44 protein-coding genes and 1 pseudogene are annotated in these 55,376 nt (G+C 71.1%); 21 read left to right on the forward strand and 24 right to left on the reverse strand.

Going from position 1 to position 55,376, the window contains the following annotated elements; all coding sequences use genetic code 11:
* Positions 1-82 precede the first annotated feature (82 nt).
* On the reverse strand, positions 83-742 hold the full coding sequence (locus tag ACWGN5_RS14530; protein WP_453514749.1) for a class F sortase: 660 nt from the start codon (positions 740-742) through the stop codon (positions 83-85).
* Between the two features lie 393 nt (positions 743-1,135).
* On the opposite strand from ACWGN5_RS14530, the gene ACWGN5_RS14535 reads away from it, so the two are divergent.
* Positions 1,136-1,663, forward strand: coding sequence for a hypothetical protein (locus ACWGN5_RS14535; RefSeq protein ID WP_453514751.1), 528 nt, complete (start codon positions 1,136-1,138; stop codon positions 1,661-1,663).
* 114 nt (positions 1,664-1,777) lie between these two features.
* Here ACWGN5_RS14535 and ACWGN5_RS14540 read toward each other — a convergent pair whose 3' ends face one another.
* From ACWGN5_RS14540 to ACWGN5_RS14550, 3 genes are all read right to left on the reverse strand, one after another.
* The gene (locus tag ACWGN5_RS14540) at positions 1,778-2,335 is read right to left on the reverse strand and encodes a hypothetical protein (protein WP_453514753.1); all 558 of its coding nucleotides are present in this window, start codon (positions 2,333-2,335) and stop codon (positions 1,778-1,780) included.
* Between the two features lie 161 nt (positions 2,336-2,496).
* The gene (locus tag ACWGN5_RS14545; RefSeq protein WP_453514755.1) at positions 2,497-3,261 is read right to left on the reverse strand and encodes a bestrophin-like domain; all 765 of its coding nucleotides are present in this window, start codon (positions 3,259-3,261) and stop codon (positions 2,497-2,499) included.
* A gap of 50 nt (positions 3,262-3,311) precedes the next feature.
* Positions 3,312-4,058: a hypothetical protein gene (locus tag ACWGN5_RS14550; protein WP_453514758.1), complete on the reverse strand. Its 747-nt coding sequence runs from the start codon at positions 4,056-4,058 to the stop codon at positions 3,312-3,314.
* Between the two features lie 542 nt (positions 4,059-4,600).
* Here ACWGN5_RS14550 and ACWGN5_RS14555 point away from each other — a divergent pair.
* On the forward strand, positions 4,601-5,413 hold the full coding sequence (locus ACWGN5_RS14555) for an SAM-dependent methyltransferase (RefSeq protein ID WP_453514760.1): 813 nt from the start codon (positions 4,601-4,603) through the stop codon (positions 5,411-5,413).
* Positions 5,410-7,575, forward strand: a complete 2,166-nt coding sequence (locus ACWGN5_RS14560; RefSeq protein WP_453514762.1) for a putative bifunctional diguanylate cyclase/phosphodiesterase — start codon at positions 5,410-5,412, stop codon at positions 7,573-7,575. The genes ACWGN5_RS14555 and ACWGN5_RS14560 overlap by 4 nt, the downstream gene beginning before the upstream one ends.
* A 918-nt stretch (positions 7,576-8,493) precedes the next feature.
* On the opposite strand, the gene ACWGN5_RS14565 is transcribed toward ACWGN5_RS14560, so the two are convergent.
* A complete protein-coding gene (locus ACWGN5_RS14565) occupies positions 8,494-8,940 on the reverse strand; it encodes a hypothetical protein (protein ID WP_453514764.1) in 447 nt (148 codons plus the stop codon).
* A 108-nt stretch (positions 8,941-9,048) separates the two neighbouring features.
* Here ACWGN5_RS14565 and ACWGN5_RS14570 point away from each other — a divergent pair, with 108 nt between their 5' ends.
* Complete coding sequence (locus tag ACWGN5_RS14570) at positions 9,049-9,603, forward strand: DNA-binding protein (RefSeq protein ID WP_453514767.1); 555 nt, start codon at positions 9,049-9,051, stop codon at positions 9,601-9,603.
* 165 nt (positions 9,604-9,768) lie between these two features.
* Here the strand turns inward: ACWGN5_RS14570 and ACWGN5_RS14575 are convergent, their stop codons facing one another.
* A complete protein-coding gene (locus tag ACWGN5_RS14575; RefSeq protein ID WP_453514769.1) occupies positions 9,769-10,656 on the reverse strand; it encodes a LysR family transcriptional regulator in 888 nt (295 codons plus the stop codon).
* A gap of 96 nt (positions 10,657-10,752) precedes the next feature.
* Between ACWGN5_RS14575 and ACWGN5_RS14580 the strand changes: the two genes are divergently transcribed.
* From ACWGN5_RS14580 to melC2, 5 genes are all read left to right on the forward strand, one after another.
* On the forward strand, positions 10,753-11,478 hold the full coding sequence (locus tag ACWGN5_RS14580; RefSeq protein ID WP_453514770.1) for a succinate dehydrogenase: 726 nt from the start codon (positions 10,753-10,755) through the stop codon (positions 11,476-11,478).
* Position 11,479: 1 nt separating this feature from the next.
* A complete protein-coding gene (locus ACWGN5_RS14585) occupies positions 11,480-13,462 on the forward strand; it encodes a fumarate reductase/succinate dehydrogenase flavoprotein subunit (protein WP_453514772.1) in 1,983 nt (660 codons plus the stop codon).
* Positions 13,459-14,208 (forward strand): succinate dehydrogenase/fumarate reductase iron-sulfur subunit, encoded by a 750-nt coding sequence (locus tag ACWGN5_RS14590; protein ID WP_369147943.1) that lies wholly within the window; start codon positions 13,459-13,461, stop codon positions 14,206-14,208. The genes ACWGN5_RS14585 and ACWGN5_RS14590 overlap by 4 nt, the downstream gene beginning before the upstream one ends.
* 292 nt (positions 14,209-14,500) lie before the next feature.
* Complete coding sequence (gene melC1, locus ACWGN5_RS14595; RefSeq protein WP_453514775.1) at positions 14,501-14,884, forward strand: apotyrosinase chaperone MelC1; 384 nt, start codon at positions 14,501-14,503, stop codon at positions 14,882-14,884.
* A 23-nt stretch (positions 14,885-14,907) separates the two neighbouring features.
* Positions 14,908-15,735 carry a tyrosinase MelC2 gene (gene melC2, locus ACWGN5_RS14600; RefSeq protein ID WP_453514777.1) on the forward strand — a complete coding sequence of 276 codons (828 nt, stop codon included), beginning with the start codon at positions 14,908-14,910 and terminating at the stop codon, positions 15,733-15,735.
* A gap of 86 nt (positions 15,736-15,821) precedes the next feature.
* Here the strand turns inward: melC2 and ACWGN5_RS14605 are convergent, their stop codons facing one another.
* The 5 genes from ACWGN5_RS14605 to ACWGN5_RS14625 all read right to left on the reverse strand — a co-directional run bounded on the left by ACWGN5_RS14605 (position 15,822) and on the right by ACWGN5_RS14625 (position 21,939).
* A complete protein-coding gene (locus ACWGN5_RS14605; RefSeq protein ID WP_453514779.1) occupies positions 15,822-18,191 on the reverse strand; it encodes an ATP-binding cassette domain-containing protein in 2,370 nt (789 codons plus the stop codon).
* 48 nt (positions 18,192-18,239) lie between these two features.
* The gene (locus tag ACWGN5_RS14610; protein ID WP_453514782.1) at positions 18,240-19,259 is read right to left on the reverse strand and encodes an MsnO8 family LLM class oxidoreductase; all 1,020 of its coding nucleotides are present in this window, start codon (positions 19,257-19,259) and stop codon (positions 18,240-18,242) included.
* A 76-nt stretch (positions 19,260-19,335) separates the two neighbouring features.
* Positions 19,336-20,310 carry a sigma-70 family RNA polymerase sigma factor gene (locus ACWGN5_RS14615; RefSeq protein ID WP_453514784.1) on the reverse strand — a complete coding sequence of 325 codons (975 nt, stop codon included), beginning with the start codon at positions 20,308-20,310 and terminating at the stop codon, positions 19,336-19,338.
* Positions 20,311-20,403: 93 nt separating this feature from the next.
* Positions 20,404-21,300: an AraC family transcriptional regulator gene (locus ACWGN5_RS14620; RefSeq protein WP_453514786.1), complete on the reverse strand. Its 897-nt coding sequence runs from the start codon at positions 21,298-21,300 to the stop codon at positions 20,404-20,406.
* A 99-nt stretch (positions 21,301-21,399) separates the two neighbouring features.
* Positions 21,400-21,939, reverse strand: a complete 540-nt coding sequence (locus ACWGN5_RS14625; protein WP_453514789.1) for a YbhB/YbcL family Raf kinase inhibitor-like protein — start codon at positions 21,937-21,939, stop codon at positions 21,400-21,402.
* Positions 21,940-22,153: 214 nt separating this feature from the next.
* Between ACWGN5_RS14625 and ACWGN5_RS14630 the strand changes: the two genes are divergently transcribed.
* The 6 genes from ACWGN5_RS14630 (at position 22,154) to ACWGN5_RS14655 (ending at position 28,603) form a co-directional block, all read left to right on the forward strand.
* Entirely contained in the window at positions 22,154-22,813 is a 660-nt protein-coding gene (locus ACWGN5_RS14630; protein ID WP_453514790.1) for a class I SAM-dependent methyltransferase, read from the forward strand.
* 84 nt (positions 22,814-22,897) lie between these two features.
* On the forward strand, positions 22,898-24,145 hold the full coding sequence (locus tag ACWGN5_RS14635) for an ABC transporter substrate-binding protein (RefSeq protein ID WP_453514791.1): 1,248 nt from the start codon (positions 22,898-22,900) through the stop codon (positions 24,143-24,145).
* Positions 24,146-24,157: 12 nt separating this feature from the next.
* Complete coding sequence (locus ACWGN5_RS14640) at positions 24,158-26,869, forward strand: ABC transporter permease subunit (RefSeq protein ID WP_453514793.1); 2,712 nt, start codon at positions 24,158-24,160, stop codon at positions 26,867-26,869.
* Positions 26,866-27,600 (forward strand): ABC transporter ATP-binding protein, encoded by a 735-nt coding sequence (locus ACWGN5_RS14645; RefSeq protein ID WP_453514795.1) that lies wholly within the window; start codon positions 26,866-26,868, stop codon positions 27,598-27,600. Before ACWGN5_RS14640 ends, ACWGN5_RS14645 begins: the two co-directional genes overlap by 4 nt.
* Before the next feature lie 118 nt (positions 27,601-27,718).
* Positions 27,719-28,141 (forward strand): secondary thiamine-phosphate synthase enzyme YjbQ, encoded by a 423-nt coding sequence (locus ACWGN5_RS14650; RefSeq protein WP_453514798.1) that lies wholly within the window; start codon positions 27,719-27,721, stop codon positions 28,139-28,141.
* Between the two features lie 69 nt (positions 28,142-28,210).
* Positions 28,211-28,603: a hypothetical protein gene (locus tag ACWGN5_RS14655; RefSeq protein WP_453514799.1), complete on the forward strand. Its 393-nt coding sequence runs from the start codon at positions 28,211-28,213 to the stop codon at positions 28,601-28,603.
* A gap of 92 nt (positions 28,604-28,695) precedes the next feature.
* Here the strand turns inward: ACWGN5_RS14655 and ACWGN5_RS14660 are convergent, their stop codons facing one another.
* The 8 genes from ACWGN5_RS14660 to ACWGN5_RS14695 form a co-directional block, all read right to left on the reverse strand.
* Positions 28,696-29,967 (reverse strand): TIGR02679 family protein, encoded by a 1,272-nt coding sequence (locus ACWGN5_RS14660; RefSeq protein ID WP_453514801.1) that lies wholly within the window; start codon positions 29,965-29,967, stop codon positions 28,696-28,698.
* The gene (locus tag ACWGN5_RS14665; RefSeq protein ID WP_453514804.1) at positions 29,964-34,202 is read right to left on the reverse strand and encodes a TIGR02680 family protein; all 4,239 of its coding nucleotides are present in this window, start codon (positions 34,200-34,202) and stop codon (positions 29,964-29,966) included. The genes ACWGN5_RS14660 and ACWGN5_RS14665 overlap by 4 nt, the downstream gene beginning before the upstream one ends.
* The gene (locus tag ACWGN5_RS14670; protein WP_453514806.1) at positions 34,199-35,524 is read right to left on the reverse strand and encodes a TIGR02678 family protein; all 1,326 of its coding nucleotides are present in this window, start codon (positions 35,522-35,524) and stop codon (positions 34,199-34,201) included. The genes ACWGN5_RS14665 and ACWGN5_RS14670 overlap by 4 nt, the downstream gene beginning before the upstream one ends.
* The gene (locus ACWGN5_RS14675) at positions 35,521-37,149 is read right to left on the reverse strand and encodes a TIGR02677 family protein (RefSeq protein ID WP_453514808.1); all 1,629 of its coding nucleotides are present in this window, start codon (positions 37,147-37,149) and stop codon (positions 35,521-35,523) included. The genes ACWGN5_RS14670 and ACWGN5_RS14675 overlap by 4 nt, the downstream gene beginning before the upstream one ends.
* A gap of 187 nt (positions 37,150-37,336) precedes the next feature.
* Complete coding sequence (locus ACWGN5_RS14680; protein ID WP_453514810.1) at positions 37,337-39,283, reverse strand: hypothetical protein; 1,947 nt, start codon at positions 39,281-39,283, stop codon at positions 37,337-37,339.
* Positions 39,284-39,533: 250 nt separating this feature from the next.
* The gene (locus ACWGN5_RS14685) at positions 39,534-42,164 is read right to left on the reverse strand and encodes a hypothetical protein (RefSeq protein WP_453514812.1); all 2,631 of its coding nucleotides are present in this window, start codon (positions 42,162-42,164) and stop codon (positions 39,534-39,536) included.
* A 19-nt stretch (positions 42,165-42,183) separates the two neighbouring features.
* A complete protein-coding gene (locus ACWGN5_RS14690) occupies positions 42,184-43,578 on the reverse strand; it encodes a hypothetical protein (protein ID WP_453514814.1) in 1,395 nt (464 codons plus the stop codon).
* 198 nt (positions 43,579-43,776) lie between these two features.
* A complete protein-coding gene (locus ACWGN5_RS14695; RefSeq protein ID WP_453514815.1) occupies positions 43,777-45,531 on the reverse strand; it encodes an AIPR family protein in 1,755 nt (584 codons plus the stop codon).
* A 282-nt stretch (positions 45,532-45,813) separates the two neighbouring features.
* Between ACWGN5_RS14695 and ACWGN5_RS14700 the strand changes: the two genes are divergently transcribed.
* From ACWGN5_RS14700 to ACWGN5_RS14710, 3 genes are all read left to right on the forward strand, one after another.
* On the forward strand, positions 45,814-47,124 hold the full coding sequence (locus ACWGN5_RS14700) for a hypothetical protein (protein ID WP_453514817.1): 1,311 nt from the start codon (positions 45,814-45,816) through the stop codon (positions 47,122-47,124).
* 106 nt (positions 47,125-47,230) lie between these two features.
* On the forward strand, positions 47,231-47,788 hold the full coding sequence (locus tag ACWGN5_RS14705; RefSeq protein ID WP_453514820.1) for a hypothetical protein: 558 nt from the start codon (positions 47,231-47,233) through the stop codon (positions 47,786-47,788).
* Complete coding sequence (locus ACWGN5_RS14710; RefSeq protein WP_453514822.1) at positions 47,785-49,929, forward strand: M48 family metallopeptidase; 2,145 nt, start codon at positions 47,785-47,787, stop codon at positions 49,927-49,929. Before ACWGN5_RS14705 ends, ACWGN5_RS14710 begins: the two co-directional genes overlap by 4 nt.
* Before the next feature lie 132 nt (positions 49,930-50,061).
* Here ACWGN5_RS14710 and ACWGN5_RS14715 read toward each other — a convergent pair whose 3' ends face one another.
* Complete coding sequence (locus tag ACWGN5_RS14715) at positions 50,062-50,724, reverse strand: deoxynucleoside kinase (protein ID WP_369147978.1); 663 nt, start codon at positions 50,722-50,724, stop codon at positions 50,062-50,064.
* A 268-nt stretch (positions 50,725-50,992) separates the two neighbouring features.
* Between ACWGN5_RS14715 and ACWGN5_RS14720 the strand changes: the two genes are divergently transcribed.
* The 3 genes and pseudogenes from ACWGN5_RS14720 to ACWGN5_RS14730 all read left to right on the forward strand — a co-directional run.
* Positions 50,993-51,580: a hypothetical protein gene (locus ACWGN5_RS14720; RefSeq protein WP_453514824.1), complete on the forward strand. Its 588-nt coding sequence runs from the start codon at positions 50,993-50,995 to the stop codon at positions 51,578-51,580.
* 164 nt (positions 51,581-51,744) lie between these two features.
* Entirely contained in the window at positions 51,745-51,915 is a 171-nt protein-coding gene (locus ACWGN5_RS14725) for a transposase (RefSeq protein WP_453514826.1), read from the forward strand.
* A 60-nt stretch (positions 51,916-51,975) separates the two neighbouring features.
* A pseudogene (locus ACWGN5_RS14730) lies at positions 51,976-52,497 on the forward strand (ATP-binding protein); the annotation flags it as partial.
* On the opposite strand, the gene ACWGN5_RS14735 reads toward ACWGN5_RS14730, so the two are convergent.
* The 4 genes from ACWGN5_RS14735 to ACWGN5_RS14750 all read right to left on the reverse strand — a co-directional run bounded on the left by ACWGN5_RS14735 (position 52,476) and on the right by ACWGN5_RS14750 (position 55,121).
* Positions 52,476-53,264, reverse strand: coding sequence for an ISL3 family transposase (locus tag ACWGN5_RS14735; protein WP_453514827.1), 789 nt, complete (start codon positions 53,262-53,264; stop codon positions 52,476-52,478). The pseudogene ACWGN5_RS14730 and the gene ACWGN5_RS14735 overlap by 22 nt on opposite strands.
* A 209-nt stretch (positions 53,265-53,473) precedes the next feature.
* Positions 53,474-53,953 carry a transposase family protein gene (locus ACWGN5_RS14740; RefSeq protein ID WP_453514829.1) on the reverse strand — a complete coding sequence of 160 codons (480 nt, stop codon included), beginning with the start codon at positions 53,951-53,953 and terminating at the stop codon, positions 53,474-53,476.
* A 63-nt stretch (positions 53,954-54,016) separates the two neighbouring features.
* Positions 54,017-54,514: a hypothetical protein gene (locus ACWGN5_RS14745; RefSeq protein ID WP_453514832.1), complete on the reverse strand. Its 498-nt coding sequence runs from the start codon at positions 54,512-54,514 to the stop codon at positions 54,017-54,019.
* Between the two features lie 79 nt (positions 54,515-54,593).
* Positions 54,594-55,121: a transposase family protein gene (locus ACWGN5_RS14750; protein WP_453514834.1), complete on the reverse strand. Its 528-nt coding sequence runs from the start codon at positions 55,119-55,121 to the stop codon at positions 54,594-54,596.
* Between the last annotated feature and the right edge of the window lie 255 nt (positions 55,122-55,376).

Genomic DNA, 55,376 nt, shown 5'->3' on the forward strand with positions numbered 1-55,376 from the left:
CTGGTACCGACCACCCCAGTACGGCGGAAGGGCCCCGGCACCACACCAGGTGCCGGGGCCCTTCCGCGGGGCGCGCGGCCGGCTAGCGCGAGGCGACCATGCGCGCGTAGACGACGACGTTCCCGTCGTACCCCCGCGCGCGCGTGTACCCGCCGCCGCAGGTGATCACCCGCAGCTCCGGCTCCCCGTTGTCGGCGTACACCTGCACGCCGGGGAAGTTGTCCTTGGCGTACACCTCGACCCCGTAGATCTCGAAGATCGCGACACGGCCGTCGTACCGCTCGACCTCGACGTGCTGGCCCTTCTGGAGGGAGCCGAGCCCGTAGAAGACCGCGGGGCCCTTCGTGTTGTCGACATGGCCGACGATGACGGACGTGCCGCGCTGGCCGGGCGCGATGCCGTTCTGGTACCAGCCGGCGATGTTGGGGTCCTCCGGGGGCGGGGCCGCGACCCAGCCGCTCTCGTCCAGGCCGACGTCCATGAGGGGGGCCGCCACCTGGATCGCCGGGATCTTCACCCGGGAGGCCGGGGCGAAGGGCAGCGGTTCGAGCCCGTTGTTCGCGGCGGGCGGCGGGGCGACCGGGCGCGCCACCGGCCGGGCCGCCGCGGCGGGCTGCGGCGGCCCGTGGGCGATGTCCACGCCGTTGCGCATCATCGCGAGCCCGGACAGCATGGCGAGGGCCAGGACGCCCCAGGGTTGGCGTCTCCTGCGCTCGAAGACGCGGAAGTCCTTCGGGGGCATGGTTCTCCCTTCTCGGCGTCGTCAGAACGGTAAGGGCGGTCGCGCGGGCCGTCGCGCCGGACGGCGCGAACGGGTGGGGGCCGCCGCCGGACGGGTGTCCGGGCCCCGGGAACGGAGGTGTGCGGCGGCGCGCCTCGGCGACGGGGTGGCGTGGGGCAGCCGGGTGACGGCCCGGCTGACCCATCCGAGTAATCGTCAGATAAGCACCCCGGACGGCTGTGACCTGCGATTCCTTGTCCTCAGGGGGACTTCACCCCGGCGTGTCGCCTCACCGGGGTGGCCCAGTGCCGACGTGCACGGCTCGCACCGGCTTGTGATGGTTCGTCATGGAAGGCGCACTCGTCGAAACTTCCGGAGCACCGCTTCGGGGCGTCTTCCACTGGAGGTTCAACCATGCGTGCTGCACGCACTCTGGCGGTGACGGCGACCGCGCTCGCGGCGCTCGGACTCGGGGCCCCCCTCGCCACCGCCACCAACGGGCCCAGCAGCGTGACCGTCAGCGCTTTCCAGGCCGAGCGGGGCGGAGACAACTCCAACGGCGTCACGGTGTCCCCCTTCGCGGTCCACCAGGGCGCGCTCCTCACGATCACCGTCCGGGGCTGCGCGGGCGGCACGGTCACGTCCAACGCCTTCGCGACGGCCACGCTCCCCGCCGCCGTGAACGGGGTCTCCACCGTCACCGTCCGCATCTTCAACAACGCGACGCCCGGCCAGTACAACCTGGCCGTCCAGTGCAACGGCCGTACACTCACCCAGTCGTTCCGGGTCCTGGCCGGCCAGGGCGCGCAGGGTGGCCTCGGCGGCTCGATGGCCCCCAGCTCCACCGAGATGGCGGTCGGCGGTTCGCTCGTCGCCGCGGCCGCGCTCGGCGGTGGCCTCTTCATCGCCCGCCGTCGGCGTGTGACCGGCGCAGGAGTCTGACCGGCCGAACCTCCCGGTCGGCCCGCTGTGCCCGTCGCCCCCGAGTCCCTGCCGGGACCCGGGGGCGACGGGCGTCCGGGGACGCCGGGCACCGCTCCGGGCCATGACGTCCGCTCAGTGACGCCGGCCGGAGCCGGAGCGGCGACGGACCGCGTAGACCCCGGCTCCGGCGGCCGCGAGCACCACCAGGGCGCCGCCGACGGCGATCTCGGTGCCGGTGGGGGCCATCGAGCCGCCGAGACCGCCCCGCACCCCGCGCGGGGGAGTGAGGATCGTGGCGCTGATGGTGGGGGTGGCGGTGGGGGAACCGCTGATCGTGAGGGCGACGGTGTCCTGCACGCCGCCCGTGCAGTTGAAGAGCACCGTGTACACGGCGCCGCGCTTGGCGTCCGCGTCCACGGTGGCGGACGCCGTCGCACCGGGCGGGATGGTGACGGTGTCGAAGATGCCGGCCGAGGCCGTCGCCGTACTGGCGCAGCCGGGGGCGCTCAGCGTCAGCCGGCCGCCCGGTGCGACGACCGCGGGCGACACGACGAAATCGCCCGGTGCCTTGGCCCTGGGTGCCCGCGGGGGGTTCGCGGGAGCACCGTCCGCAGCGAGGGCGGCGGGGGCGGCCAGGGCGATGGCGGCCGCCCCCAACAGGGCAGTGGATGCGGCACGTATCGCGCGCATGGTGAATCCTCCGGGTCCCGAGGGGCAGCCGCGGGAGGGGGTTCCCGCGAAGCCGCGCACCTCGATGCCCGCAACGCTAGGAGCGCACTACCACAGCCGCGATCCCAGACGTGCGAATGGGGCACCGAAGTCCCCCGAGTGGCCCACTCGCACGGGCCGGCTCACGGTGTGAGCTGCGGGAACAGATCGGTGAACGGCGCGGCGGTCGCCGAGATGCCCCGGCCGAACGGCGCGTCGAAGTCCCAGATGAGGAACAGCAGGAAGGCGATGAGGACGCTGAACAGCCCCGCGAGCAGCAGTTCCCGGCCGGTCCTGCGGATCTGCAGCGTGAAGATCAGGCCGACCGTCACCAGGGCCCCGATGATCAGACCGAACCAGACCACGCCCGGCATCGTCTCCCCGGCGCTCTGCCCGCGTGCGCCGCGGGCGTCGTCGGCCAGGGCCACCTGGTCCACCAGGGGCTGGTACGCCTGCCCCTCGAAGTCGTTGGCCGGCTGGTAGTCGGTGACGCTGCGCCGCACCTTCTCCAGGAGCGCGGTGCCCTCGTCGCTGAGCTCGCCCTTCTCGGCCATGTACGTCCACTCGTCGTGCACCACGTACGCGACGTACGCGTCGACGTCGGCGCGGATCCTGGCGCGGACGTCCTGCGGGTACACCTCGGCGCGCGCCGAGATCTCGTGCATCGCCTGGGCCTCCTGCCGCACGGTCTCCTGGGCGGCACCCCGGGCCTCCCAGACGCCGGCGATGGCCAGACCGAGGACGATCGCGTAGATCACGCCGATCATCATCGTCATGTACTCGATGACGTCCGGGGTCTCGCTGGGGTCGTCGTCCTCGGGGATCCGGCGGTTGTTGATGACGACGATCGTGAGCACGACGGCGCAGGCGGCGGCCATCGCGAGGGAGAGAACAAGCCATTCGGACATGGATTCCTCCGGCGGGATTCAGAGGGTCGGTGGATGAGGGGGACGACGCGTCACTTGGAGCGCGGGCGCAGGATCGCCGTCGCGAGCACGGCGGGGGCGGTGATCATCAGCGTCGCGGTGACGACGGAGGTGCCCCCCTGCTTCTTGGTGTGCGTCGCCGGGCGGTAGCTGGGCAGCGCCACCGGGGTCGACGGTCGCGGCCGCACGGTGGGAGGCGGGGACGGCGGTGCCGCGGCGGGCTTCGGAGGCGTGGTGGTCGGAGGCGCGGGGGACGGCGGCTCCGGGCGGGGTGCGGGCCGGGTGGCCGGTGGCTTCGGCGCGGGCCGGGGCGGAACCGGCTCGGGCTTCGGCGGCGGGGGCGGCTCCGGCTTCGGGGTCGGCTCGGGGGACGGGGAGGGCTTGGGGGGCTCGGGCGTCGGCGTGGGGGAGGGCGTGGGCGTCGGTGTGGGCGACGGGCACGGCGGGGGCGGCTCGGGGTCGCAGGGGTTCGGGTGGTGGTGATGCCCGTGCCCCTTCCCCTTGCCGTTGCCGTGGTGCTCGTGGCCCTTGCCCTTGCCGTGGCCCTTCCCGCCGCCCCGGCCGTTCCCGTGGTCGTCGCCGTTCCCGTCGCCGCCGTTGTCGTGGCCGTCGTCGTGGTGGCCGCCGTCGCCGGCGATCGCGACCGCGATCTGTGAACCGCCCGAGTCGGTCGAGGCGTAGGCGCAGGCGTCGGCGGCGGCCGGCGCCGGTGCGGCGAGCAGCCACACGAGCCCGAGGGCCGCCAGCGGCCGCGCGAGGAGTGATCCGTACAGAGACACGCCGTCGAGCTTGATCACAACGGCGGCGCGCCGGGGCGGAATCGGGCGGGATTCGCCAGATGGAGGGGATCTCCGGATGTCTGGGCTTGACGTTTCGCCAGGAGCCGGTGACGGATTCGGCGCAATGCCCGTTATTGCCGGGAGCGATGATTCCGGACGGGTGGCCGACACGGTCCGTTCAGGCCTCCCGGGCAAGAAGTGTCCGGTTGTCGCCCTGTCGGACGGGACGGCCAACAGGGCATCCTGCACCGGCGACCGGCCCCGAGGGCGGCAACAGCCGAGCTACGGACGGGGTCTGGCGGTCCACCGGGCGCGACCGGCACCGTCCCGGGAACCGACGCACGATCATATGCACGTGAATTTGCACAGCCTGAAGGCGTGAACTCTGCGTTCCAAGAGCACGTGCCAATGGCGTGTGACCAAGAACGGACCGCGAATTTCCGTTTCTACTCGCTCTCCCGGCGGGCGATCAGTAGCCTCACCTCGAACACCGGCCGCGAACACCTGGCCGCATCCCCCATGGCGACTTGTTGGAGACATTGATGGAGCGTCCCGCCTGGGCCCCGCCCGGTATCGACATTTCGGTACCGAGCGTGTCCCGTATGTACGACTTCTATCTGGGCGGCTCGCACAATTTCGAAGTGGACCGGGAAGCGGCGCGCAAGGCCATGGAGTTCATGCCTGGCCTGCCCAAGATCATGCAGGCGAACCGTGCCTTCATGCGGCGCGCCGTCCGCCACGCCGTCGACAACGACGTCACCCAGTTCCTCGACATCGGCTCCGGCATACCCACCTTCGGCAACGTGCACGAGGTCGCCCGGGCCGCCGACCCCGCCGCCCGGGTCGTCTACGTCGACCACGACCCCGTCGCCGTGGCCCACAGCCGCGCCGTCCTGGCGGGCGACGACAGCGCGGCCGTCGTCTCCGCCGACCTGCGCAAGCCGGCCGACATCCTGCACAGCCCCGAGGTGACCCGACTCCTCGACCTGGAGCGGCCGGTGGCCCTGCTGCTCGTCGCCGTCCTCCACTTCCTTGAGGACGAGGACCGCCCGTACGAGGCCGTCGCCGAGCTGATCGACGCCCTCGCCCCCGGCAGCCTGGTCATCCTCACCCACGCCTCGTACGAGGGCATCCCGCTCCCCGAGGAACAGGCCGGCGGCACCGTCGGGGTCTACCGCAACATCCGCAACCCCCTGGTGATGCGGACGAGCGACGAGATCACCCGCTTCTTCGAGGGCACCGAACTGATCGAGCCCGGAGTCGTCCCGATGCCGCTGTGGCGGCCGGACAGCCCGGCCGAGGAGGAGGATCCGTACGCCTTCTCCGGGTTCGCAGGGGTGGGGCGCAAGGCGTGAAGGTCCCGACGCAGCCGTCCGGCGCCGTCGCCGAAGCCGACGGTCCGGAGGACAGACTCAGGCGGTTCGTCACCATCTGGAGCCGCGCGATCTTCCCGGTGACCGCCACGTCGCTGACCCGCGCCGAGTTCGAGGGGCATCTGCTGCCGCTGGCCCGCACCCTGTGCGACGCCCTGCACGCCCGCCCCTTCGACACGGCCCCGGCCCAGCGCACCGGCGCGGCCCTCGTCGCCGCCCACTGCACCGACCCCGACGCGCTCGGCCGCAGCCTCGGCGTCGTCGACTCGTACCTGGTGCTCTACTGCGGTACGGAGTCGGACCTCCCCGCCGAGGAACTGCGGGCCCGCTGCGCCCGGCTCCAGCACGCCATGGCCACCGGCTACGCGGGGGCCCTGCGCGAGCGGACCCTCGTCGAGCAGGAGGCCATCGCCCGCTCCGCGCTCACCGCCCGCAGCGCCGCCGAGATCGCCCTGCACGCCACCGAGAGCCGCTTCCGCGCCGTCTTCGACGGGGCGGCGATCGGCATCGGCATCGCCGACCTCGACGGCAACGTCCTGGAGGTCAACGAGACCCTCACCCGCATGTTCGGCGGGATGGAGGGCCAGGTGCGCAGCCGGAACGTCTCCGAGTGGGTCCACCCGGAGGACGGGCCGCACGTCTGGAAGCTGTACGAGGAGCTGGTCCGCGGCGAGCGCGAGCACTACCGCGTCGAGAAGCCGTACTACCGCGGTGACGGAACGGTTCTGTGGACCAACCTCACCGTCTCGCTCCTCCGGGACGCCGAAGGCCGCCCCCAGTACCAGCTGGCCCTCATGGAGGACACCACCGAACGGCGCCTGCTCCATCTGCGCCTGCGGTACGAGGCCACCCACGACGCGCTCACCGGACTGCCCAACCGGACCCTCTTCTTCGAACGCCTGGAGAAGGCCCTCGCCCCCGGCGACAACGCCCGCTTCGGCCTCTGCTACCTCGACCTCGACGGCTTCAAGGTCATCAACGACAGCCTCGGCCACTCCACCGGCGACCGGCTGCTCGTCGAGGTCGCCGACCGGCTGCAGAGCTGCGTCACCGGGGCCGGCGAGATGGTGGCCCGGCTCGGCGGCGACGAGTTCGTCGCGCTCACCACCGCCCCCGGCGGCGAACGCGACGTCACGGAGATGGCCGACCGCATCCTCGCCGCCCTCGCCACACCCCTGCGCATCGACGGCCGCGAACTCACCGTGCGCGGCAGCCTCGGCGTCGTCGAGGGACCGGCAGGGGAGCGGACCCCGGCCGAGGTGCTCCGCAGCGCCGACATCACCATGTACCGGGCCAAGTCTGCGGGCGGGAACCGCTTCGAGCTCGCCGACCCCGAGGCGGACGCCCGCGCCATCACCCGGCACGGGCTCACCACGGCCCTGCCGACGGCCCTGGAGCGCGGCGAGTTCTTCATCGAGTACCAGCCGCTCGTCCACCTCGACGACGGCAGCGTGCACGGCGCGGAGGCCCTCGTCCGGTGGTGCCACCCGCAGCACGGGGTGCTCGGCCCGGACCGCTTCATCCCGCTCGCCGAGGACACCGGGCTCATCGTGCCGCTCGGCCGCTGGGTGCTCCAGGAGGCCGTGCGCCAGGCCCGCTTCTGGCAGACCCGGCACTCCGACGGCGGCCCGCTCCGCATCAACGTCAACCTGTCGCCGACGCAGCTCCACCACCCGCGCCTGGTCGCCGACACGGTCGACGTCCTGGAGCGCTCCGGCCTCGAACCGGGCGCGCTCTGCCTGGAGGTCACCGAGTCGGCGCTGATCGGCGCCGACGAGGACCTCCTGAAGCCGCTGCGGCAACTCGCCGAGATGGGCGTGGACATCGCGCTCGACGACTTCGGCACGGGCTACTCGAACCTGGCCAATCTCCGGCGGCTGCCGGTGAGCGTCCTCAAGCTCGACCGGTCCTTCACCCGGGGCATGCAGCAGCATCCGGTGGACCCGGTCGACCTCAAGATCGTCGAGGGGATCGTCTCGCTGGCACACAGCCTGGAACTGGCGGTCACGGTCGAGGGCGTGGAGACCGGCGCCCAGGCGCGCCAGCTCCGCGACCTGGGCTGCGACACGGCCCAGGGCTGGTACTACGCCCGCCCGGGCGCCCCGGACCGCATCCACTCCCTGCTCCTCGCGGACGCGGTCTGAGCTTCGCGCGGTGGGCCCTCAGTCCTCCTCGGAGAGCTGAGGGGCCCACTCGTACCGGGCGGTGCCGGGCCGGAAGGGTCCGGCGGCCCCTCCTCGACCACGGCCGGAAGGGTGCGGACCGGGGTCGGGGTGGAGAAGGCCGGAGTGTCCGCGGACCCGGGGCCCGCGGTGAGTGTGGAGAGCGCGGTCATCACGGCGGCGGTGCATACGACGGCGCCGAGGACGGCAGCCCCGAGGGCTCTGCGGCCCCGGCGGCGGGGAGCCGACGGGGGAGCGGTCGTCGTCGGGGGGCGCTCCGGAGCCGTGTCCATCGGACCGTCTGCGAACTGGTCCGGTACGAGGAAGGGTTCGCCCTCCCACAGGACCGGCCATTGCTCGGGCCCCAGGGCGGCCCGGCGGCGGGCCGGTCCCCGGGTGCCTCGGCAGTCATGGCGGCCACGAGGTCGGCGGGCGCGCCGAGTTCCCGCAGGACGAGCCCCGCCGCGTAGGCGTCCTGTGCGGGGCCGCCCCCGGCCCCGGCCCGGACCTCCGGGGCCGCTCGCCGCGAGGAGCAGGTTGGACGGCTTCACGTCGCCATGTACGAGCCCGGCCGCGTGGACGGCGGTCAAGGCGTCCATGAGCTGATGGGCGATCAGCAGGCCCACCGGTGGGGGAAGTTCCCCGTACGTGACGAGGGTCCCCCCCCGTGTGGGCAATCGTCCCGCTGGGGCGGGACGGGTGGGCACACGGGACGGCGCGCTCAGCGGCGCCTCCGCGTTCCGCGCCGTGACCCGCACCACCAGCTCGGTGCACCGGGTGCGGGTCCAGGCTCAGTAGCCTCTGGCGCCGGCAAGAGCGCCGTTCCGTTGTGCCCACCAGTTCCGCCCCTTGCGGAACGCCTGCCCACAACGGGCGGAAGCGCGCCCACAACGGGGTGGGTCAGAGCGTTGCCAGCGTGAGCACCACGGTGTCGGCGCTCGTCGCGACCGAGACGGACGTCTTGTCCGAGGTGGCGGTGAAGACGCCGGCGATGTCCACCACCGTGTACTGCGCGCCCTCCAGGGCCTTGCGGTACTCGGCGACGACGGCCTTCGGGTCCTGGGTGGTGAAGGTCAGGACGTAGGCGCCCTGGCTGCCGGTGACCGAGGTCAGTTCTCCGGTCGGCAGCGGCAGGCCCGCGGGCAGGTCGTCCGGCTTCTTCACGCCGCCGGTCGTGGGCGCGTCGGTGGTCGGGGAGGCGCCGCTGTCGGCCGGAGGCTGAGTGGTGGGGGTGGCGGTGGCCGTCGCGCCGCCCTTGGCGTCGGTGCCGTCGGCCCCGCACGCGGTCAGCCCGAGGACGGCGAGGGCGGCGACGGCGGCGAGCGAAGTGGTGCGCTTCCAGGGCATGGTGACGTCCCATCAGTGAGGGTGGGTGAGGTCGTGCCTTCCGACGGGGAGATTGACATATGAAAACTCCCTTTGACAAGTGTCAATTCGGAGGCCTAGCTTCCTTCCATGGACGCGACCGCCATCGCCCGCAACCAGGAACTCCAGCGACAGTGGTACGGGGCTCCGCTCGGCGAGCTGTGCCGGGACCTGTGCGAGCGCTTCGGAACGACCCAGTCCGGGCTCGCCGAGATCCTGGGGATCTCGCCCGCCATGCTCAGCCTCGTCATGCGGGGCCAGCGCGCCCGGATCGCCAACCCCGACGCGGCGGCCCGCCTGTCCGCCGTCCTCCACCTCGCCCAGGAGGTCCGCGCCGGCTCCGTACCGGACGGGAGGGTGCCGGAGGTCCTCGCGGAGATCCGTGCCTGCCGGACACCGGGCCAGGACTCGATGGGCGCCGCGGTGCTCCCGCAGCACGAGGCGGAGGACACCTCGGCCGACCCCGACCTGCGGTTCGCCCTCCGCCTGCGCGACCTGCTCACCAGCCGCGCGGGCGCCGTCGACATCCTCGCCGCGGCGGCGCTCCTCGACGGGGACCACCCCGGCCTCGCCGAGATCCTCCGCGTCTGCGGCGCCGGACGCACGGACGAGGCCGTAGCCCTGGTCCGCACGACCGGCCGCTGACCAACGGGCAGTGCGCCGCAGCCCCGCGCCGCCCGGCCGCCGACCGTCGGCCGCGCCGCAGCCCCGCGCGCCAGGCCGCCGACCGTCGGCCGCGCCGCAGCCCCGCGCCGCCCGGCCGTTGACCTCCGGGAGCGCCCCGGCCCCCGCCCTTGAAGCCGTGGCGCCTCACACACCCCTGCGGGACGCCATGAGCAGCCTCTGGAGCTCCCGGGCCGCCCTCGGCGGGGCCACATCGCTGCGGTGCGCGAGCGCAATCGTGCGCCGCAGTCCCGGCCGGGCCAGGGCCGTCACCCGCAGGTCCCGGCCCGCGCGGGCCGCGACCATCGCCGGGACGACCGCGAGCCCGAGCCCCGCCCGTACAAAACCGAGCACCGCGTCCAGCTCCCCGCCCTCCACGGTGAACGCCGGTTCGAAGCCCTCCGCCCGGCAGGCCGCCACGGTCAGTTCCCGCAGGTCGTAGCCGTGCCGGAACATGACCAGGGGCTGGTCCTTCAGGTCTTTGATCCGCACCGGTCGGCGCGGGGCCGGTTCCGAGGCCGCGGAGACCACCACCAGGTCCTCCCGGAGCAGCTCGACCGTGGTCAGGGCGGGGGAGGGGGAGGGGAGCGGGAGGACGACCAGGGCCAGGTCGAGCGCCCCGCGCGCCAGCTCCCGTACGAGATCGTGCGAGCCGCCCTCCTCGATCAGGAGCTCGATCCCCGGGTGCAGGTCGTGGAAGGCCCGCAGCACGTCCGGCAGGAGCCCGGTGCACAGGCTCGGCGTCGCGCCGAGCCGCACCCGGCCCCGCTTGAGCTGCGCCAGCTCCTGCACCTCCAGGCGGGCCGTCTCCGTGTCGGCGAGGATCCGCCGCGCGAGCGGCAGCAGGGCCTCGCCGGCGTCGGTGAGGGCGATGTTCCCCCGGGCGCGGCTGAACAGCTCCGCGCCCAACTCCTGCTCCAGGGCCTTGATCTGCTGCGAGAGCGAGGGCTGCGAGACGTGCACGCGCTCGGCGGCCCGGGTGAAGTGCCGGGTCTCGGCCACCGCGACGAAGTAGAGGAGCTGCTGGAACTGCATGCTCCCAGCGTAGGCGATAAGGATAGGTAGAGCCTATGGAGATCAGCCGGAGCATGTCTTGGACCTCTCGGGCCCTTCGGCCCTAGCGTCGAGCACATGGCTCTGGCACCCACGAGGGAGCGGACGGCCGCCCGCCCGCCGTCCCCCACACCCTCCCGCGGATTCTGGTCGTCGACCCTCGGCAAGAAGACGGTCATGGCCGTCAGCGGGCTCGTCATGCTCGGCTATCTCGTCGCCCACGTCGCCGGCAACCTCAAGGTCTTCTTCGGCCCGGAGGAGTTCAACGCCTACGGCCACTGGCTGCGCGTCATGGGCGCCCCCGTCCTGCACCACCACTGGGCCCTCTGGCTGGTCAGGATCGTGCTCCTCGCCGCCGTCTTCGCCCACGCCGTCTCCGCGTACCAGCTCAGCCGGCGCGATCTGAGGGCGCGCCCCACCGCGTACGTCCACCGCCGCAAGCGCTCCTCGTACGCCACCCGCACCATGCGCTGGGGCGGGATCATCCTCGCCCTGTTCATCGTCTGGCACGTCCTCGACCTGACCACCGGCACCGTCCACCCCGGCGGTTTCGAGGAGGGCAAGCCCTACCAGAACGTCGTCGACACCTTCTCCACCTGGTACGGCAACGTCGTCTACATCACCGCGATGCTCGCCCTCGGCCTGCACGTCCGGCACGGCTTCTGGAGCGCCGCCCAGACCCTGGGCGTCGGCAACGCCCGCCGCGAGCGGCTCCTCAAGGCCCTCGCCAACACCCTCGCGCTCGTCCTGACCGCGGGCTTCGTCTCCGTCCCCGTCGCCGTCATGACCGGAGTGGTGAGCTGACATGAGCTATCTCGACTACGTCACCGGTGAGCCCATCGCCGACACCAAGGCGCCCGAGGGGCCCATCGCCGAACGCTGGGACACCCGCCGCTTCCAGGCCAAGCTGGTCAACCCAGCCAACCGCCGCAAGCACCGGATCATCGTCGTCGGCACCGGCCTCGCCGGCGGCTCCGCCGGCGCGACCCTCGCCGAACAGGGCTACCACGTCGTCCAGTTCTGCTTCCAGGACTCCCCGCGCCGCGCCCACTCGATCGCCGCCCAGGGCGGCATCAACGCCGCGAAGAACTACCGCAACGACGGCGACTCGATCCACCGCCTCTTCTACGACACGGTCAAGGGCGGCGACTTCCGGGCCCGCGAGTCCAACGTCCACCGCCTCGCCCAGATCTCCGTCGAGATCATCGACCAGTGCGTCGCCCAGGGCGTCCCCTTCGCCCGCGAGTACGGCGGCCTCCTCGACACCCGCTCCTTCGGCGGCGTCCAGGTCTCCCGCACCTTCTACGCCCGCGGCCAGACCGGCCAGCAGCTCCTCCTCGGCGCCTACCAGGCGCTGTCCCGGCAGATCGCCGCCGGAAACGTCGAGATGCACGCCCGTACGGAGATGCTCGACCTGATCGTCGTCGACGGGCGGGCCCGCGGCATCGTCGCCCGCGACCTGATCACGGGCGAGATCTCCACGCACTACGCGGACGCCGTCGTCCTCGCCAGCGGCGGCTACGGCAACGTCTTCTACCTGTCGACGAACGCCATGAACTCCAACGCCACCGCCGTCTGGCGGGCCCACCGGCGCGGCGCGTACTTCGCCAACCCCTGCTTCACCCAGATCCACCCCACCTGCATCCCGCGCACCGGCGACCACCAGTCGAAGCTGACCCTGATGAGCGAGTCGCTGCGCAACGACGGCCGCATCTGGGTCCCGAAGGCGAAGGGCGACACCCGGCCCGCCGCCGAGATCCCCGAGGACGAGCGCGACTACTACCTGGAGCGGATCTACCCCTCCTTCGGCAACCTCGTCCCCCGCGACATCGCCTCCCGCGCCGCGAAGAACGTCTGCGACGAGGGCAGGGGAGTGGGCCCCGGCGGACAGGGCGTCTACCTGGACTTCGCCGACGCCATCCGCCGCATGGGCCGCAAGGCCGTCGAGGCGAAGTACGGCAACCTCTTCGACATGTACGCGCGGATCACCGCGGAGGACCCGTACGAGGTCCCCATGCGGATCTACCCCGCCGTGCACTACACGATGGGCGGACTCTGGGTCGACTACGACCTCCAGACCACCGTCCCGGGCCTCTTCGCCATCGGCGAGGCCAACTTCTCCGACCACGGGGCCAACCGGCTCGGCGCCTCCGCCCTCATGCAGGGCCTCGCCGACGGCTACTTCGTCCTGCCCGCCACCATCAACGACTACCTGGCCCGCCATCCGCACGGCGAACCCGTCACCGACGACCATCCGGTGGTCCGCGAGGTCCTCGCCGAGACCGAGGACCGCCTGAACCTCCTCCTCTCCGTCGACGGCGACCGCACCCCCGACTCCTTCCACCGCGAACTCGGCGAACTCATGTGGGAGTACTGCGGGATGGCCCGCACCGAGGAGGGTCTGACCAAGGCCCTGCGCCGCATCCCGGAGATCCGCGAGGAGTTCTGGAGCCGCATCAAGGTCCCCGGCACCGGCGAGGAGTTCAACCAGTCGCTGGAGAAGGCCAACCGGATCGTCGACTACCTGGAGCTCGCCGAGCTCATGTGCCTCGACGCGCTGCACCGCGCCGAGTCCTGCGGCGGCCACTTCCGTGAGGAGTCCCAGACCCCGGACGGCGAGGCCGCGCGCCGCGACGAGGAGTTCTCGTACGCGGCGGCCTGGGAATTCCGGGGGTCCGGGGGTCGTCCCCCGGGAGGGCGCAGCACCCCCGACGGAGCCGCCCCCGTCCTCCACAAGGAGGACCTCGCCTTCGAGTACGTCCACCCCACCCAGCGGAGCTACGCATGAGGCTCAACCTGCGCGTCTGGCGCCAGAAGAACGCCGGCACCGAGGGTGCCATGGCCACCTACGAGGTGGACGGGGTCTCTCCCGACATGTCCTTCCTGGAGATGCTCGACACCCTCAACGAGGACCTCATCCTGCGCGGCGAGGACCCCGTGGCCTTCGACCACGACTGCCGCGAGGGCATCTGCGGCGCGTGCAGCCTCGTCATCAACGGCGACGCGCACGGGCCGGAGCGCACCACGACCTGCCAGCTGCACATGCGCTCCTTCCGCGACGGCGACACCATCGACGTCGAACCCTGGCGCGCGTCCGCCTTCCCCGTCGTCAAGGACCTGGTCGTCGACCGCTCCGCCTTCGACCGCGTCATCCAGGCCGGCGGCTACATCACCGCCCCCACCGGGGCCGCCCCCGAGGCCCACGCCACCCCCGTGCCCAAGGCCGACGCCGACTCCGCCTTCGAGCACGCCGAGTGCATCGGCTGCGGCGCGTGCGTGGCGGCCTGCCCCAACGGGTCGGCGATGCTCTTCACCTCCGCCAAGATCAACCACCTCAACGTCCTGCCCCAGGGCTCCCCGGAGCGCGAGACCCGGGTCCTCGACATGGTGGCCCAGATGGACGCCGAGGGCTTCGGCGGCTGCACCCTGACGGGCGAGTGCGCCACGGCCTGCCCGAAGGGCATCCCGCTCCCCTCGATCGCCGCGATGAACAGGGAGTGGCTGCGGGCACGGCGCAAGGCCCCGCGCGGCTGATCGGATCCGGACAGTCTGGCGGCGTGGGCTCCGCCACACCGCGCACCCCGGAGCCGAAGATCATTCACGGAAAGATCACTTTCTCCGTAGGATCTTCGCTCCGGGGTGCTCCTGTCTGCCGCGACAGCAAGATCAACTCCGTTCAAATCTGTACTTATCGTGGCAAGTTGTCCACTTCGCGGCCAACCGGCCGCCGGTGATTTCCGCCGCGCCGACACCCCCGGGTACTGATGAAGGCCGCCGGGGGGCACCTGACCGAACCCCCCGGTCGTACCGACCATTTGGGGGATTCATGTCCAGCATCACCCGCCGCCGGGCCCTCGGCGTCGCGGCCGGCGCGGCAGGCGCCGCCGCGGGCCTCGCCCTGGCCGGCCCGGCCGCCGCCGCTCCCGGGGCCGCCGCTCCCGCGGCCGCCCCGAGCTCGTTCGACGAGGTCTACCAGGGCCGCCGCATCCAGGGCGGGCCCTCCCACGGGGGCGGCCACCACGGGGGACACCACGGAGGCGGCTACTCCGTGACGATCGACGGTGAGGAACTGCACGTCATGCGGAACGCCGACGGCACCTGGATCAGCGTGATCAACCACTACGAGCCCGTCGCCACGCCCAGGGCGGTGGCCCGCGCGGCCGTCCGGGAACTCCAGGGCGCCCCGCTCGTCCCCCTCACCCTCACCTGATCCGAGCCAGGAGCCGCACCACCATGACCGTACGCAAGAACCAGGCCACCCTCACCGCCGACGAGAAGCGGCGCTTCGTCGACGCCCTCCTGGAGCTCAAGCGCTCCGGGCGGTACGACACCTTCGTCACCACGCACAACGCCTTCATCATGAGCGACACCGACAGCGGTGACCGGGTCGGCCACCGCTCGCCCTCGTTCCTGCCCTGGCACCGGCGCTTCCTCATACAGTTCGAGCAGGCCCTGCAGTCCGTGGACCCGGCCGTCAACCTCCCGTACTGGGACTGGACGGCCGACCGCACCTCCCGCTCCTCCCTCTGGGCGCCGGACTTCCTCGGCGGCACCGGCCGGGCGCGTGACGGCCAGGTGACGGACGGCCCGTTCGCCCGCGCCGGGAACCGCTGGGCGGTCAACGTCCGCGTCGACGGTCGGGACTACCTGCGGCGCGACCTCGGCGCCGGTGGCCGCCAGCTGCCCACCCGGGCCGAGGTGGACTCGGTCCTCGCCATGGAGACGTACGACACGGCCCCCTGGAACAGCTCCTCGGACGGCTTCCGCAACCACCTGGAGGGCTGGCGCGGGGTGAACCTCCACAACCGCGTCCACGTCTGGGTCGGCGGCCAGATGGCCACCGGAGTCTCCCCGAACGATCCCGTGTTCTGGCTGCACCACGCCTTCGTGGACAAGCTCTGGGCCGACTGGCAGGCCCGGCACCCCCGGTCCACCTACCTGCCGGCCGCCGGCACCCCGAACGTCGTCGACCTCCGCGACACCATGCGCCCGTGGAACGACGTGACCCCGGCGGACATGCTGGACCACACCCGCCACTACACCTTCGACACGGCGGCCTGATCCCGCGGGGATCGGGGTTCAGCACCTCGGGGCTCAGCGCCTGATCCCGCGAGCGGCCGGCGGGCGTGGCGTCCGGGCCCCGGGATTCAGCCCCGCTCGCCGAACCCCAGGGCCCGGGCCAGATACGGCGCGGTGCGGCTGTCCGCCGCCCGCGCCACCCGGTCCGGGGGACCCGCGGCCACCACCCGGCCGCCCTGGTCGCCGCCGCCGGGGCCCAGGTCGAGGACCCAGTCGGCGGTGGCGACGACGTCCATGTCGTGCTCGACGACGACCACCGAGTGCCCGGCGTCCACGAGCCCGTGCAGCTGGCGCATCAGGACCTCCACATCGGCCGGGTGCAGCCCGGTCGTCGGCTCGTCCAGGACGTACAGGGTGTGGGCGCCGCGCGGCCGCTGGAGCTCCGAGGCGAGCTTGATGCGCTGCGCCTCGCCGCCGGAGAGCTCGGTGGCCGGCTGCCCGAGCCGCAGATAGCCGAGGCCCACGTCGAGGAGGGCCCGCAGGCTCCGGGCCGCCGCGGGGGTGTCGTCGAAGAAGGCGGCGGCGGACTCGACCGTCAGATCGAGGACCTCGGCGATGGTGAGGCCGCGCAGCCGGACCTGGAGGGTCTCGGGGTTGTAGCGGGCGCCGTGGCAGTCGGGGCAGGGGGCGTACGTACTGGGCAGGAAGAGCAGCTCCACCGAGACGAAGCCCTCTCCCTGGCAGGTCTCGCAGCGGCCCCCGGGCACGTTGAAGGAGAAGCGGCCCGCCTTGTACCCGCGTGCCCGGGCCTCCTCGGTCTCCGTGAAGAGCTTGCGCACGACGTCGAAGAGCCCGGTGTACGTGGCGAGGTTGGAGCGCGGAGTACGGCCGATGGGCCGCTGATCCACCGTCACCAGGCGACCCACTCCCGGGACTTCGTCGGTCAGCGCACCGACGAGCGTCGACTTCCCGGAGCCCGACACGCCCGTCACGGCCGTGAGGACGCCGACCGGGAAGGCCGCGTCCACCGCCCGCAGGTTGTGCAGGGTGACCGGCCCCGGCCGCAGCCAGCCCGCCGGCTCCCGCACCGTCCGCGCGGGCGCGGGCGCCCGGTCGAAGAGGAACCGCCGGGTCGCGGAGACCTCGACGCCGGCCAGTTCCTCCGGCGGGCCGCTGTGCAGCACCCGCCCGCCGTGCACACCGGCGCGCGGGCCGACGTCCACGAGCCAGTCGGCGTGCCGGACGACGTCGAGATGGTGCTCGACGACGAAGACCGAGTTCCCGGCGGCTTTCAGCCGGTCGAGGACCACGAGCAGGGCCTCCGTGTCGGCCGGGTGCAGCCCGGCGGAGGGCTCGTCGAGGACGTACACCACCCCGAAGAGACCGGAACGCAGCTGGGTGGCCAGCCGGAGCCGCTGGAGCTCGCCGTTGGAGAGCGTCGGGGTGGCGCGGTCCAGGCTGAGGTAGCCGAGGCCGAGTTCGGTGACCGTGCCGATGCGGGCGACCAGGTCCTCGGTGAGGACCCGCGCGGTCGCCGAGGTGTCCGGCGCCGTCGCCGCGACCGTCGAGAGCAGACCCGACAGGGCGGTGAGCGGCAGGGCGGCCAGTTCGGCCACGTTCCAGCCGGCGAAGGTGACCGCGAGCGCTTCGGGCCGCAGTCGGCCGCCGCCGCAGGCCGGACAGGGCGAGCTGGTGAGGAAACGCTCCGCCTTCGCGCGCAGGGTCGGGCTCTTCGAATCGGAGAAGGTCCGCAGGACGTAGCGGCGCGCGCTCATGTACGTGCCCTGGTACGGGCGTTGGATCCGGTCGGCCTCCCGCACCGGGTGCACGGTGACGACCGGCTGCTCGTCCGTGAAGAGGATCCACTCCCGGTCCTTCGCGTCGAGCTCCCGCCAGGGCCGGTCGACGTCGTACCCGAGGGTGTCGAGGACGTCCCGCAGGTTCTTCCCCTGCCAGGCACCGGGCCAGGCGGCGATGGCACCCTGACGGATCGACAGGTCGGGGTCCGGCACGAGGAGTTCCTCGCTGGTGTCGTGGATCAGACCCAGACCGTGGCACGAAGGGCACGCGCCCGCCGGCGTGTTGGGGGAGAAGGCGTCGGAGTCGAGCCGCTCCGCCCCCTCCGGGTAGTCCCCGGCCCGCGAGAACAGCATCCGCAGGGAGTTGGACAGCGTGGTCACCGTACCGACGGAGGAGCGGGCGTTCGGCGAGGACCGGCGCTGCTCCAGGGAGACCGCCGGCGGCAGCCCGGTGATCTCGCCGACCGCGGGCGCCCCCACCTGGTGGATCAGCCGCCGCGCGTACGGTGCCACCGACTCGAAGTACCGGCGCTGCGCCTCGGCGTAGATCGTCCCGAAGGCCAGCGACGACTTGCCGGAGCCGGAGACCCCGGTGAACACGACGAGCGCGTCGCGCGGGATGTCGACGTCGACGCCGGCGAGGTTGTGCTCGCGGGCGCCTCGGACGCGGACGTACGGATCGTGGGGGGTGTCATGCATGGGCCGACCTTATCGAACGGTCCGCTTTTGCCCTGATCGTTCCCGTCGTCAGGCGGCCGGCGGTGTCAGCCCGACGGCCCGTGCGAGCAGGCGGTACGACTCGCTCAGCGCCGCCCGGTCGTACGTGCTCGTGGTGACCAGCACCTCCTGCGCCCCGGTCTCCTTCACCGCCCGCTCCAGCGCCTCCGCCACCTGCTCCTCCGTCCCGTGCACGTGCCCTTCGAGCCCCGCCTCGTAGAAACCGCGCTGCTTCTCCGTCATCGGCAGCTCCTCGATCCGCTCGGGAGCGGCCAGCGGCGGAAAGTCCCCGCGGGTGCGCGAGTACGCGAGCGACCAGGCCTCCGGGATCAGCAGCCGCCGGGCCTCCGCCTCGGTGGCGGCCACCGCGACCGTCCCGGCGACGACCACGTACGGCTCCGCGGCCCACGAGGACGGGCGGAAGGCGGCACGGTAGGTGTCGACGGCCTTCAGGAGCCGGTCCCGTCCGCGCAGGTCACCGATGACGAGCGGCAGCCCGGCCGCCGCGGCGATCCCGGCGCCCTCCCCGGTCGCGAGGACGAAGGGCGGCACCCGCAGCCCCTCGGCGGGCCTGGCGTGCACGTGCGGGTGCGCCGTCTGCTCGCCGGTGAACCAGCCGAGGAGCTCGGCCAGCTGCTCCCCGAACCGGTCGGCCTCCTCCTTGGCACGGCCGAGGGCCCGGCGGACGCCGTCCGTGAAGCCCACCGAGCGGCCGATCCCCATGTCGATCCGGCCGGGGAAGAGGGACTCGAGCACACCGAACTGCTCGGCCACGACCAGCGGCCGGTGGTTCGGGAGCATCACCCCTCCCGTACCGACCCGGACCGTGGAGGTCGCGGCGGCGACGGCGGCGGCGAGCACGGTGGGCGCCGATCCGGCGACGCCGGGCACGCCGTGGTGCTCCGACACCCAGAAACGGTGATAGCCGAGGGCCTCCACCTCCCGGGCCAGGCGCACGGTGTCGCGCAGCGCCTGCGGTGCGTCCTCGCCCTCCCGGGTCCGGGAGCGGTCGAGGACGGAGAAACGGATGCCGTCGAGGAAGGTGCTCACGGAGGATTCAACGCGCTGGACCGGCAGGGATTCCCGGAGCGGCCCTGCGGCGGCCGGTGCCCCGACGCCACCGTGATCAGCCGAGCCCGGTGTCCTCGCCGACGTGGTCCGGGAGGCCGAAGAGCGGAAACAGGCGCTCGGTGTCACGGAAGGCCGTGATGCCGGCGATCCGGTCGCCGGAGAAGTCGACGACCTGCAGGGCCCAGGGGGTGTACCCGGGCCCGTCCGGCCGGGGGCGGTACTGGCCGAAGGCGGGGGTGCCGTTCGCCGTGGTCGGAATCAGGCGCGAGCCGCGGCAGCCGACGGCCGGCCCCGTCAGCCACGCCCGGATGTCGGGGACCCCGCGCATCCACTTCGCGTACGGGGGCAGGCACAGGGTGGCATCGACGTGGAGCAGCATGTTCAGCTCCTCCATGTCGTAGCGGGAGAACGCCCGGGCGTACCGCTCGGCCAGCACGCGACGGACACCGTCGGACGGCTGCCCGAGCTGCCCGTCCGTCCCATCCCGGCGGTCGGCGAGGGTGGCGCGGGCGCGCTGCAGGGCGCTGTTGGCCGAGGCGACGGTGGAGCCGTGCAGGTCGGCCACCTCGCGGGCGGAGAAGCCCAGGACGTCCCGCAGGATCAGCGTGGCGCGCTGTCTGGGCGGCAGGTGCTGGAGCGCGGCGACGAACGCGAGCCGTACCGACTCGCCCGTCGTCGCGGACGACTCCGGATCCCCGCTCGGGCAGGGCTCCACCCACAGGGCGGCGTCCTCCGCGGCCGCCGGCGGGGTGCCGCCGTCACTGGGCCCGGCCAGTCCCATGGGCAGCGCCCGTCGCCTGCCCGAGGCGAGGGCGTCCAGGCAGACGTTGGTGGCGATGCGGTACACCCACGACCGCAGCGACGAGCGCCCCTCGAACCGGTCGACGCTCCGCCAGGCCCGGACCAGCGTCTCCTGGACGGCGTCCTCGGCCTCGGCGTACGACCCCAGCATCCGGTAGCAGTAGCCGGTCAGCTCCCGCCGGTACTCCTCGATCCGGTCCATCGCCCCGTCCGCCACGGCGTCCCGCATGCCCTCCCCTTCGACTCCGGGCCGGGCATTCCCCTGCCGGGCCACCGCGCAACGATGCCACGGACCGGGACCGGCTCGTGCGGAGGGCCTCGGTCAGGGCGTCGCGGCGACCGCCTGATCGACGCGCTCGCGCAGGCGGGCCGCGTCGATGCTCGGTGGCGCGCCGAACTGGCGCTTGTACTCGCGGCTGAACTGCGAGGGGCTGTCGTATCCCACCCGGAGGCCGACGCCGGTCACGTCGTGCGGGCGATTGGCCAGGAGGAGCCGCGCGGCCTGCAGGCGGATCTGCTTCTGGTACTGGATCGGGCTCATCGCCGTCACCGACTGGAAGTTCCGGTGGAACGCCGAGACGCTCATCCCGGAGGAGCGCGCCAGGTCTTCGACGCGGAAGGCCTCGGCGTAGTGGTCCCGGATCCAGTCGACCGCCCGGGTGATGTGGTTCAGGCTGCTGTCCGCGAGGCCCAGTTGCCGGACCGCCTCGCCCTGCTCTCCCGTCATCAGCAGCCAGAGGATCTCACGTTTGATCAAGGGGACCAGGACCCGTCGGTCACGCGGCCGGTCGAGGAGGCGCAGCAGGCGGACGATCGCGTCGATGAGCTCCGCCGGGGCCTCACTGACCGTGATTCCCGCCCGGGGCGACGCGGTCGGCCGCGGCAGGTCGCCCGGTCCGGCCCGCAGCATCAGTTCCGCGATGACGGCGGGCTCCAGCGTCATCCCGAAGCCGAGTTCCGGGCCGCCCGGTGCGACGCGTCCGGTCACCGGCAGATCGGCCGAGGTGACCAGATACTGGCCGACTCCGTACTCGTACACCCGGTCGCCGAGCGCCAGCCGCTTGGCGCCCTGTGCGATGACGGCCAGCATCACGCCGGACATCGCGTACTCGGGCTCGGCGCCCGGTTCGGCCCGGCAGATCCGGACGCCGTCGACGGCCGTGGTCAGATCGGGCCGCGCATGCCGGTCCAGCAGGTCGCGGAGCTCGTCGAGGGACATGTCCCCATCCCACCACGAGGCGGCACGACTCTCCTGAGGGGGAGAGGATCGTGCAAGAAGTCGCGAACATCGTGACGGCGTCCGAATCGACGCGGGAGGCTAGTCCGCCGTGTGCTCGTACGTGGCGATCAGCCCGCCGCGGGCGATCGTCCGGAACCGGAGATGGAAACCGACGAGGGCGGGTGACGCGTCGGCGTCCGGTCCGAGCTTCTCCTCGTCCACGGCGTACACCGTGAACACATAGCGGTGCGGGCCGTCTCCCGGCGGCGGTGCGGCTCCGCCGAAGTCCCTGCTGCCGTAGTCGTTCCGGGCTTGTACGGCGCCTTCCGGCAGACCCTTGAAGTCCCCGGTTCCGGCCCCGGCCGGCAGTTCGGTGACATCCGCCGGAATGTCGAAGACCGTCCAGTGCCAGAACCCGCTGCCGGTCGGTGCGTCCGGGTCGTAGCACGTGACGGCGTAGCCGCGGGTGCCCTCCGGCCCGGCCGACCAGCTCAGCTGCGGCGAGGAGTTCCCCTTCGCGTACACGTGCGCCTCCGGCAGGATGCCGCCGTGCGCCAGGTCCTCGCTGCCGACGGACAGTTCGGGGACCGGTGGGTGGAAGTCGTGCGGAAGGGGACGTCGGTTCGTCGGGTCGCTCATGGCTGACTCCTTGTCACGCTCTCGATGAGATGGTCCGGACGGGAACGTTCTCCATCCGAACACGGAGTCCGCGCGACCGACCAGTCGACGAGAGGATCGTGCAAAGGGTCGCCATCTTTGTGAGGACGTGCCCGTGGTGCCGGAAAGCACGGGGCGGCCGGCCCGACTGTGGTACGAACCCCGGGTACGCACCCCGCGACGGAAGGAATGCGGAATGGACCACGACGCCACGAAGGGGCGGCCGGTGTCGGCGGCCGAACTGTTCGACGGTCTGGGGATCGACTACGAGCACGCCTTCGTCCGGCTGCCGGCACAGCTGGCGGCGATCGAGTGGCTCACCGCACGGCTCGGCCCGGGAGCCAGGGTCCTCGACGTCGGCAGCGGTACGGGACGCCCGGTGGCCGACCTCCTGGTGCGCGCGGGCTGCGAGGTGACCGGCATCGACGTCTCCGCCGAGATGGTCGCCCTCGCGAGCGCGCAGGTCCCCGGGGCCCGCTTCGAGCAGTGCGACGTGCGGGCCTTCGACGCGCCCGACGGCGGCTTCGACGCCGTGTGCGCGTTCTTCCCGCTGATGATGATGAGCCGCGCGGAGGCGGCCGCCTGTCTGAAGCGCATGGCCGGCTGGCTGGCGCCGGGCGGCTTCCTGGTGACGGCGACCGTGCCCGCGGAGATCGAGGACGTCGAGATCGTCTGGATGGAGCGCACGGTCAGGGTCTCCAGCTTCTCGGTGGAGGAGTACCTGCGCCTCCAGCGGGAGGACTGCGGCCTCGACGTGCTGCACCACGCGGTGTCGGTCTTCGACCCGGACGACGACCGCGCGGCACCCGAGGAGCACCTCTTCACCTACGCGCGCCGGCCCGCCCCCACGGACTGACGCATCGTCAATTGACGGTGCATCAGTTATTGACGGTTCATCGGTCCGGTCACAGAATGCGGTCACCCGACGGAGGGATCGCCCGTGCCTCGACCGTTGCGCCTCATCGCCGCCGCCTTCGCCCTGACGCTCGTCACCGCCTGCAACTCCGCCTCCAGCGGCGGCAGTACACCCTCCTCCGTGCGCGGAGTGACCGCCGACACGATCAAGGTCGGCGGCATCGTCTCCATGACGACCGCCAGCGGCTACTCCAAGAAGGACACCGACCTCGGCGCGCGGGCCCGCTACGACCGGGCCAACGCCGAGGGCGGGATCAACGGACGGAAGATCGAGTTCCTGGGCGCCGAGGACGACGGCCAGGACCCCGCCAGGAACCTCGCGGCGGCCCGCAAGCTCGTCCAGCAGGACAAGGTCTTCGCCGTCTCCCCGATGAGCTCGGTCACCTTCGCCGGGGCCGACTTCCTCGACGCCCAGAAGGTCCCGACGGTGGGCTGGGGGACGCTCCCCTCGTTCTGCGGGCCCGCGCATCTCTACGGCTTCAACGGCTGCCTCGTCCCCATGCCCGGCGGCACCCTCAACCAGACCTGGCCCGAAGGGCTCGCGGCCGTCCTCGGCGGAGCGCGCGGCAAGTCCGTCGCGCTCATCGCCGGCGACAACGACGCCGGCAAGTTCGGCATCCGTACCTTCACCCAGGGCTTCAAGGCGGCCGGCTTCCAGGTCTCGTACGCCAAGGCCGTCGTGCCCGCGACCTCGATGCCCAGCGACTGGTCGGCGTACACCAAGGAGATCCTCCGCTCCGGACCCGGCGGCGGCGCACCCGACGCCGTGGTCTCCGTGATGCAGACGCCGTACAACATCGGCCTGTTCACCGCGCTCAAGCGGACCGGCTACAAGGGCGTCATCTCCGACCCGACCGACTACGACCCCGGGCTGCTCGCGAAGGACGCCACGAAGCAGGCCCTCGACGGGGTGCACGTGCTGCTGCAGTTCCAGCCCTTCGAGTCCGACAGCCCGGCGATGCGCCAGTTCAAGGCGGACATCAAGAAGGCCGCCGGCGGCAAGGAAGTCCCCCTCAACATGCACATGATGACCGGGTACATGAGCGCCGACCTCTTCCTCTCGATCGCCGCGAAGGCCGGCAAGGACCTCACCGTCGACTCCTTCCAGAAGGCCGCCGACGGCTTCTCCGACACCGGGACGCTCGTGGGTGACCGCGCCGAGCCCAAGGGGAAGAAGGAGAGCTTCGGCTGCGGGGCGCTCGTCCGGCTCAAGAACGGGCGGTACGAGGTGGCCGTACCGTTCAAGTGCTACCCGCCGATCCCCTTCGGCTGAGGGGCGCGTCACGTGGGTGACCTGCTGGGCTTCGTCCTGAGCGGGCTGGTCTCGGGCGCACTGTACGCGCTGCTCGCGACCGGCCTCGTCCTGTCCTACTCGGCCTCCGGGCTCTTCAACTTCGCGCACGGAGCCACCGCCTATCTGTCCGCCCTCGCGTTCTACGAGCTCCACTCCGGCTTCGGCTGGCCCGCCGTTCCCACCGCGCTGCTCCTGGTGTTCGTGGTGGCGCCCGGCCTCGGCTGGGGTCTCGACCGGCTGATGTTCCGCAAGCTGGCGGGGGTCGGCGAGACGGCGCAGATCGTGGCCACGATCGGTCTCCTCGTCGCGCTGCCCGCGGCCGGACTGTGGGTGGTCGAACTCCTGGAGCGGGCGGGCGCCCCGGTGAAGCCCGCCGAGAACCAGTTCGGGCTGCCCGGCGTCGGGCCGAGCCCCGCCGTGTCCTGGCAGCCGCTCGACGGTGTCGGCATCGACTCCGACCAGCTGATCACCTGGATCGCCACCGCCCTCGCGGCGGCCGCCCTATGGGTCCTGATGCGGCACACCCGGCTCGGTCTGCGGCTGCGGGCGGCGGTCGACAACCGGGCGCTGACCGAGCTGCGGGGCATCAGCGCGGACCGGCTGTCCTCGGTCGCGTGGATGCTGTCGTCCGGCCTCGCGGGCCTGGCCGGTGTCCTCGCGACCCCGCTGCTCGGGCTCTCCGCGCACGACTACACGCTGTTCCTGTTCGTCTCGGCCACCGCGGCGGTCCTCGGACGCTTCGCCTCCGTCCCCCTCGCCTTCGCGGGCGGCCTCGGACTCGGGGTGCTGCAGAACCTGGTGGCCGGGTACGCCTCCTTCGCCGAGGGCATCACCGGCTTCCGCACCGCCGTACCGTTCCTCATCCTCTTCGCCGGTCTCGTCGCCCTGGGCCGCCGGCGGCGCCGCGCGGCGGGCACGGCGGCCGTCGACCCACCACCCGTCGAGTACCTCTCGGGGAAGGGCTGGGGCCGCCGCTGGGGCGCGTGGACGGTGGCCGGCGTGCTCCTCGGCACGGCGTTCTACACCGTCACCACGCCCTTCTGGAGCGGGATCCTGGCCCAGGGGCTCGCGATCGGGCTCGTCTTCATGTCGTTCACGGTCGTCACCGGCCTCGGCGCGATGGTGTCGCTCGCCCAGGCGACGTTCGTGACCGGCGCCGCCCTCGTCGCGGGACTCCTGATGAGCCACGGCTGGCCCTTCGTCGCCGCGGCGGCGGTCGGCACCGCGGCCGCCGCCCTCCTCGGCGCGGTCGTCGCACTGCCCGCCCTGCGGCTCGGCGGCCGATCACTGGCCCTGGCCACCCTGGCGCTCGCCTTCCTGGCGGATCAGGTGCTCTTCCAGCTCGGATGGCTCCGCAACGGCGACACCGGGTGGGAGATCCCGCGGCCGGTGGCCGGACCCGTGGACCTGAGCGACGACCGGGCACTGGGGCTCGCCCTCGTACTGCTCAGCGGCCTGCTCGTCGCGCTCCTCACCCGGCTGCGCGGCTCCCGCTGGGGCCGGGCCATGCTCGCCGTCCGCTCGGCACCGGAGGCCGCCGCCGCGTCAGGGGTCTCGGTCGTACGGACGAAGCTGCTGCTGTTCACGGTGTCGGCGGGCCTCGCGGGCTTCGGAGGGGTGCTCTACGCCTCGTACAACACCAGGATCACGGCCACGGACTTCACGGCCATGACGGGCCTGGTGTGGCTGGCGGTCGTGGTCGCGGCGGGGGTGCGCAGGCCGCAGTTCGCGGTGGTCGCGGGGCTCGTCTTCGCGGTGGTCCCCCACCTGATCACGGAGTACGTGACGGAGTCCGCGCACCTGCCGGTGATCCTCTTCGGCCTGGCCGGCCTCGCGCTGGCGAACGACCCCGACGGATACTGCGCGGCGCTCCCGTCGAGACGGGCGGCCCGGCGCGCGGGGGCGGCGACGCGGCGGCGGACTTCGGCCCGGGTGGGCGACGAGCCGCACAACGCCGCCACCGGAACCACCGCCCCGGAAACGGCCGACGGCCCCCGCGAGACGCCGAGCGCCCTCGAACTCGGCGCCGTACGCGCCGGATACGGCGGCGCGCCCGTGCTCCACGGCGTGGACCTCGCCGTGCGCGGCGGCGAGGTCCTCGTGCTGCTCGGTCCCAACGGCGCAGGGAAGTCCACCCTCTGCCGGGTGGCGGCGGGACTCCTCCGGCCCGCGGGAGGACTCGTACGGGTACGGGGCGAGGACGCCACGCGCGACGCGGCCGTCGCCCGGGCGCGCCGCGGGGTGCGGCTGGCCCCCGAGGGGCGGGGCATCTTCGCGGGACTGTCGATCGAGGAGAACCTGGCCCTCCAGCTGACGGACGCCGAGGACCGCGACGCCGTGTACGAGCGGTTCCCCGCGCTCGCCGCCCGCCGCGCCGTCGCCGCAGGGTCCCTCTCGGGCGGCGAGCAGCAGCTCCTCGCCCTCGCCCCGCTCCTCCAGCGACCACCGGCGGTCCTCGTCGCCGACGAACCGTCCCTCGGTCTCGCGCCGCGCGTCGTGGACGAGGTCTTCCGGCTCCTGACCGAACTCCGGGACCACGGCACCGCGTTGGTCCTCGTCGAGGAGAAGGCGGCCGAGGTGCTCGGCATCGCCGACACCGTCGCGTACCTCGCACAGGGCGAGATCGCCTGGTCCGGGCCCCGGTCCGAGGTGGACCGGGACCGGCTCGCCGAGGCCTATCTGGGGACGGGGGTCCACCGATGAGCCGCACGCTGCTCCGCGCGAGCGGGATCGACGTCCGCTTCGGCGGCGTCCACGCCCTGCGCGAGGTGACCGTCTCCGTCGGCCCCGGCGAGATCTGCGGCCTCATCGGGCCGAACGGCGCGGGCAAGACGACGCTCTTCGACGTGCTGTCGGGCATGCGACGACCGGACGCGGGAGCGATCGCGTACGACGGCACGGACATCACCCGCCGGTCCTCCGTCTGGCGGGCCCGGCACGGCATCCGCCGCACCTTCCAACGCCAGCAGCTCTTCGGCCAGTTGACCGTCGCGGACAACCTCGTCGTGGCGCAGGACTGGCGGGGAGGCGTACGGCCCGCGGCGCGCCGCCACCGGGAACGGGCCGCCGCCGTGCTCCACGAGTGCGGGATCGACGCCCTCGCCGACTCGTACGCGGGCGGCCTGCCCGTCGGACAGGCCCGCATGGTCGAACTGGCCCGCGCGCTCGCCGATCCGCCCCGGGTCCTCCTCCTGGACGAGCCGGCATCCGGAACGACCGCCGAGGAGCGCCGCAAACTCGCCGCCGTCATACGGCACATGGCCGACGAGGAGAACTGCGCGGTGCTGCTCGTCGAGCACAACGTGGCCTTCGTGATGGAGCTGTGCTCCCGCGTCGTCGTGCTCGACCTCGGCCGGGTCCTCGCCGAGGGAACGCCGGCCGAGGTCCACGCGGACCCGACGGTACGGGAGGCGTACCTCGGGCAGGCCCCATAAACACGAAAGAGAACCACCCCACCGTCCCGAGTCCCCACCCGGACCGCGACCCGGGGCGATGCCGAGTCGCCCGCGTGTGAGGTTTGAGTGGAAAGCCCCGTCCGCCCACCATGGAGGCATGAGCCACACATTCCGGACCCGCACCCTCGACATCACCACGGGGACCGAGGAAACCGTCTACGACCTGACCCGTCAGTGCTCCTCCTTCCTGGCCGAGGTGGCACAGGGCAGAGACGGTCTCCTGAACGTCTTCACCCCGCACGCGACCACGGGAGTGGCACTGATCGAAACGGGCGCGGGCAGCGACCGCGACCTCCTGGCCGCCCTGCACCAACTCCTCCCCGCGGACGAACGCTGGCAACACCGCCACGGCAGCCCGGGCCACGGCCGCGACCACGTACTCCCGGCCATCGTTCCGCCCCATGCGACGATCCCCGTGATCGACGGCGAACTGGCCCTGGGCACCTGGCAGTCGGTGTGCCTGGTGGACACCAACAAGGACAACCCCCACCGCCAGGTACGGCTGAGCTTCCTGGGCTGATCGCGTCGGTCAAGAGCGTCCTGGGTGTGGCCGCCAATTCTCCTTACGCTCCGGCGAAACGTGGGAAACATGGGCGGCACCACCATGGACGAGATCGAGCGGCCGTACGACGGCTGTGGAAAGTGCCTGCTCGGAGTACGCCGGCTGTCGCGGGTCAAGGCTGCCACGACCTCGCCCGAGCGGCAGCGGGAGGACGTGCTGACGGCTGCCGCCGCCATCGGCGGGCACATCATCGACTGGGCGGCCGAGGTACATGGGGACGTGCCGGCCGCGGAGGTCCCAGCAGTCGGGGCGGATGAGCCCGCGCTTCTCGACGGGGACACGTCCTCGCATGCGAAGGAGCACGTTCAAGAGGTCTTGGCCTTGCGGGACGCCGAGGTCGGCGCGGTCCAGGCCGAGGTTGCGGCCGGCCGGTTCGTAGTAGACGGGGTTACGGAAGAGGTCTTCCTAGTGTCGATCTGAAGGTCGTCGTCCATTGGTACTCCCCGCAGCCGCCACGATGTGCAGGACCGAAGGGGTCTTCCTCTGAGCGGTGGATATGGTCCGAGGCATGTCTACGTACGACCCGACAGCTCGTCTACGAGAAGGTCGAGGGTGAGCTCCTCATGAAGCGCGACGCCGAGGGCGGCCATGGTAGGGGCGAGATGCTGGTCCCAGGCTGCGCTGACGGGCTGGCCGTCGAGCGGCAGCTGCGGGATTCCCGCGGCCTGGCTGCTAGCGGCCAAGTGCTCGTAGTCCTCGGCGCCCATGCGCCATGGCTGTGCTCCGTATCGGTGGATGATCCGGTTCGCCAGAGCGATGCCCGGCCAGTCGAAGTCCCCGTGGTACGCGAATCGGCAGCCGGTGGCGGCGAGGGCGTCCAGGAGGGTGAGGACCACCGTGGCGGCGCTGCCGGAGGTGCACACCAGGGCGTGGATGCAGGCCGCGTCCGCCGCAGCCTCCACCACGCGCGGGTTCTCACAGATATGGATCAATGTTCCGGTGGGCAGTCGCAGCTGCAGGTCGTGCAGGTCCCGCAAGGTGAAGTGGGCTTCGGCGTGATGGTCGGCTCGCTGCCTCAACGCTTGCTCTCGCCAGCCTCCGCCGACGGGCCGCAACCCGTAGGTGAGCACAGTGCTGGAGACCTCGTCCGGTGTGACGGACACCAGCCGCCACAGTGCGCGCCGACCGGCCGCGTCGCCGGGGAACTCGGTGCTGTGGGCGAGGACGATGCCGCGTTGGACGAGGCGTGCGAGCCAGGTGCCGTCGTCCAGGCCGTGTGCGGACCCGGTCGCCGTGGCAGCAAGTTCTCCTCGGCCTCGGGTGCCACCCCGCTCCGGGCCGAGCAATACGGTGAGGACCTGGACAGCCTGCTGAAGCGTCCGTACCGCCGTTTCAGGTGGTACTCCTCTCGGTACGCCGCTACGGCGGAGCAGGTCGTACCACTGACCGGTCCACTCCTGGCCGGCGAGCGGAGACGCCTCCAGCGCCGAGGTGAGTGACGACCAGACGTGCTCGCGCCGTGCCGCGATACCAGCGCGGATGGCACGGCGGTCGGTGAGCGGCTGCCCGAGTTCCTCCAGGACCTCTCTGAGCCCGAGTCCGGCCGCCGAGGCGCGCAGCCGCGTGTCGAGCGCATCGAGGTGCACGGTGACGGTGGCGCCGGTGAGGGGTTTGCCCAGCATGAGGGACAGGTCGTTGCGTTCCTGGGCGTTCACCGAGGTGAGCCGGAGGGATCCGGTGGCCTGCACACCGTTACTCTCCAGGCGCTTGCGTGTCGCCTCCCAGAGCCGGGTGAGCCCGGGACCGGCCAGCCAGTCCTTTGTCGCTGCGGGCAGCTTGCTCATACGGACACCAGGCGCCGGTGCCGGCCGTTCCAGGTGTAATGCAAGGTGGCCACCCCGCGCGCATGGGGATCACGGAGGCATTCGTAGATGTGCAGGGACGGCACCTCCGGCCAGTTGCCCATGAGCCGTTCGCTGGTGAGGATGAAGTCGAGGTCGAGGTCGACGAGGATTCGTCCCAGCCGCCCGTGGGTGGGCTCGTCGACCTTGGCGAAGGCGTCGTCGAGCAGGATCAGCCGCGGCGCGTGTGGTGCCGACTCGGCGAGGCTGGCGAAGTGGGCGGCGGCCGCGGCGAGGAGCACGAGGTAGGAGAGCACCCGCTGCTCGCCCTGGCTGAGCCCGGTGCGACCGGTCAGCTTCCGCCTCCGTCCCGGGGCAGCGTCCTCGACCACGAAGGTGTGGAAGCGGAACCAGTCGCGATAGTCCAGCGCAGTCCGCAGATGGGCGGCGTAACCGGCTGAGGGATCGGTCCGTCGGGCATCCTCGATCCGCCGTTGCAGCACCTCGCGGAGCTGCTCGGTCTGCTCACGCGTGCGCAGGCTCGACGGGCTGCGCAGCAGCTCCACGGCCGCCCGCACGTCCGCGTCCACGTCCTCGTCCAGCTTCCACAGCAGCTCCACGCCGAGACCATGGGAGGTACGCACGGTTCGCAGGGTGTCGTTGAGAGCCGCGACCAGGTTTGCCGCGGTGATGACCTGGGCCGAGAGATGGTCGCCGAGCTCGCCGGTCAGAAACCGCTGGAACACCTCACGTTCGCGCTCGGTGAGCCGTCCCCGGGCCTCTGCCGCCTGGACAGCGATCCGCTCGCCCACGGCCGCGACGTCGTGGGAACCGTGGTCGTCGATCAGGCGGCACACCTTGATCCCGTCGCATTCCTCCAGTTGCGCGTCGTAGCCGCCAGCCAGCTGGTCGCGCAGGTCGGTGTGCCGGTTGAGCAGGGTGCTGTCCGACACCTCGCCCTTCGGGCGGCCGAGGGCCTGTTCCACGCCGTCGGCCAGTGTCCGCAGCGCGCGCAGACGGCTTCGGACGTCGGAGCCGGGGTTGTCCGCAACATCGTCGGGCAACGAGGACCGGTCCAGTCCGGCGCCACGCACCACCTCCGGCCGGCCGAGTGCACCGCGGAGGGCGGCGCCGGTGTCGATGACCGCCGTCTCTTGGTCGGCCAGATCCACGCGCAGGCGCTTCTCGTCCTCTTCTGCGCGTACGCGCAGGTCGTGGAAGTCGTCGCGGGTCCGTTGCGCCGCCGGAAGGGCCTGGCTGGCGTGCACGATGCGCTGTCTGGTTTCCTGCTCGCGGGTGAGGATCTCGTCTTCGGTCGCTCCGACGGCCGTCTCGCGGGTGCGCAGGTCTTGTCGCGCGTCACGCAGCCCGGTGAGGCGCAGCCGGTAGCTCTCCTCCGCGGCCAGGCGGTCTTTTCGGGCGCGTTCGTACCGTTCGACATCGGCGTGATGGCTGCCGAGCCGCTCGGCGGTGCTGCCGACCGCCCTACGAAGGCGACCGATGCCGGTGAGCAGGGCAGCCAGCGCGGTGCGTACGCGTTCCAGTTCGGCGGGGTCGCTGGGCAGGTCATGGGCGGTGGCGGTGGCGTCCGCCTCGGTGCGTGCGGCTACGGCGAGGGCGCGGGCTTCCTCGGCCAGCCGTGCCGCGTGGGTGGCCTTGGCGGTCAGGTCACGCAGTCTTCTCTCGTCCGACTCGGTCCTGCTCCAGGTGTCGGCGAGACTCCGTGCCTGGGGGAAGTCTTGCTCAGCGAACCTGAGGGCCCGGCGCCGGGCATCGGCCTCGGTGAGTTCGTGACGGGCGTTGGCCAGCCGGTGTTCCGTCTGTGTGAGCCGCTCCTCCAGCTCGGCGAGGATGCGCCGCCGTGTCTCGGCGCGTACGGCGGCTCCCACGTACTCGGCGTCACTCTTGTGGTGACGGCCGCTGAGGATGCCCAGACGCCAGGTTCCGTCGTAGTACACAGCGTCATGTGTGGTCGTTTCCTCGGCCGGTGCGAGCGCGATGGCGGCCAGCAGGAGCTCCACCTGCTCGGAGGTGACCCCACACCCCGGTTGCGGTGCTGGGCGCAGGACCGAGGCGAGGTTCGGCCTGTCCGGTAGTGCGGGGCCGGGACGCAGCAGTGTGTCACGAGTGCCGGGATCGACAAGGGCACCGTCCGCGCCGACCCACGCGTCCAGGATCCCGCTGGCCTCCAGCGCCGCTTCCAGACCGGCCCGATGCGAGGGGCTCAGACCATCCGTGAAGTCCACCACCCGGTAAAAAGGCGCTCCGGTGCCCAGCGCCCTTTCAGCGACGCGGTGGTAGGGGACCGACGGCTCCGGATCGGTACGTCGCGCCCAGTCACGCTTCTGACTCGCCAGGCCTTGGAGTTCCTCGTCGAGCCGGCCGACGGCGAGTGCGAGGGCGTCACGGCGCTCGGTGAGTTCCTCGCTGTACGGCTCCAGTGCGGCCTGGGCGACCTGCCACGCCTGACTGTCGATGTCGGGTGGCAGCGTGCGGTCCGCGAACGGGGCGTCGGCGGAGCTCTCGCAGGCAACCACGGTGTGGACGGTGTCCAGCGGCGGGCAGTCGGAACCGACGGCGGTCCGCGTGCGCGTTACCCACTCGGCGACCCGATGGGCATAGGCACCGCTCTCCTCGGCGACCTTCTCACGGCCGGCGTCGAGACGGTCGGCGGCCTCTTCCGCGTCGCCCTCCAGCCGTTCCCGCTCGGTGTCGGCCTGCGCCGCCTGGCTTCGGGCCTTCTCGGCCTGCGCAGTCAGGCGCGTCACCTCCTGGACCATCCGAGTCCGGTTCTTCACGACCGTCTCGGCGGCCTCCATCTGCCCCTGCCAGGACCGCAGTCCGTCCTGCACCGCGGCCGTGTCCATGCGGACGACCGACGGCTGCCGCACGGTGTGCGTCTCCCCGTCCGGAGCGGTCAGCTCCGTCTCGACGGCCTGGGAGCGGACCGTGCGGATCAGGGCGACTGCCTCGCCGAGATGGCCAATGGGAAGCACTGCCTTCTCCGCCTGCGTGAGCAGTTCCCGGTGTTCGGTGCCCAGTTCGGCGAGTCGGCTCCCGAGGTGTTCGACGCCATCGGCCAGCCGCTCGGCCGCACCCTCCTCCGCACCGTGTGCGTTGCCGAGGGCGGTGAAGGCGGCCACGGCGGCGGTGCGCAGCGCCTCGACCGTGCTGCGACGTTCCGACAGTTCGCGCAGACTGCGGTACGCGTGGCTGGCCTGCAGGGCTGCGAGAGCGGTCCGGGCGGTTTCTTCCTCTTCCCGCAGGGTCTCCAGCCGCGCTTCCGACTCCTCCTCCTGCGTCCTCAGCTCGCTGGTCCGCTGTGCGGCGTCTCCGGCCGCCCGCCGTCGCCGCGCGAGCACCTCCAGCTCCCCGCTCACTGCCTGAGCGGAGGTACGCAGGACTCCGGACAGATAGCCCCGGTAACTGGTGAGGAAGGTACGCAAGGCCGTATCGGTGCGCTCCAGGCGGCCGAGCTCGTCGCGTACGGCGTCGAGGTCGTGGAGGTTACGCGCGACCTTCTCGACCACGTCCTCGTCGAGTCCCGGCAGGGTCTCGCTCAGCAGGGAGGCCAGTCCACCGTGCTCGATACGATCCCCGACCGTGGGCCGCCGCAGCCGGTGGAGGAGCTGGGTGAGGTTGCGGTAGCGGGTCGCGTCGGTGATGCCGAACACTTCCCGGGCCACCCGCGAGCGGTGGAGGACCGCGCGGTCGGTGATGTTGTCGGAGCCGACGATCTCCTTGAGCCGGTCGACCGGCAGGGGCTTCCCGCCTTCGACCAGGGGCAGGTCTTCACCGACGCGCAGCGGAGTGACGAAGAACGTCGGCAGCGCCCTTTGCGTCGACTTCGAGGCGCGGATGGCGGCGCCGAGTGTGAGGTGGCGGTGGTCACCGCCGTCGGTCGTGCCTCGGAATTCCACCCACAGGTAGCCCAGACGGTTGGTCTGCTCGAACCCGTCCAGCATCAGCCACGCGAGCGTGGTCCGGCCGGTGCCTGTCGCGTCCAGTGCACGTGAGTCGCCGTCCAGCAGATACGGGAGCAGCATCTCCAGGGCCTTGGACTTGCCCGCCCCGTTCTTGCCGCGCAGCAAGAGCCGTCCGTCGCCGAAGGCGAACTCCTGCTCGTCGTACTGCCAGACGTTCTGAATGCCCGCGCGGTGCAGCCGGAAGCGGGTGCCGACGGTCGTCACGGGGCCGGAACGCGGCAGCGGGATGAGGCCACGCGCATCGGTGGTCACAGCGGTAACTCCTCCTGAACGTCGGTGCGCTTTCGGGCTGCGGTGGCCGGGTGCACGGTCACGTGGGTGGCGTAGCGTGCCGCCGCGGCCAGCAGCAGCCAGCCGTCACCGCCGGGACGTGCCTCACGGACATCCGTCACGGTGCGCCCCTCCGGTGCCTCATCGGCGTACCCGTCCGGCAGGCCGGCTCCCTCGGCGCGCAGCCGGCCGGTCCGGGCCATCAGCCGTATGCGGGCCAGCAGGTCCAGCACGGCCTCCCGCAGGGCGCGGATGTCCTCCAGGTAGCCGCGCTGCCAGTTGCTGCGCTGTCCGTACTCGGCGACCAGTTCGGCCAGCAGCTTGTCCACCAGGCCGTCCGGGACAGCCACGCCGATGACGAGCGTCCCCCCGGTCGCCGGGTGTCCCGGCTCCTGCGGCCGAAGCCGCTCCACGAGCCGCTCCACCAGCAGCAGTGCGGCCTGCGCCACCGTCCCGGTGCCCGGCAGGTGCAGATCCGTCAACTCGTCCTCGGGATCCACCAGCGCCACTCCCTCGGCGCGGATCTCCATCTCCAGGCCCAGAAGTTCGGAGAACGCCTGCGCTTCGCGGCGCTGCCGGGTGCGCAACCAGTCGCGTTCGGCGTCGGTCAGCTCGTCGAGGTAGACGGCGGGTGTCTCGACGAGCATCCGGCGCACATAGGTGCGAGGTCCGCCGAATCCCGGGTCCGCTGCCTGCCGGACCAGGTCGGCGCCGTCACGGGCCTGGGCGAGCGGGCCGGCGACGACGACACGAGCGAGCTCGCGGTCCACGGTGATCAGGGCCTCTCCGCCCGCATCATGCGCGAGTGCGGCCACATGGCCCTCGGTTTCGATGAGGACGCCCCACTCGACGAGCTGCCGCAGAGCCGCTACCAAGGTCCGTTTCCCGGCTGCCCTCCCTGTCTCCTCCAGCACGATGCCCGCGTCGGCCGCGGCGGCCCTGACATCAGCCACCAGCTGTGACAGCAGCAGTTGTTCGGGCGCTGTCACCAGCACGGACAGGGCCAGCGCGAGGCAGGCGTACGTGTGCGGGGTGAAGGAGGTGCCGGTGGAGCGCTCCAGACGGTGGCCGGCTTCTGTCCCCAGCCCCGCCTTGAACAACCGGGCGTAGGAGCTGTCGACCAGCAGGCGGTAGCCGAGCACCTGCTGGAACCGCTTTCCCAACCAATCGGCATGCCTGCGGATCAGCGGGAAGAGGTCGGAGTGCGGCCCGTCCGAGGTGACCAGCGGGTGGGCGAGCAGCAGCCGGGCGGCGCAGCGGCGCTCGGCGGCCAGCGCGACGTCGTGTGCCGAAGGGAGGGTCATGACACACTCACCTCCGCATCCCCGTCGGCAGGGTTGGAGGAGGTGCGGCCGATGTCCAGTTCCAGGTCGTCCAGCAGCAGGTCGCCGTCGGCCGAGTGCAAGACGCACCGGGCACCCGACGTGTGTCGCACGGTGAGCCGGATGCCCAGCTCAGCATCCTCACTGTGCGCCTGGCCGAGATCGAATTCCGTCGCATCCTTCCCATCCGTGTCGGCGCGACGCCGGAGCTGCGCGTTCCCGAGTGCGGTGGCCAGCAGCTCCAGGAGCAGTCCGAGCGCTGCAGAGGTGAGGCGCACCTCGGCGAACCGCCCCGAGGCACGGCGCAGTTCGTCCGCCGCCGCTGTCCTGGCCGCGGCCCGCTCACGGGCAGCGGCGCGCAGCCGCTGCTTCTGTGCGGAGTGGTCCTCCACCGTGGACGTCCGGCCCCGCTGGGCGCGGCTGCCTCTTTCCCGAAGGGCCACCGGCACCTCGACCACTGGGCCGGTCCACCAGCTCGTGTAGGCGGGCACCACCTCGTCGGTGGCAGGAGGTATGCCCAGATGGCGAGCGCCGTAGAGCCCGAAGGCGGCGACGGCGATGTCATGCGCGTCCTGCGGTGCCGCTTCGTCGAACCACCGGGCCAGCCGCAGTAGGTCCCTGCGCCGGGACATCTCGCCGGTGGCCGACCGCAGCATCCGCTTGGCGTTGGCGAGCAGCGACTGCAACGCCCGAAGGGTGGCGTCCCGCAGCTGGTCGACCTGGCTGCCCTGCCCGTCGGTATTGCTGAACCAGCCGCGCAGGCCCTCCCAGTCCGCTACTTCGCGCCCGCGGCTGCGCTGGACCCGTGTCTCCAGTCGGCCGTCGCCCTGCGGTGACAGCCCGGTGAGGCCCTGCGCGTGGGTGTCCAGCCGGGCGAGCAGACCCGGGACGTGCGGCCACAGCGTGTCCAGGGCCGCCGAGATCCGCGGTGCGCGGAACGCTACGTCCTCCGTGATCGCCTCGACATAGTCGAGGAGAAGCTCCTTGAAGCCCTGGTACTCGGCGCTGTCCAGGTCGTACCGGGCCAGCACCTGGCCGAGATAGGCGTAGAAGTCCCGGATGGAGTCCGCAAACTCCGTGAACTGCACGAACAGCGTGCTGACTCGCTCCAGCCCGTCCTGCGGTTCGATGCTGCCGGGCGCGGTCACGAGCAAGGCCAGCTCCCTGAGCCCGCGCTCGACCAGGGCGAGCAGCTCGTTGCTCACCTCGCGGGCGGCGTCCGCCTCGGCCAGAACACCATCGGCGTCACGCTGGATGCGCTCGCCCAGCTTCGACAGCTGGTAGCGCGCGCGGGACCGCTGGTACTCGCTGATGCTGGACGCTTTCACAGTGTGGCTGCTGCGCAGCAGGTTGCCCCACCGCACCAGCTGCTCCAGCCGGACGGTGAGGGTGTCGGCGTCGAGCCCGACAGCAGGTGCGCCAGCCTGGCGGAGCTTTCCCATGACTTCCGACACGGAAAGGTCCGCCAGCAGGGTCCCGCAGAAGACCCGCATGATCGCGACGTGCTCCAGTCGCTCGGGCGCGCTGAGGTAGCTGTACGCGTCCAGCCGCCTGCGTGGTTCGTCCTCGTCAGCGGCCGACGACGCGCCGGGCGCGGGTGCACTCATATCTGCGATATTACGTGGTGTGTTCAGCCATTGTCGGTGTGTTGCCGTAGACGCTCCTGGGTCGTGCGGAGGCGGCTTCCGTATTCTCCTGACGGCCCGGGGGACGTAGAAGCCGCCTCTGCTTCCGTACTGCCGTGGATACGGGCCGAGGGCTGGTCAGGCCCGTCGGCGCTGATCGCTGGTTCTGCTACTTGTGCGGAGGCGTGGGCCAGGGCGTTCCGTTCGCGGCCACGTCGAGGAGGTCGCCGAGGCGGAGCCAGGCAGCGGGTCCCGCGTAGCCGGCGGGGCTTGTCGCGAACCGCTGCCATGCTTCGGCGTCGTCACCAAGGGCGGTGCGTACGACCGAGGCGACCGCTGGGTGCGCTGCCTGACCACGCGGCCCTCTGGCTTTGAGGGCGGTCCAGGCGGGCAGGGCGCGGATCAGCTCGAAATCGTCCGTGGGCAGACCCAGCACCGTACTTGCCCAAGCCTCCCGGAGGTTCGGGCCGCCCCCCAGGTGTCGGCGGAGGTTCCGGGTGAGGCCCAGCAGTGCACGCTGCGGGTCAGAGTGACGCTTCAGCACGTCGGCGAAGGACAGGCCACGGCGGTACGCACGGGATGCGAAGGACAACAGAGCCTTTTCCACAAGAGCATCGTCGCCATCATGCCGTCGCAGGTACTCGTCGAGCGCAGCGTCCGGAGCACCCGCGAGATCCCGCACCGTGACCTGGTGGGGCTTGCCGAGGGATGCCGTGCGCGCCGGACCGGGAACCGGGAACGGCTCGGCAACCATCCGTTCGATGGTGTCGAGGAGTTCACGAGCTTGCTGGTCGTCCGCACTCAGCCCGTACCTGCCGTGGTCCCGGCGCCCGGCCAGCCCTCGTTTCACCTCCCGGCAAAACAGGCGCGCCTTCTCCTTCACCTGCGGGGTGATCACCGGCAGGTGCTGCAACAAGTCGTGCACCCAGCGAAGCTCTTTCGCCGCGTGGACCGGCGACTTGGGGTCGGGTTCCCACAGCTCCAGCGCTACGGCCGCGTGCTCGGCGAAGTTCTGGGCCAGGGAGGTCAACTGGTCCGCGGAGGCTCGCCAAGGACGAGGCTTCCCGTACTGGCGTGCCAAGCCGGGGTTGAGAATGTAACGCCATCTGCCATCTGCTGCCCGCGCAGTGCTGGATACGGCAGCCCGGCAGCCGTAGCGCAGAGCGTACTCGTCTTCTGTCAGGAGCTCGTCGATGCGCTTGCGCTGCCGGGGAGCGAGCGCCGCCAAGTCATGCGCGAAGTGATCCCGTACCTCTTGCTCCGTTGCCCCGTCCCGACGCATGCGGCACATCCGGGTGGTGAGTACAGAGAACGGGAAGTGCGCGAGGTCGTCCTTGGCGATCTCCTCAAGCAGTTCTGGCTCAACGTCCCAGGGGATGCTGCCCAGGAGATGCTCTCGGATGACGTACCCGGAATCTTTGTTGTCGGACCAGTCGACGAGGAACCGGTGGTGGTCGGGATGCGCGGTCAGGACCTGCTTCCACATGGTGCGCCAGGCCTTCTCAGCGGCTTCCTGCCTCTTCAGCCACAGCGACGTGTCCTCACCGTCTTTCTCGTCGACGAGAGGGTAGGACGGCAACAGATCGACAGCCGTGCTGATGACGGTGCTGTGCAGTCGGTGCTGTCGCAGCACCAGTTGGGCATCCGTCGGCGTGTCGAGGAACTCGACCGTCATGCGTTGCTGATGCGGCTTCCGCTCGCGTAGGGCCTCGGCGACGGCGTCAGCCAAGAGGCTGCTTGCCTGCGCCGAGCCGAGGCGGCCGAGTTGGACGGCAGTACAGCGCTCCAGCGACTCGTTCCGCAATTGTGGTGTGCAGGAGGGGTGCGAGAGAACCAGCAGCGCCAGATCCATGGACGGTCCGTAGAACGGATCCGACTGCGACGGCTTCCGGGCCAAGTCGCTGTCGATCGCGGCTTCCAGCAGCCACGACGGAGCAGAGTCGCCGTAGGGACCGTGCAACAGCGCTACCAGCAACTCCCGCCGCTCCATTCCCCCCTCCATCGACCGGGCTTGCTCCGCAGCCATCAGCGCGGGCGGGGCGTCTGCCCTGCTGTCTACTGCGAGCGCGCACAGGAAGTTCAAGGGGAGGTGGGGGGCGGCTTCACCGCTGTCCATGAGGCTCCGATCCGCTATGAGGAGTTGTCTGAGTGCTCGTCCGAGCGGTTGTCCGCCTCTTGCCGAAACAAGGGCCACAGCACTTTGGTACGGAGAGCGTCCTCTCATGGTGCGACAAGGCACTGACAACGAGGTTGTCTACGGTCGATGCAGGCTGCATTGAAGACCCTGCGTCGACTGCACTGAGCTTCCTGGGCTGATCGCGTCCGTCGAGAGCGTCCTGGGTGTGGCGCTCGTGGCCGTCCATGGGCTACGGCGGGCAGTGCGGAGGCCGAGGATCGCTCAGGCCGAGCTCCGACATCAGTTGGTGAGCCAGTTCGAAGGGCCTGTTGCGGGGGCCATGGGGGAGGGCCGCAGCGGACTCGAAGCTGCGTTGGGCGCCCAGAGCCCTGGGGCCCACCAGGCCGGCGAGCCGATGGTGCCGCCAGAGCGGTACGGGCCGACGGGCGTCGACCACGATGAGGTCAGGACGACGCCAGATGACCAGCGCCCAGGGCCCGGTGTCGGAGTCCGGGCCGGCCCAGGCTCCGACGAGGGGCGCGTCTTCGGCGGCACCTACGGCTTCAAGCGCTATCAGCGCGGGGTTGCTGAAGCGGCCGGTGACGTGAAGGAGCAGCTTCCCATGGCGGTGTACGTCGCGGCCCTTCTCGGTGAGAGTCCATACGGCGTCGGCGAGGGGATCGTCCTGGACCACGTCTGACGCCACGTCGAGCACGGCAGCTTGGTCGACAGCGGGACCGAAGGCCGTGTCCAGCAGAGCCGTGTACTCCGTGACGTACGCGAGATCCACTGCGGGAAGCAAGTGGCCGACCTCCTGGGCGGCCTCGTTGAAGGCAAGGCTTTCCGGGGTGACCTCGTAGCGTGGGGCATGGCTGCGGAGGACGGCGAGGGCGACGGCGGCGAGGCTGCCGACCTGGGGCTCGATCCGCTCGGGGAGATCGTCTCGATTCAGCGCGCGGACGGCGCGGGAGAGCAGAGGCACCCAGTCGGTGCGTGCCGGAGGCCAGGCGCCTGCCGCGACGGTCCATAGGGTCAGCCGGACGACGAGCATGCGTTCCGGAGGGCCCAGGTGGGGAGCAAGGGCGACGAGGCGCTCCACCCATCGGCGGTATCTGCGACGAATCTCCTGGTCGGCCTGCCAGAGGTCGGGAAGGGCCGCGGTGTTCGTTTCCGCGCCCGATGCCTCGGGATCGTGCTCTGCTGTCACACCCTCGATGTCGTCCTCGTCAGGGACGGCTTCGAAGTCGTCGGTGAACCGCTCGTCCCAGGAGACGGGCAGCAGGTCTTGAAAGGACGTGCCGGTGTCGGTGAGCGTGGGGAGTCCCAGTGCGAAGCGCGTGAGCGATTGTCCGACGCGACCAGCGCACTCGTCCAGATACCGCTCCCAGCTGCCCTCGTCGCCGTTCAGCGGGGTCGTCGCGGCTGGGCCGGTGCTGCTGCTCGCCGAAGCGACCGCTGAGACGGGGGCCAAGGCTGTGCGCAGGGTCTCCATGTCGCCCAGAAATCGCTCGGCGAGCCTGGGATCCGCGAACAGGTCGGCCGGCTGTGTCGTGGGGGCGTGCGACTGAGCCGGGGCCGTACGGCGCAGCGCCCGGTCGGGGTCGAGGACGAACACGATGTTGCCGAAGTGGGGTACTCCGTCTTGGCCGACGACGACGAGGCGTACGCGACTGCCCGCGTCCGCCGGAGCCGTCACCGTCAGCGTGGTCTGGCCGGGCGGGACGTCCGCGAGGCGCTCCCATGCCTCCGGCGGTGCTGCCGCCTGGGACACCTCCAGGTGAGCGGCGTCGGAGAGGGGACGGGCCATGCTGATCTCCAGGCCGTCCGATACGCGTAGGGCACCGAGCAGCAGCGGGCCGTTGCCGGCCACGGGACGGGGGAGAGGCGTGACCGAACGAAGCCGGGCGATGGGCTCGTCGGTGCCCTCGGGAAGAAGGGTGGTGGCGACGGGCGTGATGACTCCGAGCTCGCAGTTGCCCCCCTCGTCCTGGGAGAGCAGCAGGGCCGCAGCGGAGAGGTTCGGGCTGCCGGTCAAGGCCCACCGCTGCCCCTCGGAGGCCCATTCGACGAGTTTCCCGTGGCGGTACCTCTGATCGTGGTCACTGACGACACGACCGTTGTACTCCTTCACCAGGGCGGCGACCGTTGCGCCGTCGAGGTCGCTGAGCCCCGGCTGATAGGCGAGGGTGAACCGACGCGGGCGGAAGCGCTCAAGCAGCTTCCGCAGCGCCAGGGAGCGATGGTCGTGAAAGGGCGCGAACACGGCCAGTTCGTCGACCGGACCGTGCGGCAGCTGATCGATGACGGGCGCGTGCAGGCTGCTGACGATGTGAACCTGCGGCGCCGTGGGGATGCTGTCGTGGTGGAGCCGGTCCAGGAGCGCCGAGACCCGATTCAGTGCCTGTGCCACACCGGCCGAGAACCTCACCTTCTCCGGGAGGCCGCGCAGCCATGCCGTCAGGTGCGGGATCGCGCTGGGACTCTGGCCCCCGTGCACGCGCAGCACCGTCCACAGCTCGGCGTTGGCGTGCCAGCCGGCCAGCGTCGTGTTGCCGGAGCCGAGGGCGATGGTGGCGTGCTGCGGTCCGGCCAGGATCATCAGTTTGGGATGGAACGCGGCACCGTGCGCGTAGGCCAGACCGGCGAGGTAGCTGCGGCCGGCCCGCCGGATGGCCCGGGGATCGCTCCTCGCCATGGAGACGTCTCCGACCACGGTGACGCGGGCGCCGGTGGCCTGGGTGACGCCGAGGGCGACTTCCTCGAAGAACCCCAGATCGGAGGTGAAGCTGAGGAACAGTGCTTCTTCCAGGCCGTGTCCACCGATGCGCTCCTCATCGAGGATGAGCGTCAGGGGCGAGGCGAACGCGGTCGGCGACTCCACTCCAGGTGTTCGTTCGGTTTCAGTCAACGAGTGCCTTTCCGCCCCTGGTCACCGACCAGTGCTGGTTGTGGTGGTGCAGCACGCCGCAGGTGGCCAGGACGGTTCCGAGCTGGTCCAGCCGCAAGCCGACGTCACCCCGCCCCTCCTTGCTGGTGCGGAACAGCAGTCCGCCGCGCTCGTGCAGTCGGGTCGGCAGCCAGAGCGAGCCATCGGCGCGGCGGCGCGACTTGGACAGCGCGATGCGCTGTGACCGCGCCACCAGGTCATGGGTCAGTCGGCGCGCGACATCGCGCAGTCGCAGGGGCCGGGCTTCGTCGAGCCGGCGCCAGACCCACTCCGGGCCGAGTTCGACGCCGCGTTGGCCGAGAAACGCGTCTCGGACCCTGCCGGTGAGTTCGTCCAACCGGCGGGCGCTGGCTGCGAGAACCCGGAGTTCGGTGAGAGGCAGGGCCTCACCTGCGCTCCGCAGGGCGTGCTCGGCGGGTAGGGGCACGCCTGTGGTGCTCTGTGTTGCGGGGAGGCTTGAGAGGAACGCCGCGACCGTCATGTCGGGTAGTTCCTCGGCGAAACGGTCGGCGAGTTCTTCGACCGGTACCAGCCCATCGACCTGTTCCACCAGCCAGGACCACAGGCGGCGCCACGCTCCGACGGAGTAGTTCCGCAGAGCCACTCCTCGCCAGGCGGACGCGGCATCGATACCGCTCGCCACGGCGTCGGTGGTGAGGAAGTCACCGAAGGCGAAGACGTGACCGACGTCCCGGGTGAAGTGGGCGACCGGATGCGTTTCGACAACACGTGCCAGGAGCTGAACGGTCTGCCGACGCGCCGCCGAGCGGGAGCCTCCTTCGGCCGAGGAGTGCGGCTCGCACATCAGCTTCGCGAGCCACGATCCGTCAGGATGCTCACCACCGGCGCACACGCACAACCGGTCGCCGAGAGAAGCGAGCTCGTCCACCTGCAGTGTGTCCTCGGCTGCCAGTTCGAGCAGATCGCCCAGCCCGTCGCGTACGGCCGTCCTGTCGAGCCGGGGTCCGGGGACGGGCATGCGGCCGGGGCCGAGGATGCCGAGCGTGAGCTCGGATCCGGCATACGGACCCCAGAACCCCCACGAGTTGCCCACGTATCCATGGGCGCCGGGTACTGCGGACTCGGCCACGGAGACCGTCCCGGAGTGCAGGTGCCGTGCCAGGGCGTCGACGCCATGGGCGCGGGGGAGCCCCTCAACGGCATGCGGACGGTGCGCGAACGACACGGCTGCCAGAGCCACTTCCGCTCGGCGCAGCAGAGTCTGTGCGGCCGGGACCGCGAGCCCCTCGGAGTCGGCTCGGTCCGCGACCAGACCGTGCAGGGCGTAGTAACGCGCGTGCGGAGTCACCGCGGTGACACCGGGCACCAAGTGATCGACCATGCGCATCACATGCCGCTCCACCGAGAGCGGATAACGTCCTGCGGCCACGTCGAGCCCGGGGCTGCTCCATCCGGGCCCCTCGACAGGTGCCGGCGCCGTCCCGTCGGCGCAGGGCCCTACCATTTGCTCCCCCATGGCTCCCTCGACAGCCGCACCTTCCACCCTCAGCGCTGATCGGTATGCGAATGATCCATCATTCTGGCGTCAGACGTCCTTCGACGCATGCTCGATGTGGAAGCGACCCTGGGACACCACCGTCTGGCGGATGCGGGTGGTGAATTCGGGGCTTCGGGCGATCCGGTCGACGCCGCCGGCCTTGTTGTTGCGCAGGGCTGTTTTGAAGCACTGGTCGAGCACGCCCGTCAGACGGTCCATGAGCTCGGTGTTGAGGTGGTCGAGGTCGATGTTCAGCAGATCGCGCGGGGTGGGTTGGCGGAGCCGCGTGAGCGCGTAGGCGGACACGGCGGCAAGCGGGTAGAGCCAGTTCTCGATGGTCTCCCCGAGCAGGGGGCGATCCTCGGCGTATGCGTTCAGATGCTGCCGGATCCGGGTGTGGACGTCGAGGGACAGGCGGTAGAGGTCGAGGTCCACCTTCGCGGAGAAGATCTGGTGGTAATGCCTGTCCTCGAGGAGCAAGGCCTCCGAGTGCCTGAGCGCCACGTGCGGCTCGCGCAGCGCGAAAGCCGTGAACTCGCGTGCCAGTCGGGCCATGGAGACGACCTGGTCGAGCGGGAAACCGAGGTTGCGGTAGTAGCTGGCGCGCCGCTCGTAGTAGTAGCCGCCGCCATGCGTGAGACTCTCTTCGATGTCCTTCTGAATCGGTTCGGTGGCCCTCAGCGCACCGGCCGGCAGCTGGGTCTGACTGTTGGTGGCCCGGATGATCCTGTCGCGAGCCGTCCCGTTCTCCGGCGCGACCACGATCTTGACGAGCAGAGAGCGATCGCGGTGATGACCACCGGCTTGGAAGAAGCTGTAGACCTCATGGCTCGTCTGAAGTCCGTTGACGATCTGAGGATCCTTGATGACGATCTTCTTGCCCGCGATCTGTGCCGCGTCGGCGACGACCGTGACGCCGTTGTTGAACCACCAGAAGTCCTCGCCGGTGCCGGACTTCAAGGTCTCACCAATGGCGTTGTTCACCGCCGTGGAACCGGCGTAGTCCCGCACGTTCGATTCGAACAGCTCCAGTCGCAGGGCCTGGTTGTCCGAGGTGATGAAGCGGTAGTACTCGTCGAGCCGTGCCAGGCACACGTATCCCTCCCCGAGAGACGTGCTCATGGGGGTCTCGGTGAAGACGAGCTGCGCCACCGCCTTCGCGCCGCGGGCGGTCCGTTCGCGAAGGTCCGCCGCGTTGAGGTACTCGATCGTCGCCTGTGTGTCCGATGTGATCTTGGAGAGTTCTCGACGGAGGCGATCTCCCTTCGCCTTCACGTTGGGATGAGGGCCCTCCGCCGCCTTGCTGGCGTAGATCACCTTGACCCGCACCTGCGGGAACGAGGAGGCCAGGTCTTCGAGAACGCGGAGGAAGCGTCGTGTGCGCTCGAGGAGTTTGGCGTTGGTGTGAGAGCCCAGCTCGTCTTCGTCGCGGCTCATGTCGAGCAGCGTGGGCAGATGGAAGTGGAGCTTCTCGAAGACCGTTTCCTGATAGCCGGGCGAGGTCTTCGCCTGAAGCACGACCAGCTCGATGATGCCGGCACGTTGAGTGAGGTACTGGTGTGCGTCAGAAGTGACGTAGCGGCCGTCTACGAAGGACCAGATGCCGTCGATGCCGCAGTCGTGTGCGCCGTCGACGATGCCGTCGATGATTTCGTCGTTGTCGAGATCCCAATCCTGCAGCGCCTTGTCGGCTGCGAAGAAGGTGAAGAAGTCGTCCCGGCCCTTCTGTGGCGCCAGCCGCCGGTGCTGATCATCCAGAATTCGGTCCAGAAGCCGCTGATCGTTGTTTTGAGCAGACGTCATCCAACACCCCCCGGTGCGCAGGCGAACGAAAGAAGATGGTCCCAGGCCCACTCAGGAGAGGAAACCCCTCGAAGTGGCGTAGATCAGGTCGTAGCGTGGGCTCGGTGCAGGGCCAGTCGTCCGCCACAGCCTTGTCGCACTTGGTCGGGGGAGTGTCCTGCAGCTTCTTGCGGTAGTCCACCTTCATGAGGGCATGGCCCAGTACTCTCCCCGGCCCTGGCGGACGCGACCATATGGTCCCGACGTCAGGCGTAGGCTCCTCTCGGAGAGTGAGGGGGGACGATGAGCGACGATCGTGTGGCGACGGTGCCCGTGTGGACGCTGGCGACCGCAGATGTTCGGGTGCCTGGGCCGGTCGCGGGTGAGGTGCTGTCGGCTGAGCGGCTGGCCGAGCTGCGTGGACTGCTGGCCGTGCTGGCCGATCAGCCGATCGTCACCCTTGAGGTGCATCCGCTGCCCAGCGGGGTCGACCGCGGGCGTGGCATCCCGCTCGACGTCGTGAGTCCCCTGGCGCAGCACCTGTCGCAGTTCATCACGCAGTCGGCGCGCAGTTCCCTCACGGTGGCCAGGGCGACCGCTTCCGGCGAGAGTCTGTATCGCATGGTGGTCCCGGCGAAGGTCGCCGCCCAGGTCGCGCAGGGCTGCCTTCGCCCGATGGTGCCGAAGGCGGGTGGCGGTGGCATCTTCGGTGAGCTCGTGAACTCGACGGGCAGGATCGCCGGCAAAGCGCAGTTCGTGCCGGTCGGAGGAGCGGCAGCGGCGGGCACGATCGGGGGAGCCGGTGCGACCGCCGGGGCCGCGGCCGCCGGCGGCACGGTGCTCACCGTGGCCGCTCCGCTCGTGCTCATGGCCGTGGCGGTGGGGGTGAGCGCGCACGCCGACCGCAAGCGCCAGCAGGCCATCGAACACATCACGGAGCTCCTTGAGCAGCTTCAGGAGGACAAGCTCGACGACGAGCACAGCGAACTCGACGGCTGTCGCGACGCCATCGACAAGGCCACCGCCATCCTCCTCGACCAGGGCAGGATCGGTGCCTCGCTGGGACTCGACTCCGCGGTGCACGCCATCAACACGGCGCTGGGCAAGGCCGACCGCCGCCTTGCCCGATGGCAGGGCGCGCTCGACCGGCTGCCCGAGGGTGAGGCCGTCGAACTCGGCACGCTGACCAAGTCGTTCCCCGGCGTCGACGATCACGGCGGCGCGTTCCGCGCCCACCTCGAACTCGCTTCCCTGGCCGTCGCGCTGAAGCGGCGGGTGGCCGTCCTCCAGGCTGTCGAGCACGCCCAGAGCGACCCCGGCAATCCGTTCGAGAACTTCATGCGCTCACTCAAGCGCGACCAGCAGCGCCTCGACGAACTGGAGTCGGGCATCGCCGAAGTCCTGGTACGCCTGTCGGCGCTGGAACTGGCACGCCCGAACGGGCTGCGGCCCGTCTTCACGACCGGTGAGGTCGATCGCCTCATGAGCGCGGCACACCGGATTCACCAGCTGGGCGGCGGCGTCACCGTCAACGGCCGCACGACGGACGTGGCGATCGACATCGCCCGCTACAAGGACGGCTCGGTGGTCGTGTTCCCCGCCGTGCCCGCGTAGGCCGGATCCGTTCGCCGCACCGGGAGTCACCCTCGTATCGCCCCCAACATCTTTGGCATCATGGCGAGTTGGGCTAGATGTCGGGGGTGGGGGAGTGTCCGGTCACATGCGTGGAGACGAGTACCAGGGCCACGACAGCGCGACGGCGACCCGTCTCGCCCGCCGCGCCGTGGAGTTGGCGGCGCCGCACGAGCTGCCCCAGTTCCCGATGACGGCCGAGGCCTTCCACCAGTCGTCCGCGCAACACCGGCTGTGGCCGGTCCGCCGTGACGAGCCGCTGGCGATCGGCCTCGACGTCGTCGCCGCGCTCATCAGCACCGCGGCGCTCTCCGCCGCGGTCCAGGTGCTCGGCCACCTTGCGCAGCAGTCCACCGCGGAGGCGGTCGACATCACACGGAACCGGTTGTTACCGAGGATGTTGCGCCGCCGTACGAGACGGGCCGTCGAAGCGCCCGCCGCGCCCGTGGCGGCGGAGCCGCTGACCGTCGAACAGCTCACCCGGCTGCGCGAGGTGGCCAGGCAGGCGGCGCTCCGCTGGCGGGTGCCCGAGCCGCAGGCGCAGGCGATCGCCGACGGGATCATCGCCGAGCTCGCCACACTGCCCCCGGAGAGGCCGGACGCCGGCGAACCGGGCGGGGAGGGGCCGGCCGAGGCCGCTCGGTGAGGCGGCCCACGCCGGGACCGGCGGCGCGCGGCCGTCCGGGCCCGTTCACGCTCCCCTCCGGCACGTCCGTGCGCTTCGTGCTGCTGATCGCCGCGATGGGCATCGTGTCGGCCCTCCTGGTGAACGGCACCTCGTCCATCCTCCTGTCGTCGGTGCGGTGGGAGGAGCTGCAGGAGTACCACGAGTGCAACGCCCGGGCGACGGAGGAAGCGGCCCGTGAACGCGGCTCCGCCACCGACATCCGCATCCCCACCGAGCTCGACATGGGCGACTGCGAGGACCCGCGCGCCGGCACCGGCCGACTGGTCACCGCCGGAGTCTCGACCGGCCTGCTCCTCGCCCTCCTCGGCGCCTACGTCGGCCTGCCCCGGTACCGGATCCGGCGGCGCGGCCACCGGCCACTCGCCGGCATGCCCGAGCTCTCCGCGTACCTGGCGGGTCTGCTCCGCGAGACGGGCGTCCGCGAGCGGGTCGGCTTCCTCGCCGAGCCGCTGAATCCGGCCGTCCACGCGCTCGCCTTCGGGCGCATCGGACGGCGCCGGGTGGCGCTGAGCGGAGGGCTGCTCACCCTGTACTCCCTCGACCGGGCGGCCTTCCGGAGCATCGTCCTCCATGAACTGGCGCACATCCGCAACCGGGACCTGGACATCGCCTTCCTGACCCTGATCCTGTGGCGGGCGAGCATGCCGACCCTGGGCGCCCTGACGGTCGTCTCGGCCCCGGCGTCCCTGCTCCTCGGGGGCGCGCTCGCGGGCTCCGTCCTCGCGTTCGCCGCCCAGGTCCCGTTGCTCACCGCACTGGTGATCCTGCTCAAGAACGCGGTGCTGCGGAGCCGGGAGCTGTACGCCGACGCGCGGGTGACGGAGTGGGAGGGCTCGGCCGACGGCCTGCGCAGGCTGTTCGGCGCCGCTCCCGCCCGCGAGGGTGCGAAGACCGGCCGTGGGCTGCTGAGCGTCCACCCGCCGCTCGCCCGGAGGGCGCGGGCGCTGACCGACCGGAGGGTCCTGTACGAGGTCGGCTTCTGGGACATGAGCGCGGTCGGGGCGGCGGGAGCCTTCCTCCACGACATGGTGAGTCTGGGGCCGATCGGCGGCGGCAGCCAGGCCGGACCGGTCACGGACCTCGCCGCGACCGTCCTGTCCGGGGCCTTGGTGGTGGGCGCGGCGGGGACGGTGCTGTGGCAGGCGGTGGCGCACGCCCCGGGCTCCCTGACCCCGGCGCGGCTCCGGCGGGCCGGGCTCGGTCTGGGCCTCGGCCTTGGCGTGTTCCGGCTGCTGTCCTCGTCGATGGCCTTCAGTCTGGTGAGCGTGGGCGGGAAAGGCGCGTCGCTGGCCTTCCCGTACCTCGTCCTGACGAGTCTGTGCGGCTGGGCTCTCGTACGGTGGCTGGTACTGGTCGCGGAGGCGTGGGGACCGGTCCTGGCCCGCAACCGCCGTCCGCGACGCGTGCTGTGGACGGTTCTCGCGGTGGGCGCGGCCGGAGTGCTGCCAATGGTCGACTTCCTGCTGACGCTGCCGTCGATGACGCTGTACGCGGCGGCGTTCATCGCCCCCTCGCTGCCGGGCGCGGTGGTCTTCGTCGGAGGCACCGCGTTTCTGGTGTCCAGCCGGATCGCGTCCCTGGTGCTGCCGGTGATGCTCACCGCCATGGTGGTGCCGCTGGTCGGGCAGTACGTGTCATGGCGTCCCGGCGCCCGGCACACCTTCACCGGATTCGGCCCGCCGGGCCCGCCGCCGGGGGTCCTCGTCCGCTTCGGCGTCCCGGTGGCGCCGGCGGCCGCCCTGTCGGCGCTGCTGGTCGTGTGGACCGGCGTCCCCGCCCCCGAGCTGATGGTGATGGGGGTACTCGTCGCGGGCCAGGTGGCGGCGGCCTTCTGGGCGGGCGGCGGCCACGCGCCGCTGCCGCTCGCCCGGGGCGCCCTGGCCGCGTTCGGTGCGGGCGTTCTCGGCATGGTGGCCTTCGGCGTGCAGGTGAGGCTCCTGGGCTGCCTCGCCCCGGGCCCCGACCCCTGCGTCCCGCTCCCCGGAACGGCCCACTTCCGCCTGGGCCTCACGATGGCCGCCGTCGGCACCCCGCCGGCCTGGCTCCTCCACGCCCTCGCCGTCCGGTCCCGCCGGGCCCGGCTGCGGCGCCGGGCGTAGAGCACGGGCTCAGCCGCGGCGCCGGGCGTGGACCGCGGGCTCAGTCGCGGCGGCGGGCGTAGAGCACCAGCTCACCGCGGCGCCGGGCCTGGACCGCGGGCTCAGCTGCGGCGCCGCGCATGGACCGCGGGCTCAGCCGCGGCGGCCGGTCGCCGCCAGCGCGTCCTTGACCTCCTGCGCCACGCGGGCCGCGTCCTCGGGGTTGTTCACCACGTCCGTGTGGTTCATGTCCACGACGAGGACCTCGCTGGCCGAGTAGTGCTTGTGGACCCAGTCGTCATAGCCGGACCACAGGGTGCGGTAGTACTCGACGAGGCTCTCGTCCTGCTCGAAATCGCGTCCCCGCAGCCCGATGCGGTGCAGCACCGTCTCGAAGTCCGCCTTGAGGTAGACCATGAGGTCGGGAGCCTTGCGGTACGGCAGGCCGTCGATCTCCCGCATCATCTCGTCGAGCAGCCCCTCGTACACCTGCATCTCGAGGGAACTGATCCGGCCGAGGTCGTGATTGACCTTGGCGAAGTACCAGTCCTCGTAGATGGAGCGGTCGAGCACGTTGTCGCCCTGCTTGTACGCCTCCTTGATCGCGGCGAACCGCGTCTGCAGGAAGTAGAGCTGGAGCAGGAAGGGGTAGCGCTTCGCCTCTATCTCCTCGGGGCTCGCCGAGTAGAAGAGCGGCAGGATCGGATTGTCGTCGACGCTCTCGTAGAAGACCTCGCTGCCCAGCTCCTTGGCGAGGATCTCGGCCACACTCGTCTTGCCGATCCCGATCATGCCTCCGACGCAGATCACCGGCATACCTCACTTCTCCCTGGGGGTCTTCTCTTCGTGCCGTTGGCGGGGTGAGCTGGGCTTCCCGCACCACTGAGACGCACGCCGGTGGTCACACGATTCCCTGGACTCTCGTGATCGACGTCATGAAGACCGTCAGGCCCGAGACCCTGCGACAGGCCGCAACCCCGCGGCCGCCCTGCATCTTAAATGACGATTTCACCCCAGGGCGGCCGTCGTACCGCCGTACCGGGATCCTGGCATCGGAACCGAACCGCCCTTGGAGGATCCGCCCATGACCCGCACCACGCCCCCGCGCCCCGTCGACGTCGAAGCGGTGTTTCCCGCCCTCGCCCGGCACCGGCGCACGACGACGCGGCTGCACCCCCGGCAGGGCACCGCGAAGCCGGGGGACAGCTCGGTGGCGGGGCCGCTGCTCTGGCCCGCCGACGAGCCGTGGCCGGTGTGCACCGCCGTACACCCGAAGGGCACGGGGCATCTCCTGTCCGACGTACGACTCCGCCGGCGCCTCCAGGACGAGGCCCGCGGGCGGGACTTCACGGACGAGGAGCGGCGGCTCCTCGACGGGATGACACGCGGGACGCACGCCCCCGAGCTCCGCGACGAGGACCCGCTGCCGCTGCTGGCCGTCGCCCAGCTCTACGCGGTCCACGACATCCGCCAGGAGACCCCGCCCCGCCGCACCCGCGCCAAGCTCGGTGGAAGCTGGCCGCGCCCCGAGGCCTCCGGCCCGGCTCCTGCGGCAGCCCCTGCCCCCACCGCTGACCGAGACCCCGAAACCCTCGCCCTCGCCACTCAGGACGGCCTCATCCCCGCGCCCCGGCCCTCGCACCCCGAGCTCAGCAAAAGTCGTCGTACCTGACCCCTGAACGCCGCGTTCGCCGGGCAGGGCAGCCCGGCGGCCGACCAGTGGCGCGACCGCTGGTTCTGCCTGTTCCACCTCGGGGTACCCGCTGCCTGGGCTTTACCCCGGATTATGGACGCTTCTGAGAAGCGGATCTTCGGGTTCGTGGAGAGGATGTCCTCATGGGTACTGCGAGGTACTCGGGGGAGTTCAAGCGGGACGCGGTCGCGCTGGTGGAGTCCAGCGGGCGGCGTATCGGGTCGGTGGCGCGGGAGCTGGGTGTCAACCCGGAGTCGCTGCGCCAGTGGGTCGCGCGCACGGGCGGAAGCGGCCGCGTCCGGTGCGGGCGGTGAGGGCCCGTTGAACCCGGCGGAGCGTGAGGAACTGCGCAGGCTGCGCAAGCAGGTCCCAGGGTGGGGCGGGCGCGGCGGAGCCGCAGGCTGAGGCTGCCCACCATCAGGTCCCAGTTCCCCGAGCTCGCCGAAACCGCCGGCCGCGAGCAGATGTCCTACATCGGCTTCCTCTCCGAGCTCCTCCTGGCCGAGTACGACGACCGGGCCCGCCGCCGCTCAAAGCGGCGCATCAAGGCCGCCGGCTTCCCCCGCGACAAGTCGCTGCGCACGTTCGACTTCGACGCCAACCCCAACATCGACCCGGCCACGGTCCACACCCTCGCCACATGCGAATGGATCAAGAAAGGGCTGCCGCTCTGCCTCATCGGCGACTCCGGGACCGGTAAGTCGCACCTCCTGATCGCGCTTGGCACCGAGGCCGGGATGGCCGGATTCCGGGTCAAGTACGTCCTGGCGACGAAGCTGGTCAACGAGCTCGTCGAAGCCGCAGACGAGAAGCAGCTGACCAAGACCATCGCCCGCTACGGCCGCGTCGACCTGCTCTGCATCGACGAACTGGGCTACATGGAACTCGACCGCCGCGCTACCTGCAGAGCATCGGGTGCACCGCGCCGGGCACCCTCGGCGTAGGCGCCCGCCCGGTCCCGGCAGATGATCTCCACGCCGGGGTGACAGATCAGCCACGCAGCCAGCGGCCCGGCCTCACGCGTCGGGAGCACATCGACCACGCGACGGGTTTCGACGCTGGTCAAGACGGTGGAGTAGGTCTGGCCGCGGCGGATCGCGAAGTCGTCCACGCCCAGCACGCGCGGAGTGCTGAACTGCGGATCGGGCAGCGCCATGACCCTGCGCAATAGGGTCATTCTTCCCGCGCCGAAGCCCAGCTGGGCTGCCAGCCGTACGCCGGCCCGCCCGGCTAGCGCGAGCCCCACGCGCTCCAAGGCGTGGTTGAGCCGAGTGGTGAACCGCGCGTACGGGGCGGCCAACCGGGAGAACGGCTCGGCGAATGTCCGACGCGGGCAGTCCGCCGACCCGCAGATGAAGCGCCGGACCGTCAGCCGGATCACGAAGCCCTGCTCAGCGAGCGGAAGGTCCTTCAGCCTGCGCTGATAGCGGTCGTGGACCCGGTCCGAAAAGCGGCCGCAGTTCGGACACTCCGCCCCGGCCACCCGGCCTCTCGCCACCACCTCGACCGTGCCGAACGCGGCCGTCACCACCTCGACATCCACGTCGTCGATCCCGTCGAACACGAGCGAGTCCCAGAACGATGCATCGGTCTGCATGACCAGCACCGTCACCGTCCACAGCCGACCACGGCAGAGACGACCCAGGATTTGACGGAGCGTCATTTTCGACTGCCGGTCGACAAGGCGTACGCGGTCTCAGGCGACCCTGCCCCTCACAACCGAACATCTTCGCCGTGTTCGGGCAACCAAGGTGTCGGCGGCTGGGGCAGCGTGGCATGCCAGAGTGACGGGCAACGGCACGGGAGCCGCGTCCGCTGCGGTGCCTCACCCAGCCAGCGGCCGCGCCGATCGACCTCCTTCATTGAGCGCTTTCAGCGTTGCCTCTCCAGGGTGAGTACGGCCTTTGCGATTGACGTCATGCGGTTGGGGCTCATCCGGGATCTTCGGAAGATTCGCCATGACTTCAGCCGTACCATGCCCGTTCGATGGGTGCCCGGGATGCGGCCAGTGCCCGCCTGGCCGTCTGCTCTATTGGGAACAGCTGCCCGCCGGGCGGTCGTCTGTGTCCGGTGGTGACCCAGGGGCCGGCGCCCTGGCAGGCACCGATGGCCAGGACGGGGACACCTTGGCGTTCGCAGATTTCGAATGATGCGGTGGGTGCGGGCCGCGCTCAGGTCGTGACACCGGCCCGGCAAGGCCGGCGAGATCCACAGGACCTGTCCGGTCAGGTCGGTCACGACCTGCACGGTCACGCCATGACAGCAGTGCTTGTGCGAGTAGTCGGCGCGGCCGTCGCCGCCCCGTCGTACTAGGCGAGCGTCCCGTCGGCGCGCAACCGCTCGCTGAGGCAAAAGGAAGACCCCCGTCGGCGTGCCTGGGTCCCGTGCCGTGCTCTGCCTGGTCCCGGGCGGGTATCAGCCACGCTCAGCTTCGTCCTGCGTGGTCAATCCGGTGTCAGGGGCGGAAAACAGACGCTCGGCATTGTGATTGAGGTCAGCGAAGCCTTCCACCATCTGTGCCGCAACCCTCCAAGCTGATACATCCTCCGCCGGCTCAACCTCCCACAGGTGGAACGCTCTGCCGGTGAACTCCTGGCTGAGGGGTGCATCCGCCTTGCGGGCTCGCAGGAAGAACGACAGCCGGGTACGCACCTGCCATCGTTCCTGTGGCCCCCTCTGGGGAGGCGACATCTGTTCCAGGACGTGGGATTCGTCGAAGAAGACCGAACGTGCTGCGAGGAAGTCCTGCAGTCCACTTTCGCCGCTCCAGACGAGCCCATCGACGAAGCCGGTGCGGAAATCCACGCTCAGGACCTCATCCCGCATCTGCTCAGCAGGGACATGGGCCTGCAGCAGCCGGAAGTATCTCTCGATCGTCTGCCAGATCACTGGTGTCACACCGTCGGCATCCATCGCACCTCCCAGCCCGCCGCAGGCTCTGCCTCTCTCATCCTGCTCCCGCTCACAGAGGGGTGCGAGTTATTGAGCGTTTTCAGCGTTGACGCTCCAGGGTGAGGGCGGCGGCGGCGATGGCCGTCATGCGGTTGGGGCTGCATCGGGCGCTGCGGAAGATCCGCCAGGACTTCAGGCTCGCGACACCGCGTTCAACGGGCGCTCGTGCTGCGGCCGGCGCCCGGTTGAGGGTCTTTTCGGTGGGAGTGAGTTCCTGGAGTGGCTTGCGTTTGATGCCGGTCGTCAGCCATGGTCCGCCGCCTTGGTAGGCGAGATCAGCCAGGATGGGAACACCCTGACGCTCGCAGATCCGGATGATCCGGTGGGTGCGGGCGGCGGTCAGGTCGACGACCGCGCGGGTGTAGGCGTGGGCGGTGGACTCGCTGATCCCGAACCCGGCGGCGATCTTTGCCAGAGTGGTGTGCTCTCGCAGGTACACCAGTGCCACCATCGCCCGCTGGGACGGACGGAGCTTGCAGCGCCGGTCGCCCTCACGAGTGACAACCAGCATGGTGACCCACTCCACGAGCGCATGCGGCAGGTCAAGTGCGGCAGGATGGATGACCAACGAGGCTCCCGAGCAACGTGATGAGACGTCAGACATCTCGATCAACAGCTCGGTGGCCTCGTTCGTTGCGCTTCACGGCCCATCACTCGATCGGTGGCCAACTCGAAGAAGCTCATTCAGCCCAAGACTTGTTTGCACCGACGACAATCTCGGGTAGCTAGAGATTCCGACGCAACGAATCTCTATCCTGTCCTGCTCTTCGACCCCATTCGACGCAATGCCATGAACACGGAACTCATTGTCGCTTCCCTATCC

The sequence above is a fragment of the Streptomyces sp. NPDC055815 genome (assembly GCF_053616475.1).

Coding starts and splice junctions, on each gene's coding strand:
- ACWGN5_RS14645 (WP_453514795.1), top strand. CDS start 26,866: ATGAGCCGCACGCTGCTCCGCGCGAGCGGGATCGACGTCCGCTTCGGC.
- ACWGN5_RS14725 (WP_453514826.1), top strand. CDS start 51,745: ATGGGTACTGCGAGGTACTCGGGGGAGTTCAAGCGGGACGCGGTCGCG.
- ACWGN5_RS14605 (WP_453514779.1), bottom strand. CDS start 18,191: ATGCATGACACCCCCCACGATCCGTACGTCCGCGTCCGAGGCGCCCGC.
- ACWGN5_RS14705 (WP_453514820.1), top strand. CDS start 47,231: ATGCGTGGAGACGAGTACCAGGGCCACGACAGCGCGACGGCGACCCGT.
- ACWGN5_RS14545 (WP_453514755.1), bottom strand. CDS start 3,261: ATGTCCGAATGGCTTGTTCTCTCCCTCGCGATGGCCGCCGCCTGCGCC.
- ACWGN5_RS14690 (WP_453514814.1), bottom strand. CDS start 43,578: ATGCGCATGGTCGATCACTTGGTGCCCGGTGTCACCGCGGTGACTCCG.
- ACWGN5_RS14655 (WP_453514799.1), top strand. CDS start 28,211: ATGGGCGGCACCACCATGGACGAGATCGAGCGGCCGTACGACGGCTGT.
- ACWGN5_RS14620 (WP_453514786.1), bottom strand. CDS start 21,300: ATGTCCCTCGACGAGCTCCGCGACCTGCTGGACCGGCATGCGCGGCCC.
- ACWGN5_RS14625 (WP_453514789.1), bottom strand. CDS start 21,939: ATGAGCGACCCGACGAACCGACGTCCCCTTCCGCACGACTTCCACCCA.
- ACWGN5_RS14670 (WP_453514806.1), bottom strand. CDS start 35,524: ATGACCCTCCCTTCGGCACACGACGTCGCGCTGGCCGCCGAGCGCCGC.
- ACWGN5_RS14680 (WP_453514810.1), bottom strand. CDS start 39,283: ATGGACAGCGGTGAAGCCGCCCCCCACCTCCCCTTGAACTTCCTGTGC.
- ACWGN5_RS14660 (WP_453514801.1), bottom strand. CDS start 29,967: ATGAGCAAGCTGCCCGCAGCGACAAAGGACTGGCTGGCCGGTCCCGGG.
- ACWGN5_RS14720 (WP_453514824.1), top strand. CDS start 50,993: ATGACCCGCACCACGCCCCCGCGCCCCGTCGACGTCGAAGCGGTGTTT.
- ACWGN5_RS14745 (WP_453514832.1), bottom strand. CDS start 54,514: ATGGATGCCGACGGTGTGACACCAGTGATCTGGCAGACGATCGAGAGA.
- ACWGN5_RS14650 (WP_453514798.1), top strand. CDS start 27,719: ATGAGCCACACATTCCGGACCCGCACCCTCGACATCACCACGGGGACC.
- ACWGN5_RS14535 (WP_453514751.1), top strand. CDS start 1,136: ATGCGTGCTGCACGCACTCTGGCGGTGACGGCGACCGCGCTCGCGGCG.
- ACWGN5_RS14570 (WP_453514767.1), top strand. CDS start 9,049: ATGGACGCGACCGCCATCGCCCGCAACCAGGAACTCCAGCGACAGTGG.
- ACWGN5_RS14555 (WP_453514760.1), top strand. CDS start 4,601: ATGGAGCGTCCCGCCTGGGCCCCGCCCGGTATCGACATTTCGGTACCG.
- ACWGN5_RS14695 (WP_453514815.1), bottom strand. CDS start 45,531: ATGACGTCTGCTCAAAACAACGATCAGCGGCTTCTGGACCGAATTCTG.
- ACWGN5_RS14575 (WP_453514769.1), bottom strand. CDS start 10,656: ATGCAGTTCCAGCAGCTCCTCTACTTCGTCGCGGTGGCCGAGACCCGG.
- ACWGN5_RS14590 (WP_369147943.1), top strand. CDS start 13,459: ATGAGGCTCAACCTGCGCGTCTGGCGCCAGAAGAACGCCGGCACCGAG.
- ACWGN5_RS14585 (WP_453514772.1), top strand. CDS start 11,480: ATGAGCTATCTCGACTACGTCACCGGTGAGCCCATCGCCGACACCAAG.
- melC2 (WP_453514777.1), top strand. CDS start 14,908: ATGACCGTACGCAAGAACCAGGCCACCCTCACCGCCGACGAGAAGCGG.
- ACWGN5_RS14700 (WP_453514817.1), top strand. CDS start 45,814: ATGAGCGACGATCGTGTGGCGACGGTGCCCGTGTGGACGCTGGCGACC.
- ACWGN5_RS14540 (WP_453514753.1), bottom strand. CDS start 2,335: ATGCGCGCGATACGTGCCGCATCCACTGCCCTGTTGGGGGCGGCCGCC.
- ACWGN5_RS14675 (WP_453514808.1), bottom strand. CDS start 37,149: ATGAGTGCACCCGCGCCCGGCGCGTCGTCGGCCGCTGACGAGGACGAA.
- ACWGN5_RS14565 (WP_453514764.1), bottom strand. CDS start 8,940: ATGCCCTGGAAGCGCACCACTTCGCTCGCCGCCGTCGCCGCCCTCGCC.
- ACWGN5_RS14580 (WP_453514770.1), top strand. CDS start 10,753: ATGGCTCTGGCACCCACGAGGGAGCGGACGGCCGCCCGCCCGCCGTCC.
- ACWGN5_RS14735 (WP_453514827.1), bottom strand. CDS start 53,264: ATGACGCTCCGTCAAATCCTGGGTCGTCTCTGCCGTGGTCGGCTGTGG.
- ACWGN5_RS14630 (WP_453514790.1), top strand. CDS start 22,154: ATGGACCACGACGCCACGAAGGGGCGGCCGGTGTCGGCGGCCGAACTG.
- melC1 (WP_453514775.1), top strand. CDS start 14,501: ATGTCCAGCATCACCCGCCGCCGGGCCCTCGGCGTCGCGGCCGGCGCG.
- ACWGN5_RS14715 (WP_369147978.1), bottom strand. CDS start 50,724: ATGCCGGTGATCTGCGTCGGAGGCATGATCGGGATCGGCAAGACGAGT.
- ACWGN5_RS14615 (WP_453514784.1), bottom strand. CDS start 20,310: ATGCGGGACGCCGTGGCGGACGGGGCGATGGACCGGATCGAGGAGTAC.
- ACWGN5_RS14530 (WP_453514749.1), bottom strand. CDS start 742: ATGCCCCCGAAGGACTTCCGCGTCTTCGAGCGCAGGAGACGCCAACCC.